Genomic DNA, 53,517 nt, shown 5'->3' on the forward strand with positions numbered 1-53,517 from the left:
CATAGCGGTTTACCGAGATGGCGCGGGGTGGAGCAGCCCGGTAGCTCGTCAGGCTCATAACCTGAAGGCCGCAGGTTCAAATCCTGCCCCCGCAACCATCTTTACTTGCGATGACCCCGCCCCTAAAGCGGGGTTCTTCGTTTGTGCGGAAATCGTAAGGATTCCAGCAAGATCGCCCTGAACGTCGATCTCCACCTTGCCCTCCACCGGCCTCAGCACGATCGTGTCCACCACCAAGCGCAGTATGCTCGCCGCCTCGATCCGCTTCTCCTTCTCTTTGTAGCGGGCGTAGATCGCGACCTTCAATGCACCTCTCCTTTCGGCATCAGGAGGTGCGTTTCCCCCGTCGCCTCATCATCTTCACTTCTTCCGCGAAGCACTCCCGCGCTGCCTGCCGTGCCAGAAAGTCGACCAGACCCAGAAAGCGCGGATCGGGGTTGCCACGAGGTGTAAAGGTAAGTTCCAGTTCGTCGATCAGCAAGGATTCGAGGAGCTCTTCGCGCTCTCTTCTTGACATCTTCGCTTTGTTGCCGGGTGGGTGCAAGGTCATGCCCTGCAGAATTCGCGTGAGGATCAGTATAAGCAACTGAAATTAAAGGCGTATATTCGGCGGTGGACGGCGTGCCTTCGGCGGCTACGGCAAAGCTTGGCGCACTTCCGCGTGCCGCAGCATATGGAAAATACTGGCGCCAACGCGCAGTATTGTTCTGCATTACTGCTTTATGGCGCGAGTCTCGTGGCATCGCTGACATCCCTTGTTTATGATGTTAATATCGGCTATATATCAGGATATAGAACGGAGACCCGTCATGAGCAATGCCGCACAGAAGAGAGCAATCGAGAATTATCGCGCACGGCTGACGCAGCGCGGCTTCAAGCGCTTCGAGGTCCTGGCGCTAGAATCCGACCGCGAACTGATCCGGTCGCTTGCCCGCCAACTAGCTGAAGAGGGGCCGGAAGCGGAGCAGGCGCGGGCGGCGGTCAAGGCCCTCGTCGCGAGTGAGCCGCCGAAATCCGGCGGTATCCTGTCCGCCCTCCGCCGCTCGCCTCTGGTCGGCGCTGATGTCGATCTGTCGCGCCCCCGCGAGGAAGGGCGCAGGGTCGAGCTGTGACGCGTTATCTCCTCGATACAAACATCATCAGCAATATCGTCAAGCCGCAGCCCTCGGAAGCGCTGTTGGCATGGTGGATCGAACAGAAGGATGAGAACCTGTTCGTCGCTTCGCTCACCATCGCGGAAATCCGGCGCGGCATTCTGGAGAAGCCGCGCGGCAAGAAGCGAGACGCCCTTGATGCCTGGTTCTCGGGGCCGGAAGGTCCGCAGGAGTTGTTCGCCAACCGTATCCTTACGTTCGACGACAAGGCAGCTTTGATCTGGGCGCGATTGATGGCCGAAGGCAAAGCCGCAGGTCGTCCGCGCAGCGCACTCGACATGATCATCGCTGCCGTCGCCGGTGCTAACGACTGCGTGGTGGTCACGGACAACGGAAAAGATTTCGCCGGTATCCAATTCGTCAATCCTATGAGGGATGGCAACTGATGTCTTGGTTGGGTGACAGATTCTCGGGAGAGAGGCATGGCTGAAACGCAGATCGAGTGGACGGATTCGACTTGGAATCCAGTTGCCGGGTGTTCGATTGTGACCGCTGGCTGCACGCATTGCTATGCCATGGAAATGGCTAAACGCCTCGAGGCGATGGGCGTGGAGAAATATGCGGGGCTGACCCGCAAGACTGGACGGTGAACTGTCTAAAATGGCGTGGTACGCGAGGATCGGGAGGCGCTGTCGATTCCGCATCGCTGGTGCAAACCCCGAAAGATCTTCGTAAACTCGATGAGTGACCTGTTTCATGAGCAGGTCAGCGACGCCTTCATTCTCGAAGTTTGGCAGGTGATGCGCGAGACGCCGCGCCACAACTATCAAATCCTCACGAAGCGGCCGGACCGAATGACGGAGCTGGTTTCCGGCAAGATTGGCGAAGTCCTGCCCAACGTCTGGCTCGGCACCAGCATTGAAAACGCGGATGTCGTCGATCGTGTTGAGCATCTGCATAGGGCGCCCGCTGCGATCCGGTTCATTTCTTTCGAGCCATTAATTGGTTCGGTTGGGGCCGTTGATCTACAGGACATCCACTGGGCAATTGTGGGCGAGCCGGTTTCTCTCCTGACCGGCCTTCTCACCTGCGGATGCTGCGGCGGCAAGTTCGGCATCGTCACGCCTAGCCGCTATGCCTGCCTCAACCATCACAGGCGGGGCACCTGAGACAATGGTCGGTCCATCACCCGTGAGCAGATCGAGGCGCGGGTTCTGTCCGGCATCAAGGACAAACTTGTCTCGTCGCGTGCGGTCGCGAGGCTGCCGAGGAGATGAACCGGCTGAATCATGACCGACGTGCGCAGGCGGCAACCGACCGGAAAAATCTCGCGAAGATCGAAAAGGCTATCGCCGGGATTATTTCCGCCATCGAGGATGGCATGTACCAGCCGTCCATGAAGGCGCGCATGGATGACCTCGAACGACAGAAGGCGGATATCACCGCCCGCCTGTCACAGGCCTCCGCCGACATGCCCAGAACGTTGTCATCCTCTACCGGCTGCGGGTGGAGCGTCTGACGGAAGCGCTTGACGATCCAGACGGAGGCAGGCAGGCGGCGGAGGCGTTGCGCTCGCTGATCGGCGAGATCGTACTGACCCCTAGCATAAAGCGCGGCGACGTTCATGCAGAGCTACGCGGCGAGCTGTTTGGCATTCTCGGCTTTGCCAATGCGGAAGCGGGAGGCCGCAGAACAGCCCTTTTATGCCATTCGTTGAAGCGAGCCCCCGCAACCAAATCAAAACAACAGCCCGCAAGATCGAAAGGTCGGCGGGCTTTTTTGGCGTTCTAAGGCAGAACAAAGCAATGGTCGGTGTCAATCAGGAGTCAAGAGGGTGTTGATTAGTGAGATTAGTATTGTAAGGGGTGGCGGTTAGTGTCCTGTCTGGGGCGCCGAGTTGAGCCTATGTGCGGCCAGCTTCCCCCTGACTGCGCCACGGTCGCCGGCCTTCGAGCGGGGAGCTTCCCACGCAACGCCCCCGATTGTCAGAGTGCGGACAGGATTTTAGTTTCGGGTTGAGGACCGGGCGAGAGGCTTCCGCGGCTGCTCGTCGACAAACTCGCCGCCGTGCTTTGATGGCGGGCCTCGCTGGCGAGATGTTCGGCGAGTCTGATGGCCAAGGCGACGGCGGGAAGCGTGGGGTTCGCTTGTCCGGACGTAGCGAAAACGGAGCTGCCGGCGATATGGAGGTTAGCGATGTCGATGACGCGACAGTTGTGGTTGACGATGGCGTGGTTGCGGTCCACGCCCATCTTGGTCAACCCGATCTGATGGTATCCGTCTTTGGCTTGCGCGGCGATATGCTCTTCGAGGTTTTCGGGGGCTGCGTCGAATATCAGCTTGCCTATCTTGCGCTCCTTGAGCCAGCGATCCAAGGCGACATGTGCTTGGAGCGTCCCGCGAAAATCCTGAGGCAGATATCGGAATGAGACGTCGAGCTTGAACTGGCCGTCCGCATCTTGCTCTGGCTTGAGGAAGACGCGGCTTGAACTGCTTGGAATTTGCTCCCCATGGTAGCGAAGGCCGTATTTCATGTCTGGCCTGCGCAGCAGAACATATGGTTCGGCAAAGCTGAATTTTTGGCGAAGCAGCCCCAGCGCGGAAGAGGTCGCGCCAAGGGGATTGCGCAGTACATTATGCAGAGCATTATAGTAACGGAATCGGTCGGCTTCGCCCCATGTCGCCTTGTGGACGAAGGACTTCCGACTGTTCCAGAGATGTAGCAGCGAGAGCGCCGTGTCGGCCTCACCGAAAGCGGCCCTACGGTTCGTCGGCCAAAAAGCGATATTCGGCAGCTCGTGTGCCCGTTGCAATTGGGGGGCGGGTTGAAACCGGTTACACACGAAGGTTCCGGTGGATGTGCGCTTAAAAAGATACCGTTCGGCATGCTCTTTGGTGGCGAATTCGATCTGCGCGATCTGTCCAGCGAGATGTCCCATGTAGAAGCGCCCAAGCGGCCCATCGCTTCCGCCGAACAATTGCGGAAACGCCAGCTGGAGGTTCAGTAGGAGCCGGGTATTACCTCTGCCGCCACAGGCCAGCACATATTGGTCTGCGCACACCTTGTACGAACCACCGCGGCAGGCAATCGACATGGAATGTACGCGCGCCTCAACCGGATCGAACGCCAGAGCTTTGATCCTCGCGTCCAGGGCGACGAAGAGGTTCTTCGAAGAAGCGAGCTCGGCGCTGTTGGCCTTCGCTGTGTTGCGTATTCGTGTCCAGCTTTCCCGGGATGATGGGAAATCAGTCTCCGGTTCCGGCTCCGATCGCTCGCCGGCGACGTTGCTGCTCAAAAGAGCCCGTGCCCGCTGATAAAAAGGCGAAATCTCTTCGTGAGCAATAGGCCAACCGGAGTGTGCGACATAATCTCTTGCCTCGAAGTCTATATCATCCAGCTCAACGCATTGCCCACCCCATCGTTTGGACGTGCCGCCAAGTCCGGTGGCCGAAGTAAGTCGGTCCGCAGCGTGATAGATATCGTCTTCTATGTCGAAGCCTGTTTCGTTTCGTTGGGGTCGTTTCGATCGTTTCGGCCCCGCTTCGAGAAGCAGCGTTCGCATGCCGCGCCTGCTCAATTCAAGCGCAGCGGCAATACCGACCGGGCCAGCGCCCGCGACGCACACGTCAAACGCCTGTTGAAAGACCTCTAAACCCGCAAACATCTGCCCCCCACTTTTGAGCCAGCGCCCTTTTAGCCGCCACCGCAATCACCCTTCCGTCCCCTCGTGGCACTGCGGATCAGTCTTGGCGGGATCGCCAGCGGATTGAAGACGGAGGCGCCAACTGACACGGCACGCTAGAGTTTCACTATCCGCAGAACAACTTCGCCTAAAGTAGGATGATTTTGCTCGTCACCTCGATCAAAAGGATTAGTGGCAGCTTCCGCCAGCGCATTGTCCGGCGTGAAATCCGTTGGTCTCCCGTCAGGAACTCGACCGGGCGCTGACGATCGTCGAACATCGATCCTCGCGGGTTGACGCGCCGGACATCGGATAAAGCAGGAGGAATGCCATGAAAGCCGTTCGGACGGATCAGGAAATCGAATGTCCGGAAATCGACGCCGGGCTAGGGGCGCGCGGCGTCGAGCTCGTCTCGCTGCCCGACGGCGCGTGCCGGAGGACAGGCTGAGGCGCGAGGTGGCTGAAGCCGACCTCCTGCTCTTGTGCTACACGCCGATCACCGCCCGCATCATCGCCGCGGCTAGGCGCCTCAAGGTGTGGCGGCGACGTCGTAATATGAGCGAAATTCATATAGCGTCCCGAAATCACAAGTCTCTGCGTGATCAAGCCCCGCAACCAAATCAAAAAAAGCCCGCCAGGCGAAAACCGGCGGGTTTTTTGTTTGCCGCGCAACCGCACGACGGCTTGAGCGCCTCGAAAGCGGCCAGCAAGCAGCCGCCCCATGCGCCGACGTGCGACTCGCATCCTCAATCCATTGTTCAGATTGAGAGAATCGTAATTCAACACGCCAGTCCAGACACCCGCGCACAGGTCTCCTAGTGCCGCACGGGCTTCGGGGTGGTATCGAGCAGGTCCATTACCCGAGGGCACGACACTAGGAGGTCACACAGTATGACGAAGTCATCCGGGTCCCTTGGTGCCGCCGACAAATGAAACCAGTCCGGGTTCTCTCCCCTTGGTGACCACACAAGCCGCTCCTCCAGAAGATAGACGCCGTAGACGACTTCAATTTCGCCGCGGACCGCCAAGTTCAGGCGCGAACGAATGCCATACCCGGTCAGCGCCGCGTTTAGCGCTATCGCTACCTCAATCAGTGTGGTCCGATATCCCGGCCGGCGTACGACCTCGGTCCCATACACCCGCTCCAGCCAGGTCGCGCCAAGCTGGATGACGATCAGTATGCTGTCCAGGATTTGACGCAGATCCTTCTGCGTCATGATTTGCATATATTTTGCTGGCTTCAGATAGACGTCGACGGCCGCCGAAACGGCCCCGCACCCGCTGTGGCCGAGGATGACTATCGTGCGCAGGCTATCCTTGAGATGATCAACCGCATAGCTCAGACTGGCCGTGACGTCGTCGCCCATGCCATTGCCGGCCACCCTGACGACAAACAGGTCGTTCGGGCCTTCGGAAAAGATCAGCTCCACCGGAACACGCGCATCGGCACAACCGACAATTGCCGCAAACGGTTGCTGTTTGGGTGCCGCGCTGCGCCCGGGAAGAAGGCCGACATCATGCGGGTCGACAGCGATGTTCAGCTTTGCGGGTGGTGACGAGGTGATCCGGTCAAGGAGTTCGGCGAAGGCCCGGTTTCCAGACTCGAGTCTCGACCGGGCAGCGTTCGCATCCGGTGGTAGGGGCCTATACACAGCATCGAACGCGAACCGGTATGTCACTTCGGCCAACCAGGTCTGATCCTCCTTCGAGGCGCCCTCGAGCAGCTTCTTTGCCATCTTGCAGTCTCCTTCGACAGTGATCGAAACAGGGGCGGCAATGCAAATCCGTGACTTTCCACATTAACACTTTCACGCGTGGGCGCACCTCTAAACCAAACTGCGCGTGTCATACGGCTAAGGCCGTGCATCCAGACGGGAGCCGGCGTGCCGCCGGCGACCCATGAACCGCAGGCCGCGGCTCTGGGCAGATCGCTGGGGACTTAGGCCGAAGGTGTATCGCACCATACAGCCGGCTCGTTGTTGTGATTATGATGGGCGTGGTGTGGGTGTTGGTACATTCGTGACGTTATCGTTGGCCCATGTCGTGATCGGGTGGACCTGCCCGGTGATATGATCCCGCAAGTAGGTTTCCTGACCTGCCAGGCCCATTGGATAAAGCTTATTTCGGCTGGCCTCGTAGTCAGCACTCTGGTCGGTACAGAGGCGAATGCGCATATCCTGCGGCGCGACACCGGTCCGGTTCGGCAGATGATCCACAAGCACTGCATCTGGGGACAGCGTTCCATCGAAGGCGTGCGTCAGATATTGCGCGGATCTTTCGTTGCGTTCCCGTTCTGTCGTGGCGCCCAAGATGACCACCATCACGCGCCTTCCATTTCGAGTTGCGAGCCCGACGATATTTCGTCCGGATGCACATAGGAAACCAGTCTTCATCCCGATGGTGCCGCTGAAACGCGTCAACAACAGATTGTTGGACTTGATCTCTTTACCGTCGATCGTGACTGCCGAAGCCAGGAAGAAGCGGCGATATTCAGGAAACATCCGGTCCACTTCCAACCCAAGGATCGCAAGATCGCGGGCAGTCGTGTAATTCTCTCTGTCAAATAGACCGTTTGGATTGGTAAAATGCGTGCCCGTAAGCCCGATGCGGGCCGCCGCTTCATTCATTCGCCGAACGAAAGACGTTTCGCCGGAAGCGACTACTTCTGCCAAGGCTACAGCGACGTCATTTGCTGAAGCCGTAATCGTGGCAAAGAGCGCGTCTTCGAGGGTCATTGTCCGGCCGAAGGTCAGGCCGGATTCGAGAAACGCCTGTTTCGTTGCGTTGCGGGTCATGGTGACCGGTGTCGTCAGTGTCACCTCGCCAGACCGAAGGGCTTCAAACACGACGAACGCGGTCATGAGCTTGGTCGTCGAGGCCGGATACCAGGGTACGCCGGCATCTTCCTGATAGAGAACTTGATGGCTGTCGGCATCCACGACGAGTGCCGGCGTTGCATTCGCCGGTGTCCACAAAAAAAGGGATGCCATAAACACCAATCTTTTCAAAGGTTTTCCGGCGATTATGTTTTTCGTCATGTGCCAGTCTCCGGGGAAGGCGTCCTAATGACATGATGTGCCGCGGGGCACAAGCGTTCGCTGCGGCGCGTCGGAGGCGCGTTGCTTCGCTAGGTAACGCGACGCTGCCGAAGGCGAGGGATCTTCGCGATTGGCTATCGATGGTCATGCGGGGTGGGGAACGCACTAGCCTTGCGACAGTGCGCGCGCAGTCGCGAAGAAGGCCTGTATTGACTTGCTGCTACGGCGATCCTTCAGGCAGATCAGCTTTTCATGCATCGAAAGCGGCTGGTGTTCGAGCGCGATCTTCACCAGCCTCGGATCGTTGTCGAACTCCGCTTCGGACACAACCCCGAGACCCATGCCCGCGGCAACGATCCGCCGGACGGCTTCGCGTCCTTCGGCCTCGATTGCGTAGCGGAGGGTCACCCCTTGCGCCCCCGCGAGCTTCTCCAGCATCTGCCTGGTGCGTGAACCCTGCTCCCTCATGATCAGGGGCCATGCTCTTAACGCCTCAAGCGGAATGCTCGTCCGCGTCGCCAGGGGATGCGATTTCGCGGCGAAGAGCACGACAGGGGAGACATTGAGCGAAAAGACCTCGAACGGGCGCTCATCGGTCAATTCGCCAAGGACGCCGACGTCCACGTCGTAGGCAAGCAAATCCTCCACGATGCTGTTGGAATTGCCGCCGACGATCTTGATCTGAATGCCGGGAAACCGCGCCTGGAAGACGGTGAGCACGTCCAGGACGTGATCCACCGAATCGGCTGCGATCCTGAGCATGCCTGCCCGCAGCGATCGCTCCTCCTGCAGGACCTCGAGGGCTTCGCCTTCGGCATCGAACAGGCGGTGGGTCGCCGCCAGGAGCCGGGAACCTGCCGGTGTCAGCTCGATCTGACGGCGCTTTCGAACGAATAGGGCGACGTCGTATTCCTCCTCCAGCCAGCGCACCTGGTCGGAAATGGCAGGCTGCGTGAGGTGCAATGCTCGGGCAGCTTGCGAAAAACTGCCGGCAAGAGCCACGTGATGGAAAGCCCGAAGCTGGACATAGCGCATGACAGGCGGAAGCCCCCAAGGTGATGCATCGGCATCGAAGAATTCTTAATTTGTCTCATTAATATCGATTTTGTTCACTCTCCGATAGATGCGATAGCTTGCACGCAGCTGCACGATGATCGGAGAAAGCGATGAAAGCCACAGCATCCGCCCTGGTTCACACGGAGGGCGAAGCCAACACATCGGCAGCGCGCGGGGCCTGGAACGCCCGGATGGGCGACGAACGGACGAACTCCCTCGTAGCGCGCGACGCCGCCGCCTTCCTGCACCAGAGCCTGTCAAGCCCCTGCCTGACCGCCATCGCCAAGGCGGAGGGCATCTGGATCGAGGATACCGCCGGCCGGCGCTACATGGACTTCCATGGAAACAGTGTTCACCATATCGGCTACGGCCATCCCCGGCTGAAACAGGCAATCAAGGCCCAGATCGACGATTTGTGTTTTGCGCCGCGTCGTTTCACCTGCGAACCTGCCGTCGAGCTTGCCGAGATGCTCGGCAGTCTTGCGCCCGGCGATCTCGGCAAGGTCTTGTTCACCACGGGTGGATCGGATGCGATCGAAGTCGCACTGAAGCTGGCGCGCGCTGCGACCGGCCGGTTCAAGACGCTCTCCTTCTGGGATGCCTTCCACGGCGCCGGCTTCGGCGCGTCGAGCGTCGGCGGCGAGGCGACCTTCCGCTCGGGCATAGCCGGCCCGCTCCTGCCGGGCGCCGAACACGTCGCGCCCTGGGCGAACCGCCACTGCGGCTATGGCCAGGACAATCTCGAAAGTTCCGCGCGCGCCTGCGCCAACATGATCTCCTACGTCCTTGCCCGCGAGGGCGATTTTGCAGCGCTGGTCGCCGAACCGATGCGGGCGACGCCCAATCCACCGGCGCCGGGCTTCTGGAAACAGGTGCGTGAGGCCTGCGACCGGCACGGAACCTTGCTGATCTTCGACGAAATTCCGACCGGCCTAGGCAAGACCGGCCGCTTCTTTGCCTGCGAGCACGACGACGTCGTTCCCGACATCCTCGTGCTTGGAAAATCGCTCGGTGGCGGCATTTTGCCGATCGCGGGCGTGGTCGCCAGGCGCGATCTCGACGTGGCGGGCGACTATGCCATCGGCCACTACACGCACGAAAAGAACCCGGTGACGACGCGCGCGGCTCTGACCACCATTTCCATCATCATCGAGGAGGGGCTTGCGGAGCGCGCCGCCGAACTCGGCGGCTATGCGATGGAGCGGCTCAGCACTTTCGCCGAACGCTGCGCGGCGGTCGGGGATGTGCGCGGCCGCGGCTTGCTTTTCGGCGTCGAGATCGTATCCGACCGGACGGATTTCACGCCGGACAATGCGCTGGCGGAGCGGGCCTATTATCGCTGCATGGAAGCGGGGCTGAGCCTGAAGATCAGCCAGGGCAACGTCATGACGCTCTCGCCGCCCATGGTGGTCTCCCGCCAAGAACTCGACCGGGCGCTGACGATCGTCGAACAATCGATCCTCGCGGGTTGACGCGGCGGACATCGGATAAAGCAGGAGGAATGCCATAAAAGCCGCACGGATCAGGAAATCGAATGATCGACGCCGGGCTACGGGCGCGCGGTGTCAAGCTCGTCTCGCTGCCCGACGGCGTGCCGAGGACAGGCTGATGCGCGAGGTGGCTGAAGCTGACCTCCTGCTCTTGTGCTACACGCCGATCACCGCCCGCAGGGATGGCTGCTGACCGAGATCATGCGGATCGACGGTGAAAGCACAGATGCGAGGTAGGTTCGGCAATTGCCAGAAAGGCGAGCAGATCCTCTTTCGAGAGCGCGGCGCAACCCGCAGTCGGCGAATAGGTCGGTTGGGCGACATGCAGAAAGATCGCGCTGCCCGCGCCGGCGACCGGCGGGTCGTCATTGTGTCCCAATACGACTACAACGTCATAGAGATCGTCATGTCGCCAAAGCTCTTCATGGCTCGCGGCGAAGGGTAGCTTCACCTGGCAATTGTAGTCTGGGTGCGAGGGGGCGTCGCACCAGCCGTCCAACCTGTCGATCTCATGGCAGGGGAACTGCGTTGTCGGCTTGGCCATCCGGTCTGCCCGGTAGAAAATCTGGCGGATCGGCCAACGGCCCACGGGGCTGACGCCATCGCCCTCGACCTTGTCTGTATGCAAGCCGCCGCGGCCGACGGCGCAGCGCCAGCGCTTGTCTCCAAATGTGGCTTGCCAGCCGTCCCCGTCTCGCGAAACGATCAGATCCACGCTCAACTCCTTCCTTCTTGAAATCTCACAGACCCAGGGGAAAATGACACGCGACTGGCCGGCCGCCCCGATCGGACAGGGCCGGTTCCTCCGTCCTGCAGATCGCCTGAGCGTAAGGACAGCGCGTCTGAAATCGACATCCGGTAGGCAAGTTCATCGGGCTCGGAATGTCGCCGACCAGCAACGGCTTTTCGCGGTTCCGCTGATGTGGATCGGCGCGCGGAACCGCCGAAATCAGAAACATCGTGTAGGGGTGACGCGGATTGGAAAATATCTCCTCCGTCGTGCCGACCTCCACCATCCGCCCGAGGAACATCACGCCGACGCGGTCAGCGAACTGGCGAACCACACTCAGATCGTGCGTGATGAACAGATAGGTCAGCTTCAGCTGTTCCTGAAGATCGCGGAGCAGGTTCAGGACCTGCGCCTGAATCGAGACGTCCAGCGCCGAAACTGCCTCGTCGCAGACCACGAATTCAGGGCTGTTGGCGAGAGCGCGGGCGATGCCGATGCGCTGCCGTTGCCCGCCGCTGAACTGATGCGGGTAACGGCGCAACAAGGTTCGCCGCAGCCCGACCATGTCGAGCAGTTCGCCGCAGCGTTCCTCGATCTGGGCCTCTGTTCCGAAGCGGTGCGTGCGCAGCGGTTCGGCCAGAATGTCCTTGATCCGCATCCGGGGATTGAGCGAGGCAAACGGGTCCTGAAAGACGATCTGGAGCTTCTTGCGCATCGCCCGCATCGCTGAATCGTTCAGCGCGTGAAGGTCCTGGCCGCGATACCGCACGGTGCCCGCGGTCCGGTCGAGGAGCCGCAGCATGACACGGCCAAGCGTGGTCTTGCCGCAGCCCGACTCGCCCACCAGCGCGAATGTCTCTCTCTCGTAGATATCCAGACTGACGCCGTCCACGGCACGGATCACCTGATCCCGTCGGCCGAAGAAACTTGTACCGATAGGATAGTGCTTGCTAAGCCCGTCGGTTGAGATGAGGACTTCGCTCACAGCTTTCCTCCCTGTTTGTCGTGAAGCCAACAGCGGGCCTTGTGACCATTGCCGAGATCCGTCAGTTCGGGTTGCTGCACCCGGCAGATGGGCATCGCGTCCCCGCATCGGGGATTGAAACGACAGCCCGTGGGAAGTTTGGCGAGGTTGGGCACCACACCCGGAATGCTGTTCATGCGTTCCGCCGAGCGCTTTTCCGTCGCCTTCGGGATCGATGCGAGAAGTCCGCGCGTATAGGGATGCGATGGCCGGTCGAAGAGGTCGAAGACGTTGGCTTGCTCGACGATTTGACCCGCATACATCACGTTCACCTCGTCGCACATCTCTGCGATGATACCGAGATCATGGGTGATCATGACGATCGCGGTGCCGACCCTGTCGCGTAGCGCCATCATCAGCCGCAGGATTTGCGCCTGTGTCGTCACATCCAGCGCGGTCGTCGGCTCGTCCGCGATGAGAAGCTTCGGTTCGCAAATCAGTCCCATGGCGATCATCGCCCGTTGCCTGAGACCGCCCGACAGCTGGTGCGGATAGACGTCGAGACGCGCCGCAGGTTCCGGTATGCCCACCGTTTCGAACATGTGCAGAACCTTGTCGCGGATAGCACGCCGACCGAGATTCGTGTGAATCGAAAGAGGCTCTCCGACCTGCTGGACCATGGTTCTCACCGGGTTCAGGGATGTCATCGGCTCCTGGAACACCATCGATAGTTGACGGCCGCGGTTGCGCCGCAGTTCTTCGGCGTTCAGCCGTGTCAGGTCGGTGCCGTTCAGCATAATGCTGTCGGCGCTTACCTTTCCCTGGGGGGATGCCACCAGCCCCATCAGCGACAGCGCCGTCACGCTCTTGCCGGAGCCGGATTCTCCCACCAGGCCCACTATTTTGCCACGGCCGACGTCGAACGACACGCCGTCGACAACCTTGACGGAGCCGCGCTGGGTCTGGAATTCCGTGCGCAGGTTGCGCACGCTTAACAATATGCTCTGATCTGTCATCGCAGCGCCCGCTAGTCTTTCATGTAGGGATCGAGCGCGTCGCGCAGCCCGTCACCGACAAAATTGAACGCCAGCACCGCGACCAGGATTGCCACCCCCGGTATGATCGCGACCAGCGGTGCCGAGAAGAGGTATTCCTTGCCCTTTGCCACTAGCAACCCCCAGCTCGCTTCGGGTGGCTGGACGCCCACGCCGAGGAAGCTGAGACTCGATTCCCACATGATCGCCTCGGGAATGCTGAGCGAAAACAGGACGATCAGCGTCGGGATGACATTGGGGAAGAGGTGGCGAACCATGATCGTCACTTTGCTCGTGCCGTTCGCGCGCGCCGCCTCGATGTATTCCTTCTCCTTGAGGGCGAGCGTTTGGGAGCGCACGACCATCGCCACACCGGCCCAGCCGACGAGGCTCAACGCGATGAAGATGTTGAAGAGGTTTGCGCCCAGCGTGTACATCACGACCATCGCCAAGAGCAGTGACGGGAAAGCGAGCATGGTATCGGCCAGGCGCATGATGAGGACATCGGTCTTGCCTCCGAAATATCCGCTGATGATGCCCATTACGGCCCCGATCACCAGAGAGATGAAGCTCGGCACGATGCCCACGACCAGCGAGATCCGGGCGCCATAGAGAATCCGCGTCAGAAGATCCCGGCCAAAATTGTCTGTCCCGAGCCAATAGGTGGTGGACGGCGGCAAGAACTGTTCGTCCAGCGCGACGCGATAGGGATCGTGGGGGCTGATAAGCGGAATAAAAATCGCAACGAAGACCAGAGCGCCGACCAAGATCAGCCCGATCACCGCCATGCGGTTTCTGCAGAAGACCCTGACCGTCTCACGAAAGAAGCTGTCGCTCTCGCTCGTATCGGCAAAGTCTTCCGTTGTTTCGGAAAATTGCGTCACTTCGATCCTCCCTTCATTTGGTATCGAATGCGGGGGTCGAGGACGGAGTAGAGAATATCGGCAATCAGATTCCCCATAATGACAAGGGTAGTCGCAAAGAGGACCGACCCTTGCAGAAGCGGCATATCGCGTGCCTGAATGGCGTTGACGGAGATGCGGCCGACGCCGGGAATGCCGAAGATCGCTTCGGTGATGACCGCACCGGACAGAAGCGTGGCAACCTGGATCGCCATGATAGCCACCACGGGAATGAGCGCGTTCTTGAGTGCATGCCGCTGAATTACCAGGATCTCGCGAAGTCCCTTGGCCCGGGCCGTTCGGATATAGTCAAGGCGCATCACTTCCAAGAGGCTGGATCGAGTCAAACGGGCGATCACGCCTGCGGAACTCCACCCCAGAACCATGGCGGGCATGATCACATATTCGAAGCCGTAGAACCCCGATACCGGCAGCCATTTCAGTTTCAAGGCGAAGATGTACTGCATCAGCAGGGCGGACCAGAAGATCGGCATCGACACGCCCAGAAGCGAGAAGCCCATGAAGAAATGGTCGAGCTTGGAACCCCGCCGAACCGCCGACAGAATCCCCACGGGGATGCCGATGACCCAGGAAACGATCGCCGCGCTGGCCGCGAGGAGAAGCGTATTCGGAAAGGCGTGGAGTATGAGCGTCGTTACGTCCCGGTTGAGCTTGATCGACACGCCGAGATCGCCCTGCAGCGCGGCGAAAAGGAACCTGAAATACCGCGTGAGCAGCGGATCATCGAGGTGCATCTGGGCACGCACGCGGTCGATCACTTCGGCGCTCGCATGTTCCTTCATCATCAGCGCGATGGGATCGCCGGGGATCACATTGAGCATGATGAAAAGCAACGCCGTGATGGCGATCAGAACGGGGATCGAAATCGCGATGCGCTTTATCACGAAGATCAGCATCGAAAGAAGTCTTTCATTGGGTCTCACTGAGGCGAGAGCTGCAAGGAGATACCTGCCAGAGAAGGCGCACTGGCGACAAGCGCGCACTGGAATGGGGCGGGCACCGATGAACAACGCCCGCCACCTCGAATGTCTTATTCGACTTCCATCTTATAGTAGCTCATGTCGCTCCAGCCGTTCCACGGCACCACGAAGTTCTTCACCCGCGGCTGGACGACGTAGGCGTGATCGAGGCTGAACATCGGCACCCAGGCCGCGTCTTCCTGCACGATCCGATCGGTCATCTTCTGATAGAGTGCGCAGCGTTCCTCGGGATTGGTCATCGACCGTGCCTTGTCGAGAGCCGCGAAGACTTCAGTATCGTTGTTGTTGTAACCACGAACCGCTGTCCCGCTCTTGCTGAAGAACGTGTAGAAGAAGTTATCCGGATCGTTGAAGTCAGCGGACCAGTTTTGCGTGTAGTTGTCGACCGTCCCGGCCTTGCGGCTCGCAAGATAGGCCGACTCGTCCATCGTGTTGATCTGGACGTTGAAGCCGGCTTCCTTAATCTGGGCCTGAATGATCTGGTTCATGTCAGACCATTTCGAAGACCAGCTGCTGACCTGCGCAAGCTTGATGTCCACGCCGTCGGGATAACCCGCTTCGGCCAGAAGTTGCTTGGCCTTGCCCGGATTGTATTCGATGGGCGTGGCGGCGGCGTAGCAGGTAAGGCCGCGCGGCATCACGCCGTTTTCAACCATGCCCTTGCCGTAGAAATTCTTCTGGAGAATTTCCTCGCGGTTGATGGCCATCTGGAATGCCTTGCGGACGCGCACGTCGTCAAAGGGCTTCAACGCCTGGTTGATGTGATAGTAGTACATGCCGACGCGCGGACCCGCCCGGACCTGGCCCTTCCACTGATCACTGCTGGTGAAATAGGGCAACTGCGTCGGAGCGTAGTCAACGTCGAAGACGTCCAGTTCGTCAGATTCAAAGAGAAGCCGCAAGGTCTCCGAATCTGCGACAACGCGGATGATGATCTGGTCGAGCTTGGGACGACCACGGTAGTACTGGTCGTTGGCTTCGAGAACCTGATTATCGTTCAGATTGTATTCCGTCAACTTGAACGGACCAGTGCCGTTGGTCGTTTCAGGCGTAAGACCGTACTGGTCGCCCAACGGTTCGGTGAACTTCCGATTGTAGATCGAGGCGGCCGGGGCGGCCATAAGAGCGGTGAAGGCCGCGTAGGGGTCGCGCAGAACGATCTTGACAGTGTATTTGTCTACCGCCTGCAATCCACGGACGGTGGTGGCCGTGCCGTCCAGACGCTCCCTGGCGCCATCGACGAAGTCGAGAATATCGGTGCTAAGGGCCTTGGTCTTGGGGTCGAGCATCCGGTCGAAGGTGTAGACGACGTCATCCGCCGTCAGTTCCTCGCCATTGTGGAAAAGGACTCCCTTGCGCAGATGGAACGTATAGGTCTTGCCATCCTCCGAAACTTCCCAGCTCTCGGCGAGGCCGGGCACCAGCTTCGATTGGCCAGGGCCGCTCGTTTCCGCTTCGATAAGCCGGTCGTAAACATTCAGCGGCAGGGTGTAGAAATCCTGCGTCATCTGCACGTCGACGGTCTTCGGATCCTCTTGGTAGGCGATCCGCAATACGTGATCTGCCGCCAGTGTGGGCGAGGCCAGGGCAAGCGTGACCAGCCCCGTCGCCATTAGAAATTTGACCTTATTAAGCATTTGTCCGTCCTTCTTCCTTTTTCTTGGTTCCCCATCCGGGTCGACGTGCACGACGAATGTCGCCGCGTGCCTCCCCGGCTGTTCCGTTTCCGGATCAGTTTCCAGTTCAGCTCGTGCCAATTGTCACCGGCGTCCTGAGCGCCCCGTCCGAGACCGGTTGAGCTGACCTGGTCGCTTCCTGCCCTTCCGGAGCAGGAAACTGCCACCTTCCCGCTTGCTCGAGCCTCAGCATCTCGCTGATATCCTGCCTACGCCGTATCGTCCGGAACCGGCTGCCCTCCACGAGTACCTCGGCCACGAGATCACGGGAGTTGTAGGTCGAGGCCATCGACGCGCCATAGGCGCCGGCGCAATCGAACGCCAGCAGATCGCCCGCGCGCATCTCGCCAAGTCTATCATACGTCCCGAATTGGTCGGAGCTTTCGCAGATCGGACCCACGAGGCTGTAGTGAGGGGCGGCCCGATCCGTGCGCGGCTCGTGAAGAGTTAAAACGGGATGCTGCGCGTCGTAAAGCGCCGGACGCATCAGGTCGTTCATCCCGACGTCCAGGATGGCCATGGGCCCGCTTTGCATTTCCTTGAGGTAAAGAACCTCCGTCACCAGTAATCCCGCCCGTCCGACCAGCCATCGACCGGGCTCCACAGTCAGTTGGCAGCCAAGGTGGCCGACTGTCTCGGCGATGATTGCAGCATATTCTGCGATGTCGGGACCCGGCGTGTCGTTCGAGGCGATGCCTATCCCGCCGCCAAGATCAAGACGCGGCACAACCAGTCCTCTCCCGCGCATGAACACCACCAGATCGGCCATTGCCGAAAAGGCACGTCGGAACGGCGACATGTCGTGAATTTGCGATCCGATGTGAACGGCGACGCCCAGCACCTCGAGTTCCGGCATCGCCGCTGCCTCGGCATAGAGGTCGGCTACATCGCCGATCGGGATTCCGAACTTGCTGTCCTTGGTTGCCGTCGTGATTTTTGCGTGTGTCTTTGCATCGACGTCGGGATTCACGCGAAGCGTGATCGGCGCGCGCTGGCCAAGTCCTCGAGCAACCTCGGCCACTGCGGTGATTTCAGCTGCCGACTCGACGTTGATCTGGTGGATGCCGACCTCAACTGCGCGGGCAATCTCGGCGCGCGTCTTTCCAACCCCGGAGAAGATGATCTTGGATGCCGGCACTCCCGCGGCGAGGGCGCGCTCAAGCTCTCCGCCGGAAACGATGTCCATGCCGCAACCAAGTTCGGCGAGCAAGCCAAGCACGGCGATGTTGCTGTTGGCCTTGACCGCGAAACAGATCGAAACGCCGATCGGGTTAACGGCAGACGCGAGATACTTGTACGCCGATCGGATGGCATCTGCGGAATAGCAGTAGAAAGGGGTCGGCACGGCCCTTGCCACGGCGCTTAGACAGACATCCTCGATATGCAGGCCGCCAGCCTGATAGACGAGCCAGTCCCGGTCTTTTCCCAGGCGATTCGGGGATTCCGTATGTTTTGTCATCAGCCCATCACGAATAATTGCATCAGCGGTTCCTAATGAGCAGATGATTCCAGACCTCACGATGCTTGGGAAATAATTGCTAAGGCCGTCTTATTCAGATTTGATATGCAAGTTGCTGGAACCTCGACCGGTCAACGACGGGAACGGTGGCATCTCCGAGGCGGGAAAGAGAAAGAACGGAACGATGCGGCTCAATCAGCGTCAGATGGAGATTTTTAACGCCATCATGATCAACAAGAGCATGACCGCGGCTGCGGCGGCCTTGGGGACGTCGCAACCAACGATAAGCCGCGAGTTGCGGGATATGGAACAGCGGATCGGATTCGAGCTGTTCTTGCGCTTCGGCAAGCGCCTGACACCGACGAACCAGGCGCTGCTGCTGCATGAAGTCGTGCGCCGCGCCTTCGTAGGCATGGAAGAAATCAGTCGGGCCGCGTCCGCGATCCGAACACACAATGCCGCGAACTGCCGGGTCGCGACCATCCCCGCCTATGCGGAGGCGATCCTGCCCCGTGTGGCGCAACGACTCCTGAAGCATCGCCCCGCGGTTCATTTGTCCCTTCATTCCCTCGAGGAATTGTCGCTGCAGCATGAGATGGCCACGACCGTGTTTGACCTGGGGGTGACTGAAGGCCGGTTCGAACATCAGGGGGTTATCTCGCAGCGCATCGAAGTTGGCGACCTGGTCTGCGTCTTGCCGATTGGTCATCCGCTTTCGTCCAAACCGGTTCTCGAGCCTGCCGATTTCGATAGTGTCCCGTTCGTCTATTTTTCGCAGGATGACCCGTATAGACGGAAACTGGACGACATCTTCTTTGCAGCGGGCATCTCGCGTAGCTACGCGGTTGAAACGACGACGGCGGCAAGCGTCTGTTCAATGGTTTCAGCCGGAGTGGGCGTGTCAATCATCAATCCGCTGACCGCCGCGAACCATTTGGGCAAGGGCGTGGTCCTGCGAAGGTTCAGCGTCGGCGTCCCCTACGCGCTCGCCGTCTGGCGTCCGGCCCGAAAAACGGGTTCGGCAGTCGCGGAAAAATTCACCGCAGTCCTAAAAGACGTTGCCAACGAGATGCGAGCAACCTTGCAGTCTGCGATGGACAAGGGCTAGGCAACCGCGTTCTCATCGAAACGATCTGAACCGCACGCGACAGCGCCGGAAGAGCCGCACCGATAGCGTGACGAAGCGAATGACCCGCTGGACCGTATAACGGAATGGTTGCGTAAAGCTCAGGCATGGCGCTTGGATTGCAAGTCTCGGTGCGATTAGGCCAAAAGCCCGCGAGACAGTAATGTCCGCGGGCTTTTGGCGTTCTGCAAGACAAACGCAACTAACCGCCAAGCTCGCCCAAAACGAAGACCAGGAAAACACGGACCTTCAAGGAGAAATGAATGCGAGGCGCGTAAACCGCATACACATGCGTCAACGGGAGTTGCTTGGATCATCGGGCATGAACATGCAAGGTTGGGGGTGGGGCGACCTGAAGAAATAGGCCTCATCTGCAAGTTGCGTCTGGCCTTGCTACAAAGGCCGCGGCGCTAGCCGGCGAAGAGCGGTTGTCGAAGCCTTTCAGCAGGTTTACTGTGAACTTGCAAATGCAACACCCCCGCCAGCTGGCGGGCCAGCGCAACACGCGCCCGTCTAGGCCCCGCACGTCTGGCGACCGCCAGTGCCCAACTCTTAAGATCCGAGCCTTTGACCGCCCGGGTCAAAATGACGTTGGCCGCCTCGGAGAGCGCGGTTCGCACGCCCACATCGCCGATCCTCGAGATGCGACCGCTTTAGTCTGTCTCACCCGATTGATACTTCATTATTATGCTGCCTGCAAAGGCGTCTCTCAATACATGCGACATGGAGGATAACGGAAATGGCACAGACGATGAAGGCGGCTGTCGTTCGACAGTTCCGCGCTCCGCTAACCATCGAGGAGATGGAGGTTCCGACTCCGCGACCGGGACAGATACTGGTGAAATATGAAGCCACCGGTGTGTGCCATACCGATTTGCACGCGGTAAACGGCGATTGGCCAGTGAAGCCGACACCCCCCTTCATTCCGGGACATGAGGGTGTCGGCTATGTCTCGGCCATCGGCGCGGGTGTGAAAAGGGTGAGGGAAGGCGACAGGGTGGGGGTGCCATGGCTTCACTCTGCTTGCGGCTATTGCCCTTATTGCCGGACTGGTTGGGAAACTCTTTGCGCCTCGCAATCGAACACCGGATACTCGGTCAACGGAACCTTCGCTGAATTCGGACTGGCGGATCCCGACTTCGTCGGCAACATTCCCGATGGGTTGGAGTTCGGGCCCGCTGCGCCCGTTCTCTGCGCTGGTGTCACTGTTTATAAAGGCCTCAAGGAAACGGAAGTCCGCCCTGGTGAATGGGTGGCCATCTCGGGTGTTGGCGGTCTGGGCCACATGGCCGTTCAGTACGCGAAGGCGATGGGCATGAAGGTTGTCGCCGCTGACATATTCGAAGAAAAGCTGGCCTTGGCCAAACAACTTGGTGCCGACATCACGATCAACGGCAAGGCAGACGATGCCATTGAACAGGTGCACAAGGCCACGAATGGCGGCGTTCATGGAGCGCTGGTGACGGCCGTTTCTCCCGCCGCGATGGAACAGGGTTTCGGGTTCATGCGGTCGAAGGGCACGATGGCCCTCGTCGGCCTCCCTCCTGGGCAAATTTCCCTGCCTGTGTTCGAAACAGTCCTGAAACGTATTACCGTGCGCGGATCGATCGTGGGTACCCGCCAGGACCTGGAGGAATCGCTTCAGTTCGCGGCGGAAGGCAAGGTAACGCCCCATTTTTCGTGGGAGCCCCTGGAGAGCATCAACGATATCTTTCATCGGATGGAAGCGGGCAAGATTGACGGTCGCATCGTCATGAGATTGTAGCAGCTTGCATTACGGCAGAACTCGTTACAGCGAAGTCTTTGAAATTGGAGGCTCGACGAAAAACCGTCAGGCAAACGCATACTGGCGCGCTTCGAATTACCTTTCTGGTTGGTCAGAAATATCTGCCGAACTACTTCTTTATTTCCCATATCTGACCACAAGGCGGCACTGGGAGTGGGCAAGCAACGACAAGGGACGCGACCCGGATGTTGTGCTTGTTTTGGCGATGTCCCCACTCTCGAGACGCTTGCCGCATTCCACCTCGGCACGACGCGTCCCTACGGGCCCTAACCGTCGTTCAACCAGACCTATGCTGTGCAGAAGACAGGTGGGTGCCTATCACTACCGCATCGACCAAAGTCCCGTCGTCCTGATGGTTGAAAAGCTATAGAACCGGACTGGTCTGGGAGATTATGCGTCGGTGCGAGCCACAGGTGGTAGGGCTTCGGCGCGCAGGCTTCGCTGGGGCTTGCTTTGACAATGCAAATGCAAGCGCTGATAATCACTCTCGTTGAATTTCCGATGGCATTCGCGGGGGTTTCAATGAACAGCCACCATGAAGACATGTTCAGAATGGTACGCCGAAACAAGCTCGTCGGCATTTGGGCGGCGAAGAGGCTCGGGCTTGTGGGCGAAAGTGCCAAAGCATATTCAGACGACCTCGCCAAACTCAGCAGAATTCGCTGTGAGTTCAATGCGGCTGGTGTAGTCCGTTCCGACGACCAGGTTCTGCACATCAAAAGCCAATGCCGGTTGGACGAAGGCAACAAGAAACATGCGATGCGGGCTGCTGCCAGCGACGTCGCACTGGCGCAGATCGGCCGCAATTTCTGGTCGAAATGACTTCCAATCAATTCTGGTGAAGACAGCAGACAGTAGATTTACGCATGCGCCGTCTAGCCGAGTGGCGGGTGCACCGGACCTTGTGCAGAAAGGAAATGGCCATGAGGAAGGGCTTATTGTCTATTCGCTATAACGAGCTTTCCAGAAGAGACCTCCTGGTGATGACAGGAATTGCCACGGTCGCAAGCAACATTCGTGTGGCCAGATCAGCAAACGGCGGAGGCCTCCTTGCGATCAAAGAGGTAAAGCAGGGCGAGGACGTCTTTGGATATCTCAACAGCGTTAAAGGCGGTTTTGATCAAGCAGCTTACCAGCAGGTGATAGGCGCGGCTAATGAGTTCAAGGAGGGAGATCAAGCAATTGGAGTGGGAGCCGCAGATGAGACAACACGTAGGAACGCCCGCGCCCTGTTGGCTAATACGACGATTAAGGACCTCTACGAGCGCCCATTGTTTGAGGACAATTTACAAAAATTGATCTGGGAGACCACGGACCAACCCCAATATGAAAAGGTGAAAGATTGGACAATGGGCCAACTGAAGGATTTCCTTCTGGCGGCACCAGAGAATGAAATAAAGGGCATCATGAATGGCCTAACCAGCGATACAATCGGCTTTGTACCGAAACTGATGAGCAATGAAGACCTCATCTCCCTCAGTCAGAAGATTTTCAATCCGATGCCGGGCACCAAAATGGGGGAAAAGGGATACATGGGCGCACGGATCCAGCCGAATTCTCCCACAGACCATCCCGATGATATCGTCTGGCAGGTCTTCGATGCCTTCTCCTATGCAACCGGCGACATTGTCATCGGCACCAATCCGGTGGACAGCACGGTAGGGAGCGTCGTCGCGGTTGAAAGCGCGCTTAAGGATATTGTCGACACTTTCAAGCTGGAGGAAGTGATCCCTTGGTGTGTGCTAGCGCACATTGATGTCCAGGCCGAAGTCGGCGAGCGTTTCCCAGGAACCGTTTCCACGATGTTCCAGAGCCTTGCTGGGACAGATGTCTGCAACAAGATCTTTGATATTACGAATGAGAAGATCCTGAATTATGCGCGTGCGAAGAAGGGGGAAAGATATGGCCTCTACTTCGAAACTGGGCAGGGCTCGGAGTTCACCAACGCGGCGGCAAACGGTGTCGACATGATGGTGCTCGAATCCCGAAAATACGGATTCAGCAGAGCGGTGGGGATGGAACTTGCGAAGGTGCAGCCCGAGGGCGCTTGGCTGCATGTCAACGATGTTGCCGGATTCATTGGGCCAGAGGTTTTCAAAAGCCGCGAACAATTAGTGAGATGTTGCCTCGAAGATTTGGTGATGGGCAAGCTCCATGGGCTATCCATCGGCTTGGATATCTGCACTACCCTGCATATGTCGGTCAGCCTTGACGATCTGGATTGGTGCCAGGATCAGATATTGCCGGCCAATCCCGCTTATCTGATTGCGCTGCCTACCAAAAACGACCCGATGTTGAGCTACCTCACCACGTCGTTCCAAGACCACGTGCGACTGAGGGAAAAGTTTGGCTTCAAGGTCAATGATGCAATATGGGATTTCTACAAGCGGTTAGGAATTGTTGGCGAGAACAACAGCTACACTGCGAACTATGGAGATCCTCTCTGGGTGTACTATCAGTACCGCCTCGCAAAGGGAGATGGTAGGTCCAAGGATGCGATCTACGCGGAAGGCCGACAGAAAATGCTGGAAGTTGAAGAGAGAGGTGTCGACCTCGCTTCGGGGCACGGTGCGAATATCTGGGATCTTAATCCAGAGCTCGCAGTCAAAGTGAAGGGGCTGTACGACGACGCCAAGCAGTCTCTCTGGGCCGAACTCACGTCGGAGTTTATCGCTGCAGTGCCTGATGTCGTACCCGTCCACACCTTATCGAAGGACCGAAATGACTTTATCGCCCACCCGAGCACGGGTGAATTGCTGAGCCCGGAAGCAATAGGAGATATCGCAAGAATAAAAGACTCTTGGGGAAACGATATGCCCAAAGGTCAGATCGTCATCTCTGACGGTCTCAATGCCAAGGCCATCATGGACGACGGACACCTTGTCCCTTATCTTGAGGAAGTACGTCGGCTGCTTGCCGGGGCCGATGTCACGATGAGCGACAAGAACATCGTGGTGACCAGTGGAAGAGTGCGAGCCGGCTACCGGATCGGCGAATTGCTTTTCGAAAATGCTGATCCCAACAGTTTCAGAGGAATCCTCCACATCATCGGTGAACGACCTGGAACCATGCATCACGCCTACTCGGTCTACATCACCGTCGCCAAAGGCAAGCAATGGTCCGAGAAGAAAATTGATCATGACATCACGAAACTCGTGAGCAACGTCTCAGATACGTCCCTGCCGCCAAAAGAAGCTGCAAAGGAAACCCTGACCATTATAAGGGAGATCGTCGGGAAAAATGTGAATGGTAGCCGTCGCTTTGGATAGCAACAGTTACGTGGACGAATGAATCCGCGCCGACTGGTTACGCGAGACCAAGGATTTCAGGGTCCAAGAATCGGCCTGCATGGGCGGCCGCTCTACAAATTGAACAAACTCACTCAAAGCACGCGAACTTTTTCTACTTTCGATTTCCCGGTCGTGCGATCCTGGTCTACGTCCTAGCTCACTTTTTGCCCTTCGCTTAGTGAACTGCCACCCTGCAAAGCGACACGTGTACGGACACGTCAGGGCCTGCATTTTCGGGTGTAATTAATGCTGCCAGTGGCCATAAACAAATGCTCGACAGTTTCACGGCTGAGCGAGAGGACGTCGCCTGCAATCTGTTTACTTTTGGCTTCGGCAGCAGTGGCTGACTGACGGTGTCGGCAACAGAGGGACGATCTTGCGGCGCTCCTTCATGTCGATCTGGGAGTAAATGTATTTCACGCGCTGTTCCTTTCATGAGGTAAGCCGCTGTTATCTCCCGTAAAAGTTCCATGTCTGAGCGCCGCGACCTTCCACAGCCGACAATATTGCCGTTTCCGCGCCATCACCTCCGGCCACCACCACCACGGCCACCCCCACCACGGCCACCACCACCGCCCCGGATGGCAGCCCCGCCACGGCCACCGCCACCGCTGAAGCTCCTACCTCCACCGCCGCCACTGAAACTCGGATTACCGCCGCGGCCACTTCCTTCAAACCGGTCGAAGCTTCCCGAGTACGACCGATTGTACATTTCGAACTGGTGAGACCGTTGATTTCCCATCTGACGTCCGGCGCGGTCAATGGCGAGATGGTCGGGCGCACGGTCTCGAGTCCGACCCGCGCTTGGTCGTTTCGCCGGTCTGTTGGCGGGCCGAGAACCGGCGTTCGGCCGCTGCTGAATCTTGTTAAGAGCGTCGGGATGTTTGGCGGCGAAATTTTCGCCGGGCTTCTTCAGGTTTTCGCTGGAAGGCTTCTCCACCGGCGTCCATGCGCCGTCGGTGTGCTTCTGCCACTGCCCGTCCTGGCGGCGATAAACGCTGCCGTCGCGGCCGGCGTAGAGGTCACCACCTTTTTCACCGGCGACGAAGCCACGGTTGCCCTCGGAGCTGCGCCAGCGCACCGCCCCGGAGTCCCCCGTGGAGCCACCGCTGACGCGGGCGTAGTTTGCGCCCTTCTTCACGCTCACCGATCCCCACGAGCCGTAGACATTCTCTCCGCCCCGGACGACCGCGGCGTTCCCGTTGCGCGGGTTGTAAGCCGCGACAAACCCGCGTTCGCCCGCTGGTCCGGCGACCGCGCCGCCGCGAACATAGGTTCCCGTTCGCGGATTGTAGGCCGCCCCGCCGACGATCCCGCGATAGGGACCATAGGCGTAGCCGTAGCGGCCGAATGCCCCGATAGCCGGATTGTAGAACACGTCGGCCCCGTAGGTTATCGGCGGGGGATAATAGGGCCAGTTGCCGTCCTCCCAGTCCGTATCCCAGTAGTCGTCATAATACCAGCCGGTGCCATAGACATAACTGTCCCAGGCCAAATAGCCCCCAAGATAGCCCATGGTATAACCGTACCAGACAGCCTCATTCTCGGTGTTGTAGATGTGCACATAGGTGGCGTTGTACACCGGTGAGGACGGCGGGATGGTGTAGACTTCGTCGGGAACCGCCTGCGCCACCACGAACGGGCCGGTCGCGGTATCGCCGACAAACCATATGCCGTCCTTGAGAACGAAATACTTGTCCTTGACCTTGATCACCAGTTCGTTGGTGTTGACCGCGTAGGACATCTCAGTGCCTTCAATCGGCACGAACTTTGGCTCGCCGCTGTAGGCGACATCGACCTTGACCGATCCGTCGAGCGCGACACGCGCCATCCTCGGAATGCTGGCCCTCAACCGGGCCTCGGCGTTCTCGGAGGTTCCCGGTACCGAGGAGCGAACCGTGTAATAGGGTACATCGTCCGGTATGTTCTGGAAGTCAGTCGGCAAGGTCGGCGTGGCGAAGGTCCAGGGGCCGTCAAGCGCGGAGGACGAGAACCAGCGGCCGGAGAGAAGCACATACCAGCGCGCATCGGCGTCGCGGTAGAAAACGTCATTCTCGCTGTTCGAGGCCCATTTCAGCCCCGTGCCCGGAACCGACACGAGTGCCGGCTCTCCTGAGAACTGGATGAGCTCGGCTGGCTTGTCGGAATAGACCACCTTCGGCGACTGTCCGCCTTCGAACGGTTGGGGCGGGATCCCCGCGTGTGCATCCTTCCAGTTCTCGTCGTCAGGCAACCTCGACAGAACCGGCGGCAGAGTGGTGGCGACCGTCCAGTTTTGGTCCAGATCCTTCGAGGTCAGCCAGGATTTTTCGTTGCGCAGATAGTATGTGTTGTCCGCGTCCGTCCTGAGAAGGTCCCAGTTGGTGTTGACCGCGAAACGCAGCCCTTCGACGCCCTTTATGGGCGAGAAAACGGGCTTGCCAATCGTCTGCACGAGGATTGCGGGCGTCTTGCTACTGAAAATCGGAGGCGGGTCGGCCTTCAGGCCTTGGACGTCATCGACGCGCTTGTAGTCGGCGAGGCTCGCCGCCAGCCGCTCCTCGCTGAGCGTCAGCGTGCCGGTGGGCATTAGTTTTCCCACCTCCAGCGATAGTTCGGCGAGGCGCGGGCGGTTGAGTGTCGAAAAATTGATCTCCGTGACGTTGACATCGCGGATGACAACGTCGTCGGTATCGTTATCGGAAACCGTCTGGCCGCTGACCCCGATGATGCCAAAAATCGGGGTGGTTTCCTTGGACGCACGGTATTCGGCGGCGATCAGCGCTGAAATCGTGGTAAAATTCTCCCAGTCGGTGATTTGTGGCTGATAGAGGGTCATCTCCCCGCCGGATTCCATGGTGTAGGTACGCGGCCAGCGCGGTTTGTCGGCCTCGACTTCGTCGAGGTATTTGCCGCTGACGAACCCCGTCTTGCTGTCATGGCGCACGGCGCACCAGGCACCGCTGGCGTCGCACTCGATTAGGTCTACCTGCGTGCCTTCCTTGATCGTTTCAAATGTTGCAAAGCCCGTCCCCGGGCCCTCTCGAAAATTGACATTCGCCGTTAAAACCGCGGGATCGGCCGCGACCGGTCCTGCAAAAAGCGCCACCGTCATCAACAGAAACACCGAACCGCGCATATCCGATTCCTCCTGTGGCTGCGCGTCAATGCGCCGGCCAACGATCCCGCACTATATACAGTAAATTCCCACACGAACGCCGCGACAAGTGCGTAACTGTTAACATCGGAACAGATCCTGCGGTACGTGCGTTTGGCCATAACATCCTTGAGGTGCGTGGATACCGCGACGGCTCCAAGGAGGGGAATTGTCCTCCGCCTAAGCTTAAGCCCACCGCGGGGATTGCCACGGCATCGGCCTCATGGTCCTCTCGGTCGTCTTCGGCGATGTTGCGGATCTCGAAATCGATTTCTCAAAGGTTTGGGACGATATCAAGCGCGGTGCGTAATCTGCCCGCCGCTAACCGAAAGGCTGCCTTGCGGGTCCGGAGGGCGGCGATGAAGACCGCTCCCAGATGCAGTGCATTCAACGCGTTGGGCGCAAGCGCCGAATGTTCCTCCTGCCGATGGCAGGCCTTGAGCGCAATGTTCGGTTTGCGCGAGCCGCGTGACATATGCGTCCGTCTCCTTGCGCCACTCGGACGGCGGCGCATTCCTCCGGTGCATGATCCGCGATTCAACCCATGGCGAAGTTCGAGCGGCAGACGGATTACAATTCTCGGTGTGATCAGGCCCCCGCAACCAAAATTTACAAGAAATATCAGTTGGCTCAGAGGTAACTCGGAGCCCTTTTGCGTTCAAAATGACCTAGCACACAGGTAGCACAAAACTGGCCCCTCATTTGTAAGCGCTAATTTGTCCGCACGTTGATGTGCCCTTTCGACGATTGATCGCCTTCGGCTGGTCATAGGGGCACATTACCTCGCTCACTTACTAATTGGGAGATCATGTCCGGGGATTTATGAGGCCATTACACCGTCGGGCTAATCGCGATCGTAAGGGAAGACAGCGGCGGAGCCGCCGCTCTACCTCGGAAACGAGGCTCTAGAGCCTCGTCGAGACACCCGAAGGGGTTGTCCGACGAACCGCTTGCCGGTTCGCAGCGCCCGCTTGGCTCGCCAGCGGCGAAAAAGCCGGGCCCGTTATGGCTTGGAATTATATCAGCGGTATACGCCAGTTCATTGCGGAACTGGCAACGTTCCCCAAGCGGGGAACCGTGAGGACTGGCCTTGTTCCTGGTCTTCGGATTATCGGTTACCGCCGGAGCGTGAGCATCGCCTTTGTAGTCGAAGAGGTGCACGTTTTGGTTTTTGGGTGTTTTCTATCGCGGGCAGGACATTACGGTTGAGGTCCTTGAGCGGCGACTGTGAGCGATATGGGAGACCAGCAGGGCCGGAGTAACGTGAGGCCCAGAAGGCACAGGCCACTGGGTTGAAAGCCGAAGCATCAGAGCATGGCTTGCTGCTGGAAACAGGACGACGCGTAATGCGCCCCGTTTGCAACACTGTCCTCTATGGCGACTGCATCTCCTTGATTCAGCGCCTTCCGGGCGGGGCGGTGGATTTCATCCTGACCGATCCTCCGTATCTTGTCCGCTACCGTGACCGTCGGGGCCGGACGATTGCCAACGTCGGGAACTTCCGGGCAGAAGTCCGCCTTGCCGTGCCAGGAAATTAACGACGGACATAATCCTTGAGGAAACGCAGCCAGGCCCGGATTTTCTGCGGCACCATCTGCATGGGCAGGTGCATCGCGTAAATCTGGTGATCGGGGAAGCGATAGGACGGCAGGGCGTCGGCCAACGTGCCCTTGGCGAGTTCTGGTGCGACGAACCAGTCAGGCAGAAGTGCAACGCCTGTGCCGGCAACTGCCAGCGCCTTGACAACCGATGCGTTGTTGGCACGTAGCCGGGACTGAGGAGGCACCTCGAACGCGCATTCGCACCCGTCTTCGTCGAACATTCTCCAGCTCTTCACATGGTCGACGGTGGCATTGATGATGTGCGGCAGCGCGCTCAGCATCTCGGGCGTACCAACGACAGTTCCATCAACGCGGGCGAGGATATCCGGCGACGCGACTGGCCTGAGCTGATACGTTCCCAGGTGCACACCAGCATATGGCGACGTCTGGAATTGCTCGTTGCGCCCCAGCCGGATGGCGACGTCAAAGCGGTCGCGCAGGAGGTCGACATTCGTCGGATAGGCTTCGAACTGAACGTCGAGGTCTGGATGCAGCGTGGTGAATTTCTGAAGTGCTGGAGCGATCACCGCAACGCCATATTCAACAGTCGATGTCAGGCGCAAGCTGCCGGTCAGCACCGTTTGCTCCGTGCGCGCTTCGGCAATCGCCTCATCGGCTTCCGTGAGAATGCGCAGGCAGCGTGCATAGAATCGTTCGCCGGCATCGGTAAGAGCAAGACTGCGCGTGGTGCGATAAAGGAGCGTGACGCCCAATTCGCTTTCGAGCTGCTTGACGTTGAAACTGACTGCGGCTCTGGCCTGATTGAGTTGCTTGGCAGCCGCTGTGAACGATCCTGTTTGCACGACGGCTCGGAAAACAGTCAGGCGATCAAGACTCACCGCCATCAGGCACTCCAATTGGTAAATCAAATCGACAAGTGTTGTCGAATTGTATCGTCTTATTCGATGATATGAAAGGGAATACCCTGCGGGCGTCATTCCTATCGAGGGTTTTACCGTTGTCCGCCCGCTCCCGAATTGCCACCCTCTATCTTCTCGGTTTCGCCGTCGATCTCGCAAGTATGTTCATCTTCAATACCGCCCTGCCGGCGTTGCAACGGGAGCTGAGCGCATCGGTGGTGCAACTCGCCTGGGTCGGCACGATCTACATGCTCGGCCTGACTGTCGCCATTCCGCTGGGGAGCTGGCTTGCGCGCCGGATCGGCGAACGCCGCGTGTTCATTGCCTCCCTGCTCATTTTGGCCGTCGGAAGCTTCGGCGGGGGTACGGCCACTGGGATTGCGACGCTTCTCGCCTGTCGGCTCGTTCAGGGTCTCGGCGGCGGACTGCTCGTGCCGGTCGGCCAGGGCATGGCCTATCGCGCCTATCCGCCGGAAGACCGCGCCCATCTGACGGCCGTGGTCATGACGGTTGCGCTGCTGGTGCCGGCGCTTTCACCCGCTGTCGGCGGGATCGCGGCCGATCATGTGTCCTGGCGCTGGGTGTTTATCGGCGTTGCGCCACTGGCAGCGGCGATAGCAGCATTGGCCCTTGCCTGGGCGCCGGTCGATCGGTTGGCGGAAACGAAGCCGGCGCTCGACATTCGAGGTTTCCTGCTAAGCGCCATCACCCTGTGTTGCCTTGCGCTTGGCCTGACGCTCATTAGCCAGACGGGAAGCGGCGTTCATGCCGCGATTGTCCTTGCCTTGGCGATTGTCGCGGGCGCTGCCTATGTCCGCCATGCGCTGCGTTCGCGCGAACCGCTGATTGATCTGCGTCTGCTCTCCGATCCGATGCTCAGGACTGGCAGCATCATCTACCTGTGTGTGCCTGGCGTTTTCACGGGCGTAAACCTGATCGCCTCCCTGTACTTGCAGGACCGCCTTGGTCTGACGGCCACGCAGACGGGAATGCTTATGCTCCCATGGGCAGCCGCATCCTTCGTTGCCATCATGTCCACGCGGCGGCTGTTTGCGTCCCGAGGCCCGCGTTCGCTCTTTCTCGTCGGCATGACTGTCACCTGCGCTGGCGTGCTGCTGTTGGCCACACCATTCGCCACAATGTTCACCGTCAGGATCGCGTCATTTGTTGCAATGGGCTTCGGAGCGAGCCTTTGCACGAGCACGGCCCAGACGGCAGCCTTTACGGCGGTTCGAACGGAACGGATGGCAGAGGCAAGTGCGCTGTGGAACATCAACCGTCAGCTCAGTTTCTCGCTCGGTGCGAGTGTGCTGGGAGGCTTGCTGGGGCTTTTCCTCGCGACGAGCGGCGGCGCGGACGACGCTCTGCCTTACCGCTACTGTTTTGTGATCGCTGCCGTTCTGATCATGTTTCCGCTGCCCTTCGTTCTGCGCCTGCGGCGAGCCGATTAGCGCGCGGAGCCCATTCTTTCACAATGTCCGACAAGGAGCCGAACATGACCGATACTGAAAGATTCTTCCGTGAGATTGTCGATGTGCACGTCACGATCGAACGCTGGTTCATCGGGGCGGCTCGGCCTGCCGATCTGGTGCAACTGCTCGAACGCTTCTCGCCTGAGTTTCGCATGATTTCCATGCAAGGGACCGCTCTCGGCAATGAGGGATTGGGTGAATTGTTCGGACGCCTGCACGGGAAACGCCCGGGCCTGCGGATCACGGTCGACGAGATGCAGATCAGTCATGAATGGTCGGGCGGAGCCTGCATCACCTATCGCGAGACGCACGCGGATGCCGGTGGGGTTCAAACCGCAAGACGCTCGACCGTCGTTTTGGAAACTTCAGCGGATGGCTCGCTTCGATGGCGGCATCTGCATGAAACGCCGATTGCGGCTTAGGCACTTCTACGATGCCCTTAGCGCACTATCCTCTCCGAAGGGTCGCCCTCTAGCCGCTTCCGGTGCAGTTTTCCGGTGCTTCTTAACGCCCTCGGAAGCTGTCGCGCCACGACCGCACCAGCGCAGCCCGCTCGGCCGCCGACAATAATCTTGTGAAAAATCCGATACTAGGGCACAATTTGTGAACGCATCTGAAGTGCGGCGCTACTCCAATCCGGCCGTCTCGCCGAGTGACAGTTCGCGCCCGAGGGGCGGCGTCGATGGATCAGGGGTTCTTTCTTCTGTTCGCTACGGTGGCCGTGGTCGCGGCCCTGATGGTCGTCGTGGCGCGGAATCCGGTTCACAGCGCATTGGCGTTGATGGCTTGTTTTCTGCAGATCTCCGCAATCTTCATCATGCTCGAGGCGCCGCTGCTCGCCGTCATCCAGATTTTCGTCTATGTCGGCGCGATCATGGTGCTGTTCCTATTCGTGATCATGATGATCGACGTGCGCGAAGCCGTCTTGCAGCGGTTCTTGCCCGGCGGTAGCCTTCCAACTCTCGTGCTGCTCGTCCTGCTCGGCATCGAGATGCTCGTGCTGGTGCTCCGGAGCGACCGCTTTTCCGTCGTCGAACCGGTCGCGACGCGCGATGGCGACGCGATCAGACAGCTCAGCACGACGCTTTTCTCCGACTATCTCCTGCCGTTTGAAGCCGCCTCCGTGATCCTGCTGGCGGCCCTGGTGGGCGCCATCGTGCTGGCGCGGAAGGAGTCGGGGTAATGGTTCCGCTCTGGTGGTATATTTTGCTCGGAGTGGCCCTGTTCGTGATCGGAGCAGCGGGCGTCTTGCTCAGACGCAATATTCTGGTTGTGCTGATGTCGCTGGAGCTGCTGCTCAATTCGGTCAACATCAACTTCATCGCTTTCGGCCGTCAGTACGGCGATTTCCGCGGGCAGATCTTCGCGATCTTCGTCATCGCAATCACTGCGGCGGAGGTCGCCGTCGCCCTGGGCATCTTAGTCGCCCTTGTGAGGAACAAATCCACCCTCAAGGTCGACGATGTGACCATGATGAAAGGATAGCGGCTTGGACCCGGAGACAACGATCCGGCCGCTGCTTGCCGTCGCCGTCCCGGCTCTGGCGGCCCTGGCCGTTGTCCTTCTCAACAACCGCGAGAAACTCCGCGACATCGTCTCGCCGTTGGCCGCGATCGCCCTGTTCGCGATTGTCGCATCGATGGCGCCCACAGTACTGGCGGGCGGGACCGTCGATTTGCGCCTTTTCGAGATACTACCGGGGATCGACTTCGCTTTCCGCGTCGATGCGCTCGGCATGGTCTTTGCCACAGTATCGTCACTTCTATGGATCGTGGCGGCGATCTATTCCATCGGCTACATGCGGCACCTGAAAGAGCATGCGCAGACCCGGTTCTTCGCCTGTTTCGCCACCAGCCTGGCAGCGGCCGTCGGGGGCGCCTTCGCCGCCAATCTGTTTACGCTGGTGATCTTCTACGAGGTACTCAGCCTCGTTACCTATCCGCTCGTCTACCACCACGAGGACGAAGAGGGATGGAAGGGCAGCCGTAAGTATCTCGTCTATCTGATGGGCGCGTCGAAAAGCGTGCTGCTTGCCGCGCTGGCGCTGACCTATCACATTGCGGGGTCGCTGGACTTTGTGGCGGGGGGACTGCTGGCAGGGGCCGATGCATCGGCGGCGCTGCTGACGGTCGTCTATTTCTGCTATCTTTTCGGCTTTGCCAAGGCCGCCGTGATGCCGGTGCACGCATGGCTGCCTGCCGCGATGGTGGCGCCGACACCAGTCAGCGCGCTCTTGCATGCGGTGGCGGTGGTCAAGATGGGCGTATTCTGCGTGCTGCGCGTGGTGTTCCACGTCTTTGGTGTCGGGCTGGTCGGCGAACTGGGCCTCGGCACAGCCACGGCCTATCTGGTCTCGTTCACCATCCTGATGGCGTCGGTCTACGCCCTGACCCGGGACGATCTGAAGGCCAGGCTCGCCTATTCGACGGTGAGCCAACTGTCCTATATCGTGCTGGGCGTGGTTCTGTTGTCGCCGGTCGCAATGGTCGGCGGGATTATCCACATTGCCGCGCATGCCTTCTCGAAAATCACACTCTTTTTCTGCGCCGGGTCGATCTATTGCGCGTCTGGCAAAAGGAACATCAGCGACATGGCCGGTATCGGCCGTAGGCTGCCCTGGACGATGGGGGCATTCTTTGTCGGCTCGCTCAGCATGATCGGGGTGCCGCCGACCGCGGGCTTCGTCAGCAAGTGGTATCTGGCGTTGGGCTCTGTGGAGGCGGGGGAGATTGCATTCCTGATCGTGCTGTTGGTGAGTTCGGTCCTGAACGCCGCCTACTTCCTGCCCGTCAGTTATGTCGCCTTTTTCGGGACGGAGGTGCAGGAGAGCCCGGCGACGGTCCGTGAAATTCCGATGATGACGATCCCGCTAGTCGCAACCGCCATCCTTTCGGTGCTGATGGGCATCTTTCCCGGCTATTTTCTCGCTCTGGCGGACGGAGTGGTCAAATGATCAAGCGCGTCGTCAACTTCTTTGGTGACGAAGAATATGCCAGGCAGCGCCGCCGATTGTTCTATCTGGTGCTTGCCCTGATCGTCGTCGCCGACTTTCTGGTTTCTCGCGAACACGCCGAATACCTGTGGGACCGCCTGCCTGGTTGGTCTGCCGTTTACGGCTTCGGCTCCTGCATGGTTTTGATTTTCGTTTCTAAGTTCCTCGGCCACCAGTGTGGGCTCATGCGGCGCGAGGATTACTATGATTGACTTTATCCATCCGAGCCTGATCTTCATTCTCGGCGCGCTGCCGATCCCGTTGCTCAATGGGTCGATCCGCAAGGCCTATCTGCTGCTGGTTCCGGCGCTGGCGATCCTCGCCGTGCTTGCAATGCAGCCAGGCAGCTATGGCGAGATGCAATTCATCGGGCAGGAAGTCCTGATCGCGAAGGTCGACAAGCTGAGCATCGTCTTTGCCACCGTTTTCACCATCATGGCGCTGATTGGAACCGTCTACGCGCTGCACCTGCCTCACGCCGGCCAGCATGTCGCAGCGTTCGTCTACGTCGGCAGCGCGCTCGGAGTGGTGTTCGCCGGCGACTACCTGACCCTATACCTGTTCTGGGAGGCCATGGCATTTGCCTCTGCCTATCTGGTCTTCGCCCAGGGCAGCCGGCAGGCGATCGCCGCCGGTTTTCGCTATCTCATGGTCCACATCACCGGCGGGGTTGCCCTGCTCGGCGGCATCATTCTCCACGGGCTCGCCACCGGCTCGCTGCTTTTTGGTCCGATCGAGGGTGGGATGGGCGTCGGCGCCTACCTGATACTTGCCGGGTTCCTGCTCAACGCGGCGGTGCCGCCGCTCAACGCCTGGCTGACCGACGCCTATCCGGAGGCGACCGTCACCGGGGCGGTGTTCATGAGCGCTTTCACCACCAAGACCGCCGTCTACGTGCTGGCGCGGGCGTTTCCGGGCACCGAGCTTCTGGTCTGGCTCGGCACCGCGATGGCGCTCTACGGCGTCATCTACGCAGTGCTGGAGAACGACTGCCGGCGACTGTTGGCCTATCACATCGTCAGTCAGGTGGGCTACATGGTGGCGGGCATCGGCATCGGCACAGAGATGGCCGTGAACGGGGCAACCGGCCATGCCTTCGCGCATATCCTCTACAAGGCGCTTTTGTTCATGGGGGCCGGGGCGGTCATCTACGTCACCGGCCGTCGCAAGCTCACCGAGCTTGGTGGGCTCTACAAAACCATGCCGATGACCGTGGCGCTCTATATGGTCGGTGCCTTGGCGATTTCGGCATTTCCATTCTTCTCCGGCTTCGTCACCAAGTCGATGGTAGTGGCCGCCGCCGGGCAGGACCATCGGGCGCTGGTGGTGCTGGCGCTGACGATGGCGTCGTCGGGGACATTCCTGCACACCGGACTAAAACTCCCGTACTATATGTTCTTCGGCACGGATCAGAAGCTGGAGGCGCGCGAACCGCCCGGCAACATGCTGGTCGCGATGGGCATGGCGGCGGTGCTGTGCATCGCGATCGGGGTGTTCCCCCAGGCGCTGTATGCGCTGCTGCCCTATCCGGTCGACTTCGAACCCTACACCGGCGTCCATGTCACCGAGAGCCTCGGCGTGCTGATGTTTACAGCGTTGGGGTTCGTGTTGTTCCTCAAGGCGCTCGATCCCGAGAATACGATCAGCCTCGACACTGACTGGTTCTACCGCAAGGGCGCACGGGTCTTCATGTGGATCGCCGAGAAACCGCTGGCGCGCTACGAGAAGGCGGTGAGCGACGTGTCCGAGACCGCGGCGCTGCCCTTCCTGCATGGGGCAGCACGGGCGGGACTGCGGATCGATCTCACCGGCGTGGACGCCATCGTGAACGGCGTTGCCCGCTCGATCCTGCGCGGCGGCGCGGCGCTGCGTCGGCTCCAGACCGGCGTCGTGACCCACTACGTGCTGGCGATGATTGTCGGTGTGATCGCAGCCGTTGCCCTCTTCGCCGTGGCGTGGCGGTAGGAGGCGCGATGGGATTCCCGCTACTCAGTCTCATCGTATTCACGCCCGTCGCCGGGGCAGCGGTTCTTATGTTTCTGCGCCGTGACGATGCGGTGCGGTGGACAGCACTCGGTGTCACCATCCTCGACCTCGCTCTCTGCTTGGCCATGTTGGCCAGCTTTGACACTACTACCCATGAGATGCAGTTCATCGAGAGGCACCCTTGGGTGCCCGCGCTTGGGATCACATATGCGCTCGGCATCGACGGAATAAGCGCGCTCTTCGTGTTCCTGACTGCGCTGTTGGGCTGGATCTGCGTGCTTGCCTCCTGGGCCGCGATCGACCGCAAGGTGAAGGAGTTCATGGTCAGCCTGCTGGCCATGCAGGCGTTGATGCTGGGCGTGTTCTGCGCGCTCGACCTGTTCTTGTTCTACGTCTTCTGGGAGGCGATGCTGATCCCGATGTACCTGATCATCGGCGTCTGGGGCGGCGAAGGCCGGGTCTATGCAGCGTTCAAGTTCTTCCTCTACACGCTGGCGGGAAGCCTCCTATTCCTGATCGGTGTCATCGTGCTCTATTTCCACGGCGGCAAGACCTTCGACATCCTCGCCCTGACAGCGCAGGATTTGCCGTTCCAGGTCCAGTCCTGGCTGTTTTTCGCCTTCCTGATCGCCTTCGCGGTCAAGGTCCCCATGGTTCCGGTCCATACCTGGCTGCCGGATGCCCATGTGCAGGCGCCGACGGCGGGCAGTATCATCCTGGCGGGCGTACTCCTGAAAATGGGTGCGTACGGATTCCTGCGGTTCTCGCTGCCGATGCTGCCTGAAGCGTCAGTGCACTATTCGACGCTGATGATGGCACTTTCGGCGCTTGCGATCGTCTATGGCGGGTTGCTTGCGTTGGCGCAGGACGACCTGAAGAAGCTGGTGGCCTATTCGAGCATCAGCCACATGGGCTTCGTGACGTTAGGGATTTTTGCGCTGAACCTGCGCGGACTTGAGGGCGGCATCCTGCAAATGTTCAATCATGGCGTAACGACGGGAGCGTTGTTCCTGCTCGTCGGTCTGATCTACGAGCGGACACACACGCGCAGCATGGCGGAGTATGGCGGGTTGATGAAGGCGGCGCCGGTCTACACCGCGTTTCTTGCGTTGTTCGTCCTGTCGGCGATGGCGCTGCCGGGAACGAATTCGTTCGTGGGGGAGTTGCTCGTGCTGTCGGGCGGGTTTGCGGCCGACTTGGCCGTCGGCGCGACCGCTGTTTTGGGCGCATTGCTGGGCGCGGCCTATCTGCTTGGCATGTACAGGAAAGTCGCGCTTGGCCCGGCCAGCGTCGGCGCCCGGTTCAGCATACGCGATGTGAATGCCCGCGAGATGGTCGCAATCCTGCCCCTGGCCGCCTTCGTGCTTTGGGTCGGGCTCTATCCGAAACCCTTTCTCAACATTATCGATGCCTCCGCGAAGCATCTGCTGATGCAGGTGCACAGTAAGGGGAGCGGCCAATGACCGCCGCCGCGCTCTTCCAGTCGGTGCTGGCGAGCCTGCCCGAGATCGTGGTGATCACGGGGGCCTGCATCCTGCTGATCCTGGGACAGTTTCTGCGGAAGGGAAGGGAACCTTTCCTCATCTGGGCTTCCGTGGCGGTCGTGCTGATTGCCGCCTCTGTGACACTCATGCTCGCCGGCGCGGCGCAGCCGGCCTATGCCGGCATGTTCATCGCTGACCGCTTCGCGGTCTTCTTCAAATTCGTGTTCTACCTCGCCACCGTTCTGACATTCCTGCTTTCGCGGCGATATGCCGAGACCGAAGGGATCGGCAGCAGCGAATACTATGTCCTGCTGCTTCTTGCGCTTTCAGGAATGATGATCATGGCCTCGGCGACCGACCTCCTGTCGGTCTATGTCGGCGTCGAACTGATGGCGATCTGCACCTATGTGCTGACCGGCTTCCTGCGGCGAGAGCAGCGGTCGAACGAAGCGGCGCTGAAATACGTGATCCTTGGCTCGGTCTCGACCGGGATTTTCCTGTACGGCGTTTCACTGGTCTATGGGCTCACCGGCACCACACAATTGGACGCGATGGCTGCGGCGGTGACCGGCGATCCGCTCGACCCCGGCTTGCTGCTGGCTGTGGTCTTCATCGTCTCGGGGCTGGTCTTCAAGGTCGGCGCGGTGCCTTTTCACATGTGGATCCCGGACGTCTATGAAGGCGCACCGACGACGATCACGGCCTTCATGTCGGTAGGCCCCAAGGCGGCGGGGTTCGCGGTGATCCTGCGGGTGTTCCTCAATCCGCTGGTCGCGACCTCGGACGTTTGGATTATCCTCGCGGTCCTTGCTGTGGTGACGATGGCGCTCGGCAGTTTCGTGGCGCTGGTGCAGGATAATTTCAAGCGACTGCTGGCCTATTCGAGCATCGCCCATGCCGGGTTCGCCATTTTCGGCGTGGTGGCTGGCGGCGCCGACGGGATCGCCAGCGTGATGCTCTACCTGTTGATCTACTCTTTCATGAATCTCGGCATTTTCGCCACCGTCATCATGATGCGGAACGGCGATTTCTCGGGCGAGATCATCGAAGACTACGCGGGTTTCGCCAAGTCACGCCCCGGATTGGCGCTTCTGATGCTGCTCTATCTGTTCTCGCTGGCCGGTATTCCGCCGACGGCTGGGTTCTTCGCCAAGTTCTACGTCCTGGTCGCGCTCGTTGAGCGCGGTTTCGTCATGCTGGCGGTGATCGCAGTGCTGCTGAGCGCCGTCGCCGCCTACTTTTACATCCGCATCGTCATGGTGATCTACATGCGGGAGCCGGAACGGGCGTTCGAGCCGGCACTGACGCCCTTGGTCCGCGTCACGCTCGCCTTCACCGCCGTCGGCACCATCGGCATCGGCCTATTCCCGGCGTGGTTTCTGAGGCTTGCCCAGCATTCGGTTTTGGGGGGCTAATTGATTGGATTTGCAATGATCCGCCCGGGGGAATAAACTGGAAGTTCAAGAAAGGATAGCCCAAGTCCCTTCCCTGGGCGACGCATTACCGGTCCCGAATTGGGTCGGTCGCGGCCTGAGGAAAGCCCTCGGCGGGTGAACGGGGCAACGCGATATGACTGCGATGGAGTTCCTCCCGGTTCTTGTCATGGTCGCCGGAGTTGTTCTGGTGGCGGGGGCGACGCTGTTTGTCTCTTCGCTGCTGCGTCCGTCCAATCCTTATCCCGCGAAGAACATGCCCTACGAATGCGGCATGGACCCGGCAGGCGAGGCTGCCGGAGGCCGCTTCCGGGTGCAGTTCTTTGTTCTCGCAATCCTGTTGGTCGTCTTCGATGTCGAAACGATGTTCCTCTTTCCCTGGGCCGTCGTGCTGAAAGACATCGGACTGGTCGGCTATGTCGAGATGTTCGTCTTCATAGTGCTGCTTCTTGTGGGCTTCGCCTACGCCTGGCTGAAGGGAGCGCTGGAATGGGAGGCGTAAACAATGCGATCCGCGACAGCGTGCTGTTCACCACCGCCGAGAGCGTTATCAACTGGAGCCGAAAATCGGCGCTGTGGCCCGAGACCTTCGGTATTGCCTGCTGCGCCATCGAGATGATTTCGGCGGGTTGCGCCCGCTATGATCTCGACCGGTTCGGCGTGGTGTTCCGGCCATCACCGCGCCAGTCCGACGTGATGATTATCGCCGGTACCATAACCCGGAAATTCGCGCCCGTCGTACGCCGGCTCTATGATCAGATGCCGGAACCACGCTGGGTTATCGCAATGGGCACCTGCGCAATCTCGGGCGGGGTCTACAACACCTACGCCGTGGTGCAGGGAGCGGAGACCTTCGTGCCAGTGGACGTGCATGTTCCCGGCTGCCCGCCACGGCCCGAGGCGCTGATGCATGGCATCCTCCTGCTTCAGGAGAAGATCAAGAAATCCCGAGCGCTGGCCGGGACGCCTCTGGACCGGATCGCGGTGCCATGAGCGTGGAGACACCCCTCGATCTCATCCTGATCAAGGAGCGCTTCGGCAACGCGATCGACGATCTTGGCTTCGCGCATGGCGTTCACGCCTTGGCCGCTCCGCCCGACATGATCGTCGAGCTTTGCCGGTTTCTGAAGGAACACCCGGCGCTGCGGTTCAATTTCCTGTCGGACATTTGCGGCGTCGATCATTACCCCGAGTTGCCGCGCTACGAGGCCGTGTACCACCTCTATTCGCTGCCGAACAAATGGCGCGTACGCATCAAATGCCGCCTCGACGATCCGCCGCGGGTCCCGTCGGTGACGGGCGTCTGGCGGACCGCCAATTGGCATGAGCGCGAAGCCTGGGACATGTACGGGATAAGGTTCGAGGGCCACCCCGACTTGCGGCGGATCTACATGTGGGAAGGGTTCGAGGGCTTCCCTCAGCGCAAAGACTTTCCGCTCCGGGGCTACAAGGACGAGCTGAACCCGTTTGGCGCCGAAGGCCCGCCGCCGACACAGCCCGACCTCGCGACCAAGGACATTCCATAAGGGGGGCCGCTCCACGTCGGGAATTTGAGATGACCGAAGTCACGGAACTGAGCAGGCCGGAAGGCGAGGCGCTCGACACCAAGGAGGTGCTCCTCAATCTCGGCCCACAACATCCCAGCACGCATGGGGTGCTGCGGCTCGTCCTTGAGCTGGACGGCGAATATGTCGCTCGCGTGGACCCGCATATCGGCTACCTCCATCGCGGCACGGAAAAACTGGCCGAGAGCTTCACCTACACCCAGATTTTTCCGCTGACCGATCGGCTCGACTACGTCTGCCCACCGTCAAACAACCTGGCATTCGCGCTCGCGGTGGAGAAGCTCCTGGGCATCAAAGCGCCGATCCGCGCGCAGTATATCCGCGTGCTGATGGCCGAACTGGCGCGGATCTCCGGTCATCTCCTGATCACCGGCGCGCTGCCGCTGGATCTGGGGGCAATGACCGCGTTGCTCTACGCCATGCGCGAGCGCGAAATGATCATGGACTTGCTGGAGATGATCAGCGGCGCGCGGATGCACACCTCCTTCTGCCGGGTCGGCGGTGTGCGCGAGGACCTGCCCGACGGTTTTTTCCCCAAGATCAGGGAGTTCTGCGACATCTTCCCGAACCGGATCCGCGACTATGAACGGCTGATCGAGAACAACCGGGTGTTCCTGAAGCGAACGCAGGGAATCGGCGTGATCACCGCCGAAGACGGCATCGATTTGGGCCTGAGCGGCCCCAACCTGCGCGCCTCCGGCGTCGACTGGGACATCCGCCGCGACGAGCCTTACGAGATCTACGATCGTCTCGACTTCAACGTCATCACCCGCGAAGAGGGCGATTGTTACGCGCGCTGGCAATGTCGGGTAGAGGAGATGCGCGAGAGTATGCGCATCATCGAACAATGCCTCGAGCAGATGCCCGAGGGGCCGTTCCAGATCGACATGCCGACGATCGCTTTCCCGGTGGACAAGGACAAGGTGCATTGCTCGATGGAGGCCCTGATCCAGCACTTCGACCTGTCGGCGTATGGCTTCAAGGTGCCGAAGGGCGAGGTCTATTCGGCGATCGAGGCGCCAAAGGGCGAACTCGGGTTTTACATCATCAGCGACGGCTCGGAAAAACCGTTCCGCATGAAGGTGCGGGCACCGTCGTTCGTCAACCTCCAGGGCCTGTTCGGGACGAGCAATGCGCATTACCTGGCCGACATGATCGCCGTTCTGGGCAGCCTCGACCCGGTGATGGCCGAGGTGGACAAGTAACGGGAGATTTGGACGCGATGAACATGCGCGAAAAGATCGAAGTGGCGGCGGCGCGCTATCCGAACCAGCGCTCGGCGATCATGCCCGCGCTTCTGATCGCGCAAAAGGAGCATGGCCATCTGCCGGGCCCCGTGTTGGAAGAGGTCGCCGACATCCTCGGCGTCGAGCGGATCTGGGTTTACGAGCTGGCGACGTTCTACACGCTCTTCCGCACCGAGCCGGTGGGGATGTTCCACTTGCAACTCTGCGACAATGTCTCCTGCATGCTGCGTGGATCCGAGGAATTGCTGAGGCACCTGGAAGCGGTGCTGGGGATCAAAAAGGACGGCACGACCCTGGATGGGCTATTCACGCTCTCGACCGTCGAATGCCTCGGTGCTTGCGAGATGGCCCCGGTGATGCAGGTCGGCGACGACTATTGCGGCGGCCTCGACATTGCGCGGATCGACGCGCTGTTGGAACGGCTGCGGGCGATGGCGGGGCAGGCGATCGGCGCCGATCCCGCCGCCACAGCACCGCCGGGAGAGTAGTGTCATGATGGAACCCGTCCTTCTCAGGAATGTGGGCGTGCCGGACGGCCATCAGCTCGCGACCTACGAGGCCGGCGGTGGCTACCAAGCGCTGTCGAAGGCGCTTCGCGAACACACGCCCGACGAGATCATCGATCTTGTCAAAGAATCCAACCTGCGTGGTCGCGGCGGGGCCGGATTCCCAACCGGAATGAAATGGAGCTTCGTTCCGAAGCGCGTCGGCAAGCCGAAATACCTGTGCTGCAACGCTGATGAGGGCGAGCCGGGCACCTTCAAGGACCGGATCATCATGGAGCGCGATCCGCACCAGTTGATCGAGGGGATGGCCATCGGCGCCTACGCGATCGGAGCTGAAACCGCCTATGTCTACATCCGCGGGGAATACGCGCTGGCGATCCGGCGGCTCGAGGAGGCGCTCGCCGAGGCGCATGCGAAGGGATATCTGGGAAAACGCATTCTCGGCTCGGATTTCAATTTCGCCGTGCATATCCATTGCGGTGCCGGTGCCTATATCTGCGGCGAGGAGACAGCGATGCTCGACTCGCTTGAAGGCAAGCGGGCGCAGCCGCGCTTGAAACCGCCGTTTCCGGCGGTCGAAGGCCTCTACGCCAGCCCGACCGTCATCAACAACGTCGAAACATTGGCCTGCGTTCCGCATATCGTGGCGCGAGGGCCGAACTGGTTCCGCAGCATCGGTCCGGACAAAAGTCCCGGTCCGAAGCTCTACTGCCTCAGTGGCCAGGTGCGGAAACCGGGCCTTTACGAGCTGCCGATGGGCATACCACTGCGCGAACTGGTCGAGGACCGCGCCGGCGGGCCGCTGCCTGGACGCAAGATCAAGGCGGTGATCCCAGGCGGCGTCTCGGCGCCAGTGATCCCGGAGCATGGGCTCGACGTTGGGATGGATTTCGACTCGCTGGCGGCTGCCGGCTCAATGCTCGGTTCGGCCGGGGTCATCGTAATCGACGACTCGACCTGCATGGTCAAGGTCGCCACCCGCATCATCGAATTCTTCCACCATGAGTCCTGTGGCAAGTGCACCCCGTGCCGCGAAGGGCTCAACTGGGTTGTAAAAGTGCTACGCCGGGTCGAGGCGGGGCAGGGGGCGCCGGGCGACCTCGAACAACTGCAGGCACTCTGCAAGGGCATTTTCGGCAACACGTTCTGTGCTCTGGGCGATGGTGCGGCCATGGGGCTGCGGGCGGCGCTGACGCATTTCGAGCATGAATTCGTCGCCCATATCGAAGCGGGCAGGTGCCCGTTTCACTGAGGAGCGCAAATAGAAGGCCGCAGGAAGGCAATGGTTAGCATCACGATAGACGAACAAACACTGGAAGTGGAGGCAGGCTCGACCGTGCTGCAGGCCGCCGAGCGTTTGGGCATCGACATCCCGACCTTCTGCTACCTGAAGCGGCTGCCGGCGCTGGCCTCCTGCCGCATGTGCCTGGTGGAGATCGAAGGGCAGCGGCGGCTGCAACCCGCATGCGCGACCGCGGTCACAGACGGCATGGTGGTGCGGGCAAACACGCCGCTGATCGAGGAAACACGCTCTTCCATGCTCGACATGCTGCTCGCCAACCATCCCCTCGATTGCCCGATCTGCGACAAGGGCGGCGAATGCGAGCTTCAGGACCTGGTGATGGCGTACGGCCCCCGCGAAAGCCAGTTCCGTGATGCCAAACGTGTGTTTCACTCCAAGGACATCCGCCTCAGCCCGGTCATCATCATGAACGTCAACCGCTGTATCCAGTGCCAGCGTTGTGTCCGGATGTGCGAGGAAGTGGTCGGCGCCGTCGCCTTGGGCACGGTTGAAAAAGGCATGGATACCGCCGTGACCGGCTTCGAGGGCAGCCTCGCGAGTTGCGACCAATGCGGCAATTGCGTCGAGGTCTGTCCGGTCGGTGCGCTGATGAGCTTTCCCTATCGCTACAAGGCGCGGCCCTGGGATCTGGCCGAGACCGACACGATCTGCCCGCATTGCGGCACTGGCTGCCAGCTGACCGTCGGCACGCGCAAGGGCGAGTTCATGCGGGTCCGCTCGAAGCAGGAGCATGGGGTCAACCGCGAAACCCTTTGCGTGCGGGGGCGCTTCGGCCTCGATTTCGTCGGGAGCCGGGACCGGATCAAACGGCCGATGGTCCGTCGTGATGGCGCCCTCGTCCCGGTTTCCTGGGAAGAAGCGGGGAACTATCTGCAGCGGCGGTTCTCGGCCGTCGAGGGAAAGGTCGCGGGCGGGCTGGCCTCGCCGCGCCTTCCCAACGAGGTTCTTTACCAGTTCCAGAAAGTGATGCGCACGGTGTTCCGCACCAACAACATAGACTGCGGGTCGCGTTGGGCCACACCTTCCGATGCGCTTGGCCCATTGCTGGCGAGTTTCTACACACGGGCGCCATTGCAGGACGTGATCGGCAACGACTCCGTGCTTGTTGTCGGTGGCAACGTGACCGAGGAAAACCCGGTCACCGAATATCTGTTGCGCGACTGCGCGCGGCGACGGCAGACCGACTTGCTTATGCTCTCGGCGCGGCCATCCCGTCTGGACGCCGATGCCCGGGCGGTCATTCGCGTTCCTCCCGGCGGTGAGGCGGCCGGCCTTGCCGCGGTCGTGGACGGTCTCGTTGCGGCGGCCGGTCAGGCCGTGCCGGGCGAAGTTCCCGCGGATATCGGCACACCAACCGGCAGGCTGGGCGCAACCGATGGTGACGGGGCGGACCGCCTCGCTGCTGCGCTGCTGGACAGTGGCAGCGTCACCGTTCTGGTCAGCGTCGACCTCCTGAGATCAACGCTTGCGCGCGCAGCATTACAACAGATCAACAAGCTGCTGCGGCTCCTCCGTGCCCTTGGCAAGGACCTGGCGATGCAATTCCTGTTCGACCGTGCCAACCAGCTGGGCGCCTGGGACATGGGGGTTCTGCCGGCAGCGCTACCAGGACTGCGTGCCGTCACCGATGCTGCTGCGCGCGCAACTCTCGAACGGGCCTGGGGCACCGCGATCCCGCCTGAGCCAGGCGCAGATTTCGGGGCCATGCTTGAGATCTGCGATGGCGGGCGGATGGGCGCGCTCTATATCGTTGGAAGCGACCCAGTGATGAGCTACCCCGACCGGAAACGCGTGACGCGGGCGCTTGGCGCCGCTGACCTGCTGATCGTACAGGACGCATTCCTCACAGATACGGTGGGGCTTGCCGATGTGGTGCTGCCCGCAGCGAGTTACGGCGAAGAATCCGGTACCTTCACCAGCAATGAGGGCCGGACCCAGAAAGTCTGCAAGTTCCGCGAAGCCGCCTTCGAGACGCGGGGCAATCTGGCGATCCTCGACTTCGTCGCGGCGCTTCGAAATCAGCAGTTGCGGTCGTCAACGCAAGCCGAAATCTTCGACGAGATGACCCAACTGGTACCGGCCTATCAGGGGCTGACGCTGAACGGGCTTGGCATTGACGGAGCATTTACCCGATCGGTGCCGACACCGCCGGCTGATGAGTTCCTCGCGCCGCCGCCTGCCATTCCGAATGCCGGCGACCGGCTCATGCTGATTACCGGCAACTGCCTGTTCCACAACGGATATCTTTCTGAACGCTCCGCGATCCTGAATACGGTTGCTGCCGAGCCATATGTCGAGATGAGCGAGCGCGATGCGGCGCAACTTGGTGTTGCGGATGGCGATCACGTGGTCGTGCGATCCACCCAGGGCGAACTGACAGCGCAGCTCAAGATCAACAGGCACTTTCCCAGCGGGCTCGTGTTCGTGCCGGAAAATTACCGAGACCTGCGTCTCAACAGCCTGATGCGGCAGGGCGAATACCCTTGTCCGGTGGAGGTTGAAAAGGTGCGCGCCGCCTTCGATTCGGCGGCGGGAGCCGGGGCAGCAACTGAAAATCCCGGCCGAGGCATTGCCGAGCTTCCGGGCAGTCCACCCTAATTCCCGCTCCCCGGTTTGCGCCCTCAGTGATAGGCGGTGCCGGCAATGTAGTCGTGCAGTGCCTGTTCATTGCGCAGCGCTTCTTCGAGCCGGTGCTTGACTACGTCGCCGATGCTCACCACGCCGGCAGGCGCGCCTCCGTCCATGACCAACACATGGCGCGTGCGCCAATTGGTCATGATGGCCATCACATAGGGCAGCAAATCCTCTGTTGAGCACGTCGCCACATTGCGGTTCATGATGTCGGCGACCCGCATAGTGGGCGCCCCGGTTCCGTATTCAGCCACTGCATAGCAGCAGTCCCGCTCTGACACTGTGCCCAGGCATTCCCCGGGAGAACGGCTGACGACTACGAAGCCGATATTGTTCGCCCGAAACAGCCGCAGGACTTCTTCCATCGTCTGATCCGGCGTAACCGAGATGAGGTTGGGAGACTTGGTTTTCAAAATTTGGCAGATATGCATCTGAGCCTCCTGTCTACGCGTTCCGGCTTGGCGGCGGACGCGCGTTCACGTTCGCCGGATATTCCGCCACCAGTTGTACCCCTGCAGTTCGCTCGTCTCGACCAGAACGTCCCCGTCGGTGTTCAGGTGCGCCGCGACCACACCGCCGCCGGTCATCGCTTTGCCCGGCTTGGCAAGCAGATCGTCACGCCCGATCACCAGGTCGGGCGAGGAAAAACTCGAGAATTCGTATTGCTGGCCAAGCGCGATCGCGTCCGCTGGGCAAGCGTCCTCGCACAACCCGCAGAATAGGCATCGGGCCGTGTCGATCTCAAATTTTGCTGGCCGACGGTTGCCCTTCTCGTCTTCGTAGGGAACGACTTCGATGCAGTAGCAGGGACAGATCCGCGCGCAGAGTTCACAGGCCACGCATTTAATCTCGCCCTGGTCGTCGCGCTTCAGGAAATGGTGCCCGCGGTAACGCGCATAAGGCAACCATTTTTCCTTGTCCGGATACTGCATGGTCACGGATTTGGAGAACATGTAGCCGAATGTCAGAGCCAAAGCGTTCGCTAGATCGGCGAAGAACACCCAGCCGATCCAAGTTCCAACTCTGTTTCCTGCGTGCGACATCGCCGCCCCGCTACGGAGCCGCTGCGGCTCCCAAAAGAACACCGGTTATAATTATGTTCGCCATCGAAAGAGGAAGCAAGACTTTCCATCCGATCGCCATCAACTGGTCGTAGCGATAGCGTGGGAAAGTGAAGCGGAACCATATGAATACATAGATGAAGAAGGCGACCTTGAGCGCAAACCAGAGAAGCGGCGGCAAGGGAAGCAGCACGCCGTTCCAACCGCCGAAGAACAGGATCACCACCAGCACCGACACCAGCAACACAATGGCGTATTCGCTGACCATGAAGAATGCAAAGCGGATGCCGCTGTACTCGGTGTGGAACCCGGCCCCCAAATCGCCTTCCGCTTCCGCCAAGTCGAAGGGAATGCGCTGCGCTTCGGCCAGGCCGGCGACGAAGAACACGAAGAAACCGACGGGTTGGTAGACGATGTTCCAGACATCGGCTTGCGCCCGGACGATCTCGAGCAGGCTCATGGATTGCGCCAGCATGACCACGCCGATGACCGCGAACCCCATCGGGATCTCGTAGCTGATCATCTGCGCGCAGGTCCTGAGGCTGCCCAGGACAGCATATTTGCTGTTGGCGGCCCAGCCGCCGAAGATGACGCCGTAGACCTCGATCCCGATCACCGCGAAAACGAAAAGCAGCCCCACATTTATATTGGAGACGTAGAGCGTAATTTCGGTGCCGAGAACCGAGACGGTTTCGCCGAAGGGGATCGCGACGAACACCACGAAGGGTGGGGCAAGCGCCAGGATCGGCGCCAGTTTGAAGAGGAAGCGATCGGCCTCGGCCGGGATATGATCCTCTTTGGTTAGCAGCTTGATACCGTCCGCCAGCGGCTGTAGCAGCCCGTGCCAACCCACGCGCATTGGCCCCATACGCTGCTGGATGTGACCCGCGACCTTGCGCTCCACCCAGGTCAGCGGCAAGGGCAGCAGTAGCAGGATCGCAATTAGAAATGCGACCTTGAAGACGATCAGGCCAAGAGCGACGATAAGTTCCATGATCGGCGGCTACTTATTCATCGGGTTGAAACGACGCCCGGACGTTGGCTCCAGCTATACGTTGAATGCCAGTATTACGGTACAGCGGTGATGCATTACTTGCAAAGCGAAAATCATTTCCGCATCTATTGCGCGTTTGGCGCAAACGACTTCATTCAAAACTTGAACTCAGCTGATTCTTATAAGTCTCAGCGCAAGCATGCCCACGCGACCAAATCGCGAGGCCGCCATTGCCGTGGGCGAACCTTTCGTTGTCGATCTCAGGGCTTGCACAGTGTCCAGTCGCCCGGCTCAAAACGAGCGTGGGGCCGGATCCAGGAGCTTCACGCTTCCGCCCGTAACTTGATGGATTGCGCAGGTCCGCCGCACGGTGCCGTTCTTTTCGAAGCGGAATGCCGCCGCTGCGCCGATGAAGCCGTTCGGAGAACGGATGTTCTCCTGGTTGATGGCGTCTTCACCCTGGGTACGGACGAGACCGGCTGCAAGCGCAATGATGTCGAAGCCATAGGCCGCGTCGGGGCTGGCAGCACGCTCGTAGCGGTCGAGATAGCGCGACGTCATCCGCGAACCGTTCTCCGGACCGAAGAGACAGAGATGACTTCCGGAAAGCTCTGGGCGCCTGTAGGCGGCAGCGCTCCAGCCGGAGCTTCCAACGACCATCGCGTTTGGTTTCAGATAACCGTTGGCCTTGAGTTGCGACAACGCGCCGACGTCGGAGTCTCCAGCACCGACCAGGATCACTGCATCGACGTCCTTCAGCTTGGCCTTGGTGGCCGCGTCGGCGGAAAACGCGGTCCCTCCTGTCAAAGCAACGAGGATCGGCTTGATGCCATAGCCGGCAAGCTCGCGCTCGAGCCTTTGCCGCTCGGCGGCAGAGACATCGCTCGGCAAAAGCACGACAAACCGCTTATGGCCGGAAGCCACCGCGTATGACGCGCCCTCGACGGCGCTGTCGATGCGGTCGGATACGAAGGCGAAGGTGCCTGTCGGCCGCTCGGCGCCGTTGTCGCGTAACACCAGCAGTGGGGCCCGGGCATTGCCGAGGCCCTGGCGGACGGTGCTGACAGGCACATCGGCGACGGATACGGCAACGAGCGCGACGTTTTGGCTGGCGAGCCGTTTCGCCGCGTCCTGGGTCTGCTGTGGTGAGCCGTCGGTATTCTCGACCAGTAGCGAGAGCTGGCCACCGCCAACCTCATCCACGGCGAGCGACGCGCCATCCCGGATGTCACGTTCGCGCACCGTTTCTCCGGTCGGCGACATGAGGGCCGTGATGAGGGCGATCCGGGTCGCGCCGCTGCCGAAGGTTTCCTGCGGTTTCGCCGCATGTTCTGCCGCGCGCCGGGCATGCATCGCCTGCGGTGATTCCACGTCGAGCACGTCTTGAGGGGTGGGGGTGCCCTGGCAGCCGGCAAGCACCCCGAGCGCGAACATGCAAAGGGTTAGCCATTGCCGACGAGGCGACACACACGTTGCTGATGAAATGACAGCGCGAGACATTGACGATCAAACCGCCTGTTTCAGTTCATGAAGCGACGCATTTTGGCGTGGAAGCAATCGCACTTGGTGAGATAGTCCTCGTCGCGCCAATTGGCTCGAAGGTAACCGTAGGCCTTGCCACAAGCGACCTTGGTTTCGGACGCCCAAACGAAAGCGGGGCGCGTCGAGAAAATCCAGCGCGGATCGTCGGCAACAGCGATCGCCTCGTCCATGCGCGACACGACCTCCTTCGTCAACGTGGCGACGTTCTCCTCGACTGTCAGCGAGGATTGGCTAAGCTCGGTGCACTGTCTGGCAACCGGCGCATAGTCGACGATGAGATCGGCCGCGAACCCTGAAAAGGGCATTAGAGCGACAATCGCGCCCGCCAGCATGCTTCTGATCATGAAAAAGATTCCCCCTGGAAACTGCGGTTCCCGGATGATTGCCGAGAACCGCGGAACTGTCGAGATCGACTTTGCGTTTAAGGAACGTCTTGTGTCTTCGGCGCACCGTTTTCGTTGAACAGGACCTTCACCACCTCGGTTGACACCTGGAAATCTTCCAGTACGGCGACCGTGTGCCAACCCGAAGCATTGCCTGCACTGCCGTCCGTGTCGACCTGCAGGTTGGCACTCTGGCCATCCTGAACGACCTGGACAAAATTGCCGTCGAGGTTCGTTCCCGATGGTAGGTTGCCCAGCAGGTCGGACAGGTCGACGGTGTCGCCCTCGCCGTAGTAGTAGTCGGTTATGACGTCGTCGATACTAAGCTGCACGGAGTCGGAGCCAATCACGAAGGTATCGCCGCCGGCGCCGCCAGTCATGGTGTCTGAACCGGTGCCACCACGTATCGTATCTAAGCCTCCGCCGCCATAGAGTTGGTCGTTGGAGGTGCTGCCGGTGATACTGTCATTGAAGTCCGAGCCGATCAGACCCTCGATATTCCTGCAAATGTCGGTTCCTAGGCCCGCACTCGTTAGGTTCATGGTCGTGTTGCTGCTGCTTTGCACGAGTGTAAGGGTCAGGCCCCCTGTAGCATCAGACAAGTCGAGCAGATCGGTGCCAGCGCCGCCATCGATCGTATCGTTGCCCGCACCGCCCTTCAGTGTGTCGTGGCCGCCGCCGCCGCTGAGCACGTCGTTTCCGCCACGGCCGATGATGGTGTCGTCGAGAGCCCCGCCTGTCAGGTTGTCGTTGCCCGAGGTGCCGTAGATGAGGTTTTCCTTGGCATTGTCGCCTACCACTACGATGCCAGCGTCGCCGGGGTCGTTGTAGTAAAACTCAAACTTGGCGAACCGCGCCTGGAAGTTGCCCCCCGTGCTGTCGAAGTAACTCACTGTCCATTGATCGTTCGCGTGGGCAGGATTGAGTGCAAGGAAATCCGCCAGGGTCGTTGCCGTCGGAACGCCGGAGCTATTGAGTAGATAGATACTCGAATAGTTTGCGGTCGCCGCCATGCTGCCGGTTGCCGAGTCGAAAGACCAACTCTGCTCGAATTTCGCGGTCGTTGTGTCGGCTTCGACTACGACGAACTTGTTAGTGCCGATCCACAGTTCGACCTGCAGCTCCCTCTCGCGCGCGGTTCCGGCACTGTTCCCATTAAATCCGTCAGGATTCTGCTCAGTCGTCGGTATCGGCGAGTCGAAGGGGGCCCGTTGAAAATCAGTCAGAACTCGGATCGTCGAACCAGACAGATTTGCATTGATGCCGTCGGCCACACCTTGAGACAACACGAGTTGCGAGGTGAAGGTGTTCCCCGAGTTCAATGGGCCGCTGCCGTCACCGACGGTCACGTCGGTGGCTGGAAGTCGGTTCGGTGGCACCTCGTTGATCGACACGGAATAGGTCGTCGTTGCGGTCCCGTCGCTCGCCGCCAAATTCAAGATGTTGGTGACGGTGTCGTTTGCCGTAGAAGTTGGCCTGTAGACGAGATCATCAAGCAGATTGACGCCCGCTGCGGAGTTGTAGAGCACCGTGCTGCTTGTGACGGCGACATAGCTGCTGCCGTTGAAGTAATAGACGCCAGCAGGGGCGTTGGTCGCGGTGACGGTTACATTTTCACCATCGACATCCGTCGGCACGGACACCTGCAGCGGATAGCCGTTGGTAAATCCGGGCGTCTGCTGAGCAGGGTCACTCGGCAGCCATACGCTTGTGCTGGCGACCACCGGTGCGTCGTTGGCCCCGTTGATGGTGATCGTCACTGTCTCGGTGTCGGCCGCGCCTTTGTCGTCGGTAACGGCGACATTGTAGGAGAACGTGATCGTTTCGCCGCTGTCGAGGAACTGCACCAGCGCATTCGAGACGTTGTAGTTCCAGGCAGAACCGGAGGTCGTGAAATTACTCGTCAGCTCGGCGATCTGGGCCGCGCTCAGGACTGTCGAAAGATTGCCAGCTGACCACACGGGTGCTCCGACAAGCGTATTCGTCACCGTATGCGTGTCGCCGATGTCCACGTCCGTATAGTTCAAGCTGCCGCTATCGCTGAGCTTTCCGGCAACAACGCTTACGTCTTCCGTTACGGAACCGGCACCATCGGCAGTGAGAATAGGTGCATCGTTGGTGCCGTTGATGGTGATCGTCACSGTCTCGGTGTCGATCGCGCCCTTGTCGTCGGTGACGGTGACGACAAAGCTCTCGGTGCGGGTCTCGCCTTCGGCCAGGCTGTTGGCCACCGCATCATTGAGCGTGTAGGTCCAGACCCCGGCCGCGGTGATCGCGAAGCCGCCGAAGGTGCCGCCGGCACTGCCGCTCCAGGTCGCCGTCGCGCCGGTGTCGACATCGCTCGATACCATCGTGCCCGTCGCCGTCAGCGGACCGGTCACCGGTGTCGTGTCGTCGGTTGCAAGACCCGTCTCGGTCACCGAACCGGTGATCGTCGAGGCCGCACCGATACCCCGGCCGCGGTGATCGCGAAGCCGCCGAARGTGCCGCCGGCACTGCCGCTCCAGGTCGCCGTCGCGCCGGTGTCGACGTCGCTCGATACCATCGTGCCCGTCGCCGTCAGCGGACCGGTCACCGGTGTCGTGTCGTCGGTTGCAAGACCCGTCTCGGTCACCGAACCGGTGATCGTCGAGGCCGCACCGATTACCGGTGCATCGTTGGTGCCGTTGATGGTGATCGTCACSGTCTCGGTGTCGATCGCGCCCTTGTCGTCGGTRACGGTGACGACAAAGCTCTCGGTGCGGGTCTCGCCYTCGGCCAGGCTGTTGGCCACCGCATCATTGAGCGTGTAGGTCCAGACCCCGGCCGCGGTGATCGCGAAGCCGCCGAARGTGCCGCCGGCACTGCCGCTCCAGGTCGCCGTCGCGCCGGTGTCGACRTCGCTCGATACCATCGTGCCCGTCGCCGTCAGCGGACCGGTCACCGGTGTCGTGTCGTCGGTTGCAAGACCCGTCTCGGTCACCGAACCGGTGATCGTCGAGGCCGCACCGAT

The 53,517-nt window shown here is 60.2% G+C and carries 45 protein-coding genes, 1 tRNA gene and 3 pseudogenes; 27 read left to right on the top strand and 22 right to left on the bottom strand.

From position 1 onward, the window contains the following. Positions 1-21 precede the first annotated feature (21 nt). A tRNA-Met gene (locus tag ASD52_RS20790) sits at positions 22-98 on the top strand. Between the two features lie 227 nt (positions 99-325). Here ASD52_RS20790 and ASD52_RS20795 read toward each other — a convergent pair. After that, the gene (locus ASD52_RS20795; protein ID WP_234908109.1) at positions 326-586 is read right to left on the bottom strand and encodes a hypothetical protein; all 261 of its coding nucleotides are present in this window, start codon (positions 584-586) and stop codon (positions 326-328) included. A 223-nt stretch (positions 587-809) separates the two neighbouring features. On the opposite strand from ASD52_RS20795, the gene ASD52_RS20800 reads away from it, so the two are divergent. The 4 genes and pseudogenes from ASD52_RS20800 to ASD52_RS39415 all read left to right on the top strand — a co-directional run bounded on the left by ASD52_RS20800 (position 810) and on the right by ASD52_RS39415 (position 2,613). Continuing rightward, a complete protein-coding gene (locus ASD52_RS20800; protein WP_057208403.1) occupies positions 810-1,112 on the top strand; it encodes a hypothetical protein in 303 nt (100 codons plus the stop codon). Next, positions 1,109-1,540 (top strand): PIN domain-containing protein, encoded by a 432-nt coding sequence (locus ASD52_RS20805; RefSeq protein ID WP_057208401.1) that lies wholly within the window; start codon positions 1,109-1,111, stop codon positions 1,538-1,540. The genes ASD52_RS20800 and ASD52_RS20805 overlap by 4 nt, the downstream gene beginning before the upstream one ends. A 36-nt stretch (positions 1,541-1,576) precedes the next feature. After that, positions 1,577-2,149 (top strand): annotated as a pseudogene (locus ASD52_RS20810) (DUF5131 family protein); the annotation flags it as partial. A gap of 218 nt (positions 2,150-2,367) precedes the next feature. Further along, positions 2,368-2,613 (top strand): hypothetical protein, encoded by a 246-nt coding sequence (locus ASD52_RS39415; protein WP_057225427.1) that lies wholly within the window; start codon positions 2,368-2,370, stop codon positions 2,611-2,613. A 466-nt stretch (positions 2,614-3,079) separates the two neighbouring features. Here ASD52_RS39415 and ASD52_RS20820 read toward each other — a convergent pair whose 3' ends face one another. The 4 genes from ASD52_RS20820 to ASD52_RS20835 form a co-directional block, all read right to left on the bottom strand. Further along, complete coding sequence (locus ASD52_RS20820; protein ID WP_057225429.1) at positions 3,080-4,759, bottom strand: GMC oxidoreductase; 1,680 nt, start codon at positions 4,757-4,759, stop codon at positions 3,080-3,082. A gap of 833 nt (positions 4,760-5,592) precedes the next feature. Continuing rightward, the gene (locus tag ASD52_RS20825; protein ID WP_057225430.1) at positions 5,593-6,513 is read right to left on the bottom strand and encodes a carbonic anhydrase; all 921 of its coding nucleotides are present in this window, start codon (positions 6,511-6,513) and stop codon (positions 5,593-5,595) included. A 249-nt stretch (positions 6,514-6,762) separates the two neighbouring features. Further along, on the bottom strand, positions 6,763-7,815 hold the full coding sequence (locus ASD52_RS20830) for a D-alanyl-D-alanine carboxypeptidase family protein (RefSeq protein WP_057225432.1): 1,053 nt from the start codon (positions 7,813-7,815) through the stop codon (positions 6,763-6,765). 165 nt (positions 7,816-7,980) lie between these two features. Next, positions 7,981-8,850: a LysR substrate-binding domain-containing protein gene (locus ASD52_RS20835; RefSeq protein WP_057225434.1), complete on the bottom strand. Its 870-nt coding sequence runs from the start codon at positions 8,848-8,850 to the stop codon at positions 7,981-7,983. Positions 8,851-8,981: 131 nt separating this feature from the next. Here ASD52_RS20835 and ASD52_RS20840 point away from each other — a divergent pair, with 131 nt between their 5' ends. After that, positions 8,982-10,343 (top strand): aspartate aminotransferase family protein, encoded by a 1,362-nt coding sequence (locus ASD52_RS20840; RefSeq protein WP_057225436.1) that lies wholly within the window; start codon positions 8,982-8,984, stop codon positions 10,341-10,343. A 217-nt stretch (positions 10,344-10,560) separates the two neighbouring features. On the opposite strand, the gene ASD52_RS20845 is transcribed toward ASD52_RS20840, so the two are convergent. From ASD52_RS20845 to lysA, 7 genes are all read right to left on the bottom strand, one after another. Next, positions 10,561-11,076, bottom strand: a complete 516-nt coding sequence (locus ASD52_RS20845; protein WP_057225438.1) for a L,D-transpeptidase family protein — start codon at positions 11,074-11,076, stop codon at positions 10,561-10,563. A 25-nt stretch (positions 11,077-11,101) separates the two neighbouring features. Beyond that, complete coding sequence (locus ASD52_RS20850) at positions 11,102-11,983, bottom strand: oligopeptide/dipeptide ABC transporter ATP-binding protein (RefSeq protein ID WP_277996388.1); 882 nt, start codon at positions 11,981-11,983, stop codon at positions 11,102-11,104. 89 nt (positions 11,984-12,072) lie between these two features. Further along, complete coding sequence (locus ASD52_RS20855) at positions 12,073-13,071, bottom strand: ABC transporter ATP-binding protein (protein ID WP_025431469.1); 999 nt, start codon at positions 13,069-13,071, stop codon at positions 12,073-12,075. 11 nt (positions 13,072-13,082) lie between these two features. After that, a complete protein-coding gene (locus ASD52_RS20860; protein WP_025431468.1) occupies positions 13,083-13,973 on the bottom strand; it encodes an ABC transporter permease in 891 nt (296 codons plus the stop codon). Further along, on the bottom strand, positions 13,970-14,908 hold the full coding sequence (locus ASD52_RS20865) for an ABC transporter permease (RefSeq protein ID WP_057221302.1): 939 nt from the start codon (positions 14,906-14,908) through the stop codon (positions 13,970-13,972). Before ASD52_RS20865 ends, ASD52_RS20860 begins: the two co-directional genes overlap by 4 nt. Before the next feature lie 134 nt (positions 14,909-15,042). Next, positions 15,043-16,629 carry an ABC transporter substrate-binding protein gene (locus ASD52_RS20870; protein WP_057225440.1) on the bottom strand — a complete coding sequence of 529 codons (1,587 nt, stop codon included), beginning with the start codon at positions 16,627-16,629 and terminating at the stop codon, positions 15,043-15,045. Positions 16,630-16,735: 106 nt separating this feature from the next. Then, positions 16,736-18,187 carry a diaminopimelate decarboxylase gene (gene lysA, locus ASD52_RS20875; RefSeq protein WP_244497500.1) on the bottom strand — a complete coding sequence of 484 codons (1,452 nt, stop codon included), beginning with the start codon at positions 18,185-18,187 and terminating at the stop codon, positions 16,736-16,738. Positions 18,188-18,311: 124 nt separating this feature from the next. Here lysA and ASD52_RS20880 point away from each other — a divergent pair, with 124 nt between their 5' ends. Continuing rightward, positions 18,312-19,235: a LysR family transcriptional regulator gene (locus tag ASD52_RS20880; RefSeq protein WP_057221304.1), complete on the top strand. Its 924-nt coding sequence runs from the start codon at positions 18,312-18,314 to the stop codon at positions 19,233-19,235. Between the two features lie 428 nt (positions 19,236-19,663). Here ASD52_RS20880 and ASD52_RS40225 read toward each other — a convergent pair. Beyond that, positions 19,664-19,933 (bottom strand): annotated as a pseudogene (locus tag ASD52_RS40225) (transposase); the annotation flags it as partial. Between the two features lie 59 nt (positions 19,934-19,992). Between ASD52_RS40225 and adhP the strand changes: the two are divergent. The 4 genes and pseudogenes from adhP (at position 19,993) to ASD52_RS20900 (ending at position 24,308) form a co-directional block, all read left to right on the top strand. Then, complete coding sequence (gene adhP / locus ASD52_RS20890) at positions 19,993-21,018, top strand: alcohol dehydrogenase AdhP (protein WP_057225444.1); 1,026 nt, start codon at positions 19,993-19,995, stop codon at positions 21,016-21,018. Positions 21,019-21,279: 261 nt separating this feature from the next. After that, positions 21,280-21,533: pseudogene (locus tag ASD52_RS40230) on the top strand (glucoamylase family protein); the annotation flags it as partial. Positions 21,534-21,561: 28 nt separating this feature from the next. Further along, complete coding sequence (locus tag ASD52_RS20895) at positions 21,562-21,861, top strand: ATPase inhibitor subunit zeta (RefSeq protein WP_063991859.1); 300 nt, start codon at positions 21,562-21,564, stop codon at positions 21,859-21,861. Between the two features lie 101 nt (positions 21,862-21,962). After that, positions 21,963-24,308: an ethanolamine ammonia-lyase gene (locus tag ASD52_RS20900; RefSeq protein ID WP_057225459.1), complete on the top strand. Its 2,346-nt coding sequence runs from the start codon at positions 21,963-21,965 to the stop codon at positions 24,306-24,308. Positions 24,309-24,852: 544 nt separating this feature from the next. Here ASD52_RS20900 and ASD52_RS20905 read toward each other — a convergent pair. Continuing rightward, complete coding sequence (locus ASD52_RS20905; RefSeq protein WP_082571856.1) at positions 24,853-27,447, bottom strand: SH3 domain-containing protein; 2,595 nt, start codon at positions 27,445-27,447, stop codon at positions 24,853-24,855. Between the two features lie 1,552 nt (positions 27,448-28,999). Further along, positions 29,000-30,004 (bottom strand): LysR family transcriptional regulator, encoded by a 1,005-nt coding sequence (locus ASD52_RS20915; protein ID WP_200954067.1) that lies wholly within the window; start codon positions 30,002-30,004, stop codon positions 29,000-29,002. Between the two features lie 20 nt (positions 30,005-30,024). Between ASD52_RS20915 and ASD52_RS20920 the strand changes: the two genes are divergently transcribed. From ASD52_RS20920 to nuoG, 16 genes are all read left to right on the top strand, one after another. After that, positions 30,025-31,377, top strand: coding sequence for an MFS transporter (locus ASD52_RS20920; RefSeq protein WP_057221308.1), 1,353 nt, complete (start codon positions 30,025-30,027; stop codon positions 31,375-31,377). Positions 31,378-31,421: 44 nt separating this feature from the next. Further along, on the top strand, positions 31,422-31,820 hold the full coding sequence (locus ASD52_RS20925) for a hypothetical protein (RefSeq protein ID WP_057221347.1): 399 nt from the start codon (positions 31,422-31,424) through the stop codon (positions 31,818-31,820). 260 nt (positions 31,821-32,080) lie between these two features. After that, complete coding sequence (locus tag ASD52_RS20930; protein ID WP_025431456.1) at positions 32,081-32,581, top strand: NADH-quinone oxidoreductase subunit J; 501 nt, start codon at positions 32,081-32,083, stop codon at positions 32,579-32,581. Continuing rightward, positions 32,581-32,883, top strand: coding sequence for an NADH-quinone oxidoreductase subunit NuoK (nuoK, locus tag ASD52_RS20935; protein WP_025431455.1), 303 nt, complete (start codon positions 32,581-32,583; stop codon positions 32,881-32,883). Before ASD52_RS20930 ends, nuoK begins: the two co-directional genes overlap by 1 nt. Positions 32,884-32,887: 4 nt before the next feature. Beyond that, complete coding sequence (locus tag ASD52_RS20940; RefSeq protein ID WP_025431454.1) at positions 32,888-34,351, top strand: monovalent cation/H+ antiporter subunit D family protein; 1,464 nt, start codon at positions 32,888-32,890, stop codon at positions 34,349-34,351. Beyond that, positions 34,348-34,602, top strand: coding sequence for a hypothetical protein (locus tag ASD52_RS20945; RefSeq protein ID WP_057217318.1), 255 nt, complete (start codon positions 34,348-34,350; stop codon positions 34,600-34,602). Before ASD52_RS20940 ends, ASD52_RS20945 begins: the two co-directional genes overlap by 4 nt. Next, on the top strand, positions 34,595-36,355 hold the full coding sequence (locus ASD52_RS20950; RefSeq protein WP_057225446.1) for a Na(+)/H(+) antiporter subunit D: 1,761 nt from the start codon (positions 34,595-34,597) through the stop codon (positions 36,353-36,355). The genes ASD52_RS20945 and ASD52_RS20950 overlap by 8 nt, the downstream gene beginning before the upstream one ends. A gap of 8 nt (positions 36,356-36,363) precedes the next feature. Continuing rightward, on the top strand, positions 36,364-37,839 hold the full coding sequence (locus ASD52_RS20955; RefSeq protein WP_057225448.1) for an NADH-quinone oxidoreductase subunit M: 1,476 nt from the start codon (positions 36,364-36,366) through the stop codon (positions 37,837-37,839). After that, on the top strand, positions 37,836-39,275 hold the full coding sequence (locus ASD52_RS20960; protein WP_057221311.1) for an NADH-quinone oxidoreductase subunit N: 1,440 nt from the start codon (positions 37,836-37,838) through the stop codon (positions 39,273-39,275). The genes ASD52_RS20955 and ASD52_RS20960 overlap by 4 nt, the downstream gene beginning before the upstream one ends. A 154-nt stretch (positions 39,276-39,429) precedes the next feature. Further along, a complete protein-coding gene (locus ASD52_RS20965) occupies positions 39,430-39,795 on the top strand; it encodes an NADH-quinone oxidoreductase subunit A (RefSeq protein WP_025431449.1) in 366 nt (121 codons plus the stop codon). After that, positions 39,783-40,286 carry an NADH-quinone oxidoreductase subunit B gene (locus ASD52_RS20970; protein ID WP_025431448.1) on the top strand — a complete coding sequence of 168 codons (504 nt, stop codon included), beginning with the start codon at positions 39,783-39,785 and terminating at the stop codon, positions 40,284-40,286. The genes ASD52_RS20965 and ASD52_RS20970 overlap by 13 nt, the downstream gene beginning before the upstream one ends. Further along, positions 40,283-40,819, top strand: coding sequence for an NADH-quinone oxidoreductase subunit C (locus ASD52_RS20975; RefSeq protein ID WP_057221312.1), 537 nt, complete (start codon positions 40,283-40,285; stop codon positions 40,817-40,819). Before ASD52_RS20970 ends, ASD52_RS20975 begins: the two co-directional genes overlap by 4 nt. Before the next feature lie 29 nt (positions 40,820-40,848). Further along, complete coding sequence (nuoD, locus tag ASD52_RS20980; RefSeq protein ID WP_057217308.1) at positions 40,849-42,063, top strand: NADH dehydrogenase (quinone) subunit D; 1,215 nt, start codon at positions 40,849-40,851, stop codon at positions 42,061-42,063. A gap of 17 nt (positions 42,064-42,080) precedes the next feature. After that, positions 42,081-42,593, top strand: a complete 513-nt coding sequence (gene nuoE, locus ASD52_RS20985) for an NADH-quinone oxidoreductase subunit NuoE (protein ID WP_057217306.1) — start codon at positions 42,081-42,083, stop codon at positions 42,591-42,593. A gap of 4 nt (positions 42,594-42,597) precedes the next feature. Next, entirely contained in the window at positions 42,598-43,863 is a 1,266-nt protein-coding gene (gene nuoF / locus ASD52_RS20990; protein WP_057221313.1) for an NADH-quinone oxidoreductase subunit NuoF, read from the top strand. Between the two features lie 30 nt (positions 43,864-43,893). Further along, on the top strand, positions 43,894-46,512 hold the full coding sequence (gene nuoG, locus ASD52_RS20995) for an NADH-quinone oxidoreductase subunit NuoG (RefSeq protein ID WP_057225450.1): 2,619 nt from the start codon (positions 43,894-43,896) through the stop codon (positions 46,510-46,512). A 23-nt stretch (positions 46,513-46,535) separates the two neighbouring features. Here nuoG and ASD52_RS21000 read toward each other — a convergent pair whose 3' ends face one another. From ASD52_RS21000 to ASD52_RS21030, 7 genes are all read right to left on the bottom strand, one after another. Next, positions 46,536-46,976: a CBS domain-containing protein gene (locus ASD52_RS21000; RefSeq protein ID WP_057221315.1), complete on the bottom strand. Its 441-nt coding sequence runs from the start codon at positions 46,974-46,976 to the stop codon at positions 46,536-46,538. Between the two features lie 45 nt (positions 46,977-47,021). Beyond that, on the bottom strand, positions 47,022-47,588 hold the full coding sequence (locus ASD52_RS21005; RefSeq protein WP_057221316.1) for an NADH-quinone oxidoreductase subunit I: 567 nt from the start codon (positions 47,586-47,588) through the stop codon (positions 47,022-47,024). A gap of 10 nt (positions 47,589-47,598) precedes the next feature. Beyond that, positions 47,599-48,600, bottom strand: a complete 1,002-nt coding sequence (gene nuoH / locus ASD52_RS21010; protein WP_057225452.1) for an NADH-quinone oxidoreductase subunit NuoH — start codon at positions 48,598-48,600, stop codon at positions 47,599-47,601. Positions 48,601-48,891: 291 nt separating this feature from the next. Beyond that, the gene (locus ASD52_RS21015; protein WP_057221318.1) at positions 48,892-50,034 is read right to left on the bottom strand and encodes an ABC transporter substrate-binding protein; all 1,143 of its coding nucleotides are present in this window, start codon (positions 50,032-50,034) and stop codon (positions 48,892-48,894) included. Positions 50,035-50,120: 86 nt separating this feature from the next. Continuing rightward, positions 50,121-50,486: a hypothetical protein gene (locus tag ASD52_RS21020; RefSeq protein WP_057221319.1), complete on the bottom strand. Its 366-nt coding sequence runs from the start codon at positions 50,484-50,486 to the stop codon at positions 50,121-50,123. A 77-nt stretch (positions 50,487-50,563) separates the two neighbouring features. Then, complete coding sequence (locus ASD52_RS21025) at positions 50,564-52,906, bottom strand: VCBS domain-containing protein (RefSeq protein WP_156613007.1); 2,343 nt, start codon at positions 52,904-52,906, stop codon at positions 50,564-50,566. 35 nt (positions 52,907-52,941) lie between these two features. Continuing rightward, positions 52,942-53,517: VCBS domain-containing protein (locus ASD52_RS21030; RefSeq protein ID WP_057225455.1), on the bottom strand; the 576-nt coding region annotated here is incomplete at its 5' end.

The sequence above is a fragment of the Ensifer sp. Root142 genome (genome assembly GCF_001426785.1).
GTDB lineage: Bacteria > Pseudomonadota > Alphaproteobacteria > Rhizobiales > Rhizobiaceae > Ensifer > Ensifer canadensis.

Excerpts from the sequence above, each read along its gene's own strand:
- ASD52_RS20800 (WP_057208403.1), top strand. The coding sequence starts at position 810 with ATGAGCAATGCCGCACAGAAGAGAGCAATCGAGAATTATCGCGCACGG.
- ASD52_RS39415 (WP_057225427.1), top strand. The coding sequence starts at position 2,368 with ATGAACCGGCTGAATCATGACCGACGTGCGCAGGCGGCAACCGACCGG.
- ASD52_RS20820 (WP_057225429.1), bottom strand. The coding sequence starts at position 4,759 with ATGTTTGCGGGTTTAGAGGTCTTTCAACAGGCGTTTGACGTGTGCGTC.
- ASD52_RS20825 (WP_057225430.1), bottom strand. The coding sequence starts at position 6,513 with ATGGCAAAGAAGCTGCTCGAGGGCGCCTCGAAGGAGGATCAGACCTGG.
- ASD52_RS20830 (WP_057225432.1), bottom strand. The coding sequence starts at position 7,815 with ATGACGAAAAACATAATCGCCGGAAAACCTTTGAAAAGATTGGTGTTT.
- ASD52_RS20835 (WP_057225434.1), bottom strand. The coding sequence starts at position 8,850 with ATGCGCTATGTCCAGCTTCGGGCTTTCCATCACGTGGCTCTTGCCGGC.
- ASD52_RS20840 (WP_057225436.1), top strand. The coding sequence starts at position 8,982 with ATGAAAGCCACAGCATCCGCCCTGGTTCACACGGAGGGCGAAGCCAAC.
- ASD52_RS20855 (WP_025431469.1), bottom strand. The coding sequence starts at position 13,071 with ATGACAGATCAGAGCATATTGTTAAGCGTGCGCAACCTGCGCACGGAA.
- ASD52_RS20865 (WP_057221302.1), bottom strand. The coding sequence starts at position 14,908 with ATGCTGATCTTCGTGATAAAGCGCATCGCGATTTCGATCCCCGTTCTG.
- ASD52_RS20870 (WP_057225440.1), bottom strand. The coding sequence starts at position 16,629 with ATGCTTAATAAGGTCAAATTTCTAATGGCGACGGGGCTGGTCACGCTT.
- ASD52_RS20880 (WP_057221304.1), top strand. The coding sequence starts at position 18,312 with ATGCGGCTCAATCAGCGTCAGATGGAGATTTTTAACGCCATCATGATC.
- adhP (WP_057225444.1), top strand. The coding sequence starts at position 19,993 with ATGGCACAGACGATGAAGGCGGCTGTCGTTCGACAGTTCCGCGCTCCG.
- ASD52_RS20895 (WP_063991859.1), top strand. The coding sequence starts at position 21,562 with ATGAACAGCCACCATGAAGACATGTTCAGAATGGTACGCCGAAACAAG.
- ASD52_RS20900 (WP_057225459.1), top strand. The coding sequence starts at position 21,963 with ATGAGGAAGGGCTTATTGTCTATTCGCTATAACGAGCTTTCCAGAAGA.
- ASD52_RS20905 (WP_082571856.1), bottom strand. The coding sequence starts at position 27,447 with ATGCGCGGTTCGGTGTTTCTGTTGATGACGGTGGCGCTTTTTGCAGGA.
- ASD52_RS20915 (WP_200954067.1), bottom strand. The coding sequence starts at position 30,004 with ATGACGCCCGCAGGGTATTCCCTTTCATATCATCGAATAAGACGATAC.
- ASD52_RS20925 (WP_057221347.1), top strand. The coding sequence starts at position 31,422 with ATGACCGATACTGAAAGATTCTTCCGTGAGATTGTCGATGTGCACGTC.
- ASD52_RS20930 (WP_025431456.1), top strand. The coding sequence starts at position 32,081 with ATGGATCAGGGGTTCTTTCTTCTGTTCGCTACGGTGGCCGTGGTCGCG.
- nuoK (WP_025431455.1), top strand. The coding sequence starts at position 32,581 with ATGGTTCCGCTCTGGTGGTATATTTTGCTCGGAGTGGCCCTGTTCGTG.
- ASD52_RS20945 (WP_057217318.1), top strand. The coding sequence starts at position 34,348 with ATGATCAAGCGCGTCGTCAACTTCTTTGGTGACGAAGAATATGCCAGG.
- ASD52_RS20950 (WP_057225446.1), top strand. The coding sequence starts at position 34,595 with ATGATTGACTTTATCCATCCGAGCCTGATCTTCATTCTCGGCGCGCTG.
- ASD52_RS20955 (WP_057225448.1), top strand. The coding sequence starts at position 36,364 with ATGGGATTCCCGCTACTCAGTCTCATCGTATTCACGCCCGTCGCCGGG.
- ASD52_RS20960 (WP_057221311.1), top strand. The coding sequence starts at position 37,836 with ATGACCGCCGCCGCGCTCTTCCAGTCGGTGCTGGCGAGCCTGCCCGAG.
- ASD52_RS20965 (WP_025431449.1), top strand. The coding sequence starts at position 39,430 with ATGACTGCGATGGAGTTCCTCCCGGTTCTTGTCATGGTCGCCGGAGTT.
- ASD52_RS20970 (WP_025431448.1), top strand. The coding sequence starts at position 39,783 with ATGGGAGGCGTAAACAATGCGATCCGCGACAGCGTGCTGTTCACCACC.
- ASD52_RS20975 (WP_057221312.1), top strand. The coding sequence starts at position 40,283 with ATGAGCGTGGAGACACCCCTCGATCTCATCCTGATCAAGGAGCGCTTC.
- nuoD (WP_057217308.1), top strand. The coding sequence starts at position 40,849 with ATGACCGAAGTCACGGAACTGAGCAGGCCGGAAGGCGAGGCGCTCGAC.
- nuoE (WP_057217306.1), top strand. The coding sequence starts at position 42,081 with ATGAACATGCGCGAAAAGATCGAAGTGGCGGCGGCGCGCTATCCGAAC.
- nuoF (WP_057221313.1), top strand. The coding sequence starts at position 42,598 with ATGATGGAACCCGTCCTTCTCAGGAATGTGGGCGTGCCGGACGGCCAT.
- nuoG (WP_057225450.1), top strand. The coding sequence starts at position 43,894 with ATGGTTAGCATCACGATAGACGAACAAACACTGGAAGTGGAGGCAGGC.
- ASD52_RS21000 (WP_057221315.1), bottom strand. The coding sequence starts at position 46,976 with ATGCATATCTGCCAAATTTTGAAAACCAAGTCTCCCAACCTCATCTCG.
- ASD52_RS21005 (WP_057221316.1), bottom strand. The coding sequence starts at position 47,588 with ATGTCGCACGCAGGAAACAGAGTTGGAACTTGGATCGGCTGGGTGTTC.
- nuoH (WP_057225452.1), bottom strand. The coding sequence starts at position 48,600 with ATGGAACTTATCGTCGCTCTTGGCCTGATCGTCTTCAAGGTCGCATTT.
- ASD52_RS21015 (WP_057221318.1), bottom strand. The coding sequence starts at position 50,034 with ATGTTCGCGCTCGGGGTGCTTGCCGGCTGCCAGGGCACCCCCACCCCT.
- ASD52_RS21020 (WP_057221319.1), bottom strand. The coding sequence starts at position 50,486 with ATGATCAGAAGCATGCTGGCGGGCGCGATTGTCGCTCTAATGCCCTTT.